Raw genomic sequence first — 56,501 nt, 5'->3', positions numbered from 1 at the left:
CGCTTGTCCTGCGCGGAGGCGTACGCGAGCAGCTTCTCCTTCGAGTCCCAGTACTGGACGGTGTACAGCACCCTGGGCGCGCCCAGCAGCAGCTGGTAGCCAAGGAGTCCGCTGCCCTCGTCCTGCGACAGCTCCTTCAGCATCCGCGGCATGGCCATGAACACCGGCCACCAACTCCGCAGCGCCCGGAAGCTGTTGATGCGCATCCCGATGAGGAAGACGACCACGTCCTCCTGCGACTCCGCCGTCATGCGCCCCTGGATCGGCTGCTTGCCCATCGCGCCCCCCCTTGCGAGGATTGTTGGATAGTGGAGCTATCTACACTTGGATAGTGCCACTCTCCAATGAAAGGCGCAAGCAGATGAGACTGGCAGAGCTCAGCGAACGCAGCGGCGTCCCCACCGCCACGATCAAGTACTACTTGCGTGAGCGACTGCTGCCGCCCGGCCGGCGGGTCAGCGCCACCCAGGCCGAGTACGACGAGGAGCATCTGCGCCGGCTCCGGCTGGTCCGTGCGCTGATCCAGGTCGGCGGCATACCGGTGGCCGCCGCCCGCGAGGTCCTCGCGGCCGTCGCCGACGACACCCTCGACCACCACATGCGCCTGGGCGCCGCGGTCTGGGCCCTCCCGCACGGCCCGGAGCCGGACGAGGAGGACCCCGCCACCGAGACGGCCGGCCGCACCGCCGACGCACTGATGGAGCGGCTCGGCTGGAGCTTCGGCCGCGAGCAGGGCGCGCTGTCGCCCTCGTACCGGACGCTGGTCGCCGCGATCGCCACGATGGACCGGCTGGGCTACCCCTGCGACGTGGCACACCTCTTCCCGTACGCTCGCAGCGCCGCCGAACTGGCCGTCAACGACCTGGACTTGGTGGAGAAGTACGAGCAGGAGGAGGAGCAGGTGGAGGCCGCGGTGGCGCTCACGGTGCTGTACGAGCCGGTGCTGCTGAGCCTGCGCAGGCTGGCCCAGGCCGAGGAGTCGTACCGCCGGTTCGGCTGAGGCATACGCGAGAAGGCCCTCCCCTATGGGGAGGGCCTTCTCGTCACGTACCCCCGACCGGATTCGAACCGGCGCTACCGCCTTGAGAGGGCGGCGTGCTAGGCCGCTACACAACGGGGGCAAGATGGTGATCCAACTGACTGGACCTGCTGGCCTACCTGGACTCGAACCAAGACTAACTGAACCAGAATCAGTCGTGCTGCCAATTACACCATAGGCCATGGTGGTATAGACCAGTACCCCCGACCGGATTCGAACCGGCGCTACCGCCTTGAGAGGGCGGCGTGCTAGGCCGCTACACAACGGGGGCCCTAGCGATCCCCACCCGGCTACCGCCGGATGTTGTCACTGCGAAGGCACCGGGAGCGACCCTGGTGACCAGCAGGATGGATCTGTACCCCCGACCGGATTCGAACCGGCGCTACTGCCTTGAGAGGGCAGCGTGCTAGGCCGCTACACAACGGGGGCTTTGCAGATGAGCTCTGCGAGCTGGCCTACCTGGACTCGAACCAAGACTAACTGAACCAGAATCAGTCGTGCTGCCAATTACACCATAGGCCACCAAAACTCAACCCCCCTGCGGGGGGTCTTGTTCGGTTGTGCGCTTTCAGCTCGGGCTTTCCGGCCCGCTCCTCCCGGCGCAGGAAGAACATTACCCGAAGGTGGACGGCGCTCCAAAACGGGTATCCGACTGCAGCACGCTGGGTAGCTCCTCCAGACCCGTGATCCGGATCAGCTCCGGCCTGCCGCCCTGCCCACCGCGGTCCAGCCAGATGCCGGTCAGCCCCGCCGCGCCGGCACCGCTCGCGTCGATGTCCGGGTGGTCTCCCACGTACGCGACGTCCTGCGGCGGCAGCCCGAGCGCGTCGCACGCGGCATGGAAGGCCGCCGCCTCGGGTTTGGAGACCCCGAGCTCCACGGCGCACAGGACGGCCTCGAAGCGGTCCCTGACGCCGAGGATGCGCAGCTTGCGGTCCTGGTTGTGGAGGGACGAGTTCGACAGGACGGCATGCCGGTACTCGCCTGCGAGGCGGTCGAGAGCCGGCAGGAAGTCCGGGAACAGCGACCATGCGGCCTCGTAGTGCGCGACGTGCCGGGCGAACCACTCGTCCGCCTCGGCGTCGCTCAGCTCCCGGACGAAGAAACTGCGGACCCGGTCGCGCCGCTGCCCTCGGAAGTCCGTCTCCCCGGCGGCGAAACGGGCCCAGTGGTGTTCGGTGAGCTCCCGCCAGCGCCGGAGGGCCTGGTCCGCGGACGTGTATGCGTGCGGCAGGCCCTCGTCCTCGAGCATGCGCCGCAGCCCTTCGCGGTCGGCGCTGGTGTAGTCGAAGATCGTGTCGTCGATGTCCCAGAGGACCGCGCGGATCGCCATGATCCCAGGCTAGGGGGTGCTGGGCGGCCGTGGGGCGCCTGCGGTGCAGCCGGCCCCCGACAACGCCTGAGGGGCGGCAGCCGCACCGGCTGCCGCCCCTCAGGGCGTACGACGGGAATCGACTACGCCGCCGCCAGCTTGGCCAGCGCCGCGTCGATCCGGGCCAGGGTCTTCTCCCGGCCCAGGATCTCCAGGGACTCGAAGAGCGGCAGACCCACCGTGCGGCCGGTGACCGCGACGCGGACCGGGGCCTGGGCCTTGCCGAGCTTGAGGCCGTGCTCCTCGCCGGCGGCCAGGACCGCGTTCTTCAGCGACTCGTGGCTGGACCAGTCCGCGGCCTCGAGCTTCTCGCGGGCCGTGCGCAGCAGGGCGTCGGAGCCCTCCTTCATCGCCTTCTGCCAGGAGGCCTCGTCCTCGACCGGCTCGGGCAGGAAGAGGAAGTCGACGTTGGCGGTGATGTCGGAGAGGACCGTGAGACGCGTCTGGGCGTACGGGGCGATCGCCTCCCACGCGGCGCGGTCGAAGTCCTCGGGGGCCCAGGGGGCGTGCGGAGCCTGCAGCCAGGGCTCGCAGGCCTCGGCGAAGGCCTTCACGTCCAGCCGGCGGATGTGGTCCGCGTTGATCGCCTCGGCCTTCTTCAGGTCGAAGCGTGCCGGGTTGGCGTTGACGTCCGCGATGTCGAACCTCTCGATCATCTCGGTGATCGAGAAGACGTCCTGGTCGGCCGAGAACGACCAGCCCAGCAGGGAGAGGTAGTTGAGCAGCCCCTCGGGCAGGAAGCCGCGCTCGCGGTAGAGGTTGAGCGAGGCCTGCGGGTCGCGCTTGGAGAGCTTCTTGTTGCCCTCGCCCATGACGTACGGGAGATGGCCGAAGGCCGGGATCTGCTGGGCGATGCCGAGCTCGATCAGCGCCTTGTACAGGGCGATCTGGCGCGGGGTGGAGGAGAGCAGGTCCTCGCCGCGCAGCACGTGCGTGATCTCCATCAGCGCGTCGTCGACGGGGTTGACGAGCGTGTAGAGCGGGGCGCCGCTGGCGCGGACGATGCCGTAGTCCGGGACGTTGTCCGGCGTGAAGGTCAGCTCACCGCGGACGAGGTCGGTGAAGGTGATCGGCTCGTCGGGCATGCGGAAGCGGATGATCGCCTCACGGCCCTCGCGCTCGTACGCGCCCTTCTGCTCGTCGGTCAGGTCGCGGCACTTGCCGTCGTAGCCGGAGGGCCGGCCGGCGGCCCGGGCGGCCTCGCGGCGCTCGTCCAGCTCGGTGACGGTGCAGTAGCAGGGGTAGGCGTAACCGCCGGCGAGCAGCTTCTCGGCGACGTCCTTGTAGATGTCCATGCGCTGCGACTGGCGGTACGGCGCGTGCGGGCCGCCGACCTCCGGGCCCTCGTCCCAGTCGAGACCGAGCCAGCGCAGCGAATTGAGGAGCTGCTCGTACGACTCCTCCGAGTCGCGGGCCGCGTCGGTGTCCTCGATACGGAAGACCATGGTGCCCTGGTGGTGCCGGGCGAACGCCCAGTTGAAGAGGGCGGTGCGGACCAGGCCCACGTGGGGGTTGCCGGTCGGCGAGGGACAGAAACGTACGCGGACGTTCGTCGCGTTAGCCACGCTTGATCACCTTGTTGGTGAGAGTGCCGATGCCTTCGATGGTGACGGCGACCTCGTCGCCGACGTTGAGGGGGCCGACCCCGGCCGGGGTGCCGGTGAGGATGACGTCTCCGGGGAGCAGCGTCATGGCCTCGGTGATGTGGACGACCAGGTCCTCGATGGAGCGGATCATGTCGCTCGTACGACCCAGCTGGCGCTGTTGGCCGTTGACCGTGCACTGGATCGTGAGGTCCTGCGCGGCTGCCAGCTCGATGCCCGTCTCCACCCAGGGGCCGAGCGGGCACGACGTGTCGAAGCCCTTCGCGCGGGCCCACTGCTTCTCGCGCTTCTGGGCGTCGCGCGCGGTCACGTCGTTGGCGCAGGTGTAGCCGAAGATGACGTCCTTGACGCGCTCGCGCGGGACCTCGCGGCACAGGCGGCCGATGACGACGGCGAGCTCGGCCTCGTGGTGCAGCTCGTTCGAGAAGGAGGGGTACTCGATGGCGTCGCCGGGGCCGATCACCGAGGTGGAGGGCTTGAAGAAGGCGACGGGTACGTCCGGGACCTCGTTGCCGAGCTCTGCCGCGTGCTCGGCGTAGTTGCGGCCGATGGCCACGACCTTGTTGGGCAGGACGGGCGGCAGGAGCCGGACCTTGCTCAGCGGGACCTTCGTTCCGGAGAGCTCGAAGTCGGCGTAGGGAATGCCCTTGATGATGTCGAGGACGAGGCCACCGGGGTCACCGGTCCCGTCGTCCTCGACCGCGCCGAAGGCGACATTGCCGTCGATGGAGAATCTGGCGATGCGCACGGGTGCCTCGCGCCCCTCTGCTTCCGCTGGCTGGAGTCTGACGCTCCAGGCTAACGCGGCGCAGGCACCCGACCTGCCGTATTACGGCGCCACCCGTCACTGCGCCCCGGGGATCACGGGGCCACCGGGGCGTTCAGGAGGGTGGTGCGGCGGGGGTTGGCCGTCTGGGTGGGGAGGTCGACCGAATGCTCCGGCTGGGCCTCCGGCTGCAGCTCGTCGGCGTCCGCGAGGTGCGCGAGCGTGGTGCGCCGGGGGTTGGCTATGTTGCGGAACATCATGGTCTTCATCGGGGGATCAGGTCCTTGTCAGAGCGCCGGTTCTTGTAAAGCAAAAGGCTAGACACCCCATTCCCTGCGAAAGCATGGACAAGGCAACGATCTCCGTGTGAGTTTGCTCACGACGGGAGGGGCAATTCCGTCATTCTGGACAGCGAAATGCCCTTACAGAAACGGACATTGCATAGCTGAATCAGCTATTCCGCTCCCGATCATGGCGACTGGGACACCCCCCACCCGTAAGCGACTCGTACGCAAAAGTCCCATTCTTCCCCGTCGCTTTCTACGGCTTGTCACGCGTCACTTACAACGTGTCACTCTCGTCACAGCCCGGCCCGCGGCCCTTGTTGGAGATCCGGCACTGTGCTGGAATTCCACGCACCGCCGCGGGTTTCAGGCCGGCGCGCAGGGGCGCAACGCAGCGCCGAGTGGCGGCGGGAGGGGGAAGGAAGCGCCGGTCACTCCAGACCCACCTAATGGGGCATGCTCATCGCCCCACCACGCCGACACCGTCCCGCCGTGTACGCGGAGGGACGCCTGGTCCAGAGGTTGCGACGCTAGTGCAGGGACGTTTCAAGAGGGATGGCAGCGCTGCGGCTGAACAGGAGCCGCACGGCGGGACCGACCGCGGCTCCTCGCCCCAGCACGCCCAGAACCAGGACCGGCCCGCGGCCGGCGACGTCGGTGACCGTGGTGCGCGCTCCGGCGCGGCACCGGGCGGTAAAGACACCGCCGTCCCGCTGAAGCCCAAGGGCTCCCCCGACACGGGCTCTCGCATAGCCCTGCGCAACTGGCGCATCAGCACGCGCCTGGTCTCCCTGCTCACGCTCCCCGTGGTCGCCGCGACCACGCTGGGCGGACTCCGTATCAACGAGTCGATGAGCGACATGGAGCAGCTGGAGCACATGCAGCTGCTCACCAAGATGACCCGGGAGGCGACCGCTCTCGCCGAGGCGCTCCAGAACGAGCGCGACCACGCGGCCGGCCCGCTGGCGCACGGCGGCAAGGCCACGGACTTCAAGGTCTCCCAGCCCCGGGGGGTGACCGACCAGCGCAAGGCGGCGTTCCTCGACGCGACCAACGACATCGGTGACACCACCGGCGACGACGCCCTGGAGGGCATCCGCTCCAACGTGGCCCAGATCGCGGCGCAGGTGCACAACATCACCGAGATCCGGAAGAATGCCTACAAGGAGACAGAGGGGGAACTCGTCTCCAACTCGCAGACGATCAGCCAGTACTCCCGGCTGATCGACTCGCTGCTGAGCCTGTCCCAGGACATGGCCCAGGCGACGAGCAACCCGGACATGATCAAGCGGACCCGCGCGCTGGCCGCGTTCTCGTCCGCCAAGGAGTACGCCTCCATCCAGCGCGCGGTCATCGCCGCCGCGCTCCCGAAGACCAGCAGCGCCGTCGGCAGCATGAACGAGAACGACCGCCTCACCGGTCTGGACGCCAAGACCAACGAGGACGCGGCGCTGAAGTCGTTCACCGCGATCTACTCCGCGCTCGGCGGCAACGCCGAGGAGCTGACCGCCCCGCTGGAGACCGGCAACTCCGAGATCCAGAAGGCCGACACCTACGCGGACCGCGTGCTGCGCAGCACCGACGGCATCTCCAAGACGCCCGAGCGCCGCAGCTACCTGGACTGGACCGACCAGGCCGACACCAAGATCCAGGCGATGAACCAGATCGAGGAGACCCTCCTCGGTGAGATGGAGAGCCGGGCCCGCGAGCTCAAGCAGGAGTCGCAGCAGGACGCCATCATCAACGGTGCGCTGATCCTGGTCGTCCTCGGCGTGTCGCTCGTCGGCGCCTTCGTCGTGGCCCGGTCCATGATCCGCTCGCTGCGACGCCTCCAGGACACCGCCACCAGAGTCGCCCAGGACCGGCTGCCCGAGCTCGTCAAGCAGCTCTCCGAGGCCGACCCGCAGGACGTCGACACGACCGTCGAGTCGGTCGGTGTGCACTCCAGGGACGAGATCGGCCAGGTGGCCACGGCCTTCGACGACGTGCACCGCGAGGCCGTCCGCCTCGCCGCCGAGCAGGCCCTGCTGCGGGGCAACGTCAACGCGATGTTCACCAACCTCTCGCGCCGCTCGCAGGGTCTCATCCAGCGTCAGCTGTCGCTCATCTCCGAGCTGGAGTCCCGCGAGGCCGACCCTGACCAGCTGTCCTCCCTCTTCAAGCTGGACCACCTCGCGACCCGCATGCGCCGTAACGGCGAGAACCTCCTCGTCCTCGCGGGCGAGGAGCCGGGCCGCCGCTGGACCCGGCCCGTCCCGCTCGTCGACGTGCTCCGAGCCGCCGCGTCCGAGGTGGAGCAGTACGAGCGCATCGAACTGGCCGCCGTCCCGGCGACCGAGGTCGCGGGCCGCGTCGTCAACGACCTCGTGCACCTCCTCGCCGAGCTGCTGGAGAACGCCACGTCGTTCTCCTCTCCGCAGACCAAGGTCCGCGTGACCGGTCACGCGCTGCCGGACGGCCGTGTCCTCGTCGAGATCCACGACACCGGTATCGGCCTCTCCCCCGAGGACCTGGCCGCGATCAACGAGCGGCTCGCGTCGCCGCCCACCGTGGACGTCTCGGTGTCGCGTCGCATGGGTCTGTTCGTGGTCGGCCGCCTGTCCCTGCGGCACGGCATCCGGATCCAGCTCCGTCCGTCCGACTCCGGTGGTACGACCGCGCTGGTCATGCTCCCCGTCGATGTCGCACACGGTGGCAAGAAGCCCCAGGCCAAGCCCGGTGCGGGCGCGCAGAACGGTGCCCCGCAGGGCCCCGGCGGCGGCCGCGGTCTGCCCGGTAACCCCGGCGCGGGCGGTGGTCAGGGCGGTCCCGGTGGCGGCCGTCCCGGTCTCGGCGGCGGACCGTCCGGAGGTCCCGGCGGTGCGTCCGCGGGCCGTCTCGGCGCAGGTGCGCCGCGTGGCCAGGTCGGTGCCGGATCGGCTGCGCGCGCCGCGCTGCCGCCGCGTGACGGCGCGTCCTTCCAGGGCGGCGCCCCGCAGGGCGGCCCCCAGCAGGGCGGCGCCCCGCAGCAGGACCCGTCGCGTCAGGCCGGCGCACCCGTCGGCGCGTACGGCTCCGACAGCGGCCGCGGCCGACCGGGCGCCCAGGACCGCAACGACTCCCGTCAGAGCGGCATCGGCGGCCGCGACCGCAACAGCCAGCGGCAGGGCGCCCCTGCCGGTGACGACCGGGGCCGCCAGCTGCCGCCGACCGGTGCCCCGCGCGCCGAACTGCCCGGCAGCGGCCCGCAGGGTCAGCGTCCGCAGCGCCCGGAGACCACCAGCTGGGGCAGCGAGCAGCCGGCCGTACCGCAGCGCTCCCCGCTGGACGCCCCGCGCGGCCACGAGGAGCCCGACACCACCGGTCAGTACGCCCGCCAGGGCTACTCGGCACCGCGCCACGGCGGCCAGGACCCCGCAGCCACCGAGCAGTTCCAGCGCCCCGACTTCAACGCGCCGCGTCCGGCTGCCGGTCAGGGCCAGCAGGGCTACGGCCAGGGCGCCCCGGGCCGCGGCCGCCGCGACACCGCCGACTTCGGAGCCCCGCGTCCCCCGGCCGCGAGCCTCCCCGCACAGCCGCAGCCCGAGGCCCTGCCCCCGGCCGGCCCGGGCGACGGCCGCACGCCGCTGTACGACACGCTGGAGACCAACTGGTTCCACGGCGCGCCGGGTGGTCAGCCCGGCTACGGCGGTCCGGCCAACGGGGCCCAGCAGCCCCCGGCCGCACCGCAGCAGCCCGCCCAGCGTCCCGCCCCGCCGATGCCGCCGCGACGTCCCACCGCGGGGCCGGCCGGCGGACAGGCGGGCCACCCGGTCCAGCACAACGCGAGTGGCGCCGCCTGGCGCACCTCGCCCAACGACGAGCTGGTGCGCCAGGCCGAGCGGGTCCGCAAGCCCGCCGCAGGCGGGATCACCACCTCGGGTCTGCCCAAGCGGGTTCCGCGCGCCAATCTCGTGCCCGGTACCGCTCAGGAGTCGACCCACCAGTCCGGTCCGCAGGTATCCCGCGCCCCGGACGATGTGCGGGGCCGGCTGACCAACCTCCGCCGGGGTATCCAGCAAGGCCGGCAGGCGGGCAGCACCGGTAACACCGGCAGCTTCAACGTCGGGCCCACTCACCAGCAGGAGCGTTAGTTGAGACCGATGAGCCAGGCGGCGCAGAACCTGAACTGGTTGATCACCAACTTCGTGGACAACACCCCTGGGGTGTCCCACACCGTGGTGGTCTCCGCCGACGGACTCCTGCTGGCGATGTCCGAGGGATTCCCGCGCGACCGAGCCGACCAGCTTGCGGCCGTCGCGTCCGGACTGACCTCGCTGACCGCAGGCGCCTCCCGCATCTTCGAAGGCGGCCCTGTCAACCAGACGGTCGTGGAGATGGAGCGCGGCTTCCTCTTCCTCATGTCCATCTCGGACGGCTCCTCGCTGGCCGTGCTCGCCCACCCCGACGCCGACATCGGTCTCGTCGGCTACGAGATGGCACTCCTGGTCGACCGTGCCGGCAGCGTCCTCACCCCGGACCTCCGTGCCGAACTCCAGGGGAGCCTGCTGCACTAGACGCTTCGCACAACCGTTGCAAGGGGGGTGTGTGCCCCCAGGTGCACCCCTGGTACCCCCTAACCGCCCCACAACCGTCATGCCGCCCCACCCGGCCCCCCACCGGCCCATTCAGACGGCACAGCCGACCACTTGCTGTCACGCCCGGAGGATTCATGACCCCGCCCCCCGCCTCTCACGATCCGTACGGTGTCCCCATGGACACCGACTACGGACATGAAGGCGACCAGCCGCTGGTGCGTCCGTATGCGATGACCGGCGGCCGGACCCGGCCCCGCTACCAACTCGCCATAGAGGCACTGGTCAGCACCACGGCAGACCCTGCGCATCTCGTGACGCTCCTGCCGGAGCACCAGCGGATCTGCCACCTGTGCCAGGAGGTCAAGTCGGTCGCCGAGGTCTCGGCACTGCTGTCGATGCCGCTCGGTGTGGCTCGGATCCTTGTGGCGGACCTGGCCGAGGCGGGCATGGTGGCGATCCACCAGCCGGGCAACGGAGAGGCCGGCGGCACGCCGGACGTGACACTGCTCGAAAGGGTGCTCAGTGGACTTCGCAAGATCTAGCGGCGGAACGGCCCGGGCGACGACCTCCGCGAAGATCGTGGTGGCGGGCGGCTTCGGTGTGGGCAAGACCACGTTCGTCGGCGCCGTCTCGGAGATCAACCCGCTGCGTACCGAGGCCGTGATGACGTCCGCATCCGCGGGCATCGACGATCTCACCCACACCGGGGGCAAGACCACCACCACGGTGGCCATGGACTTCGGCCGCATCACCCTGGACCAGGACCTCATCCTGTACCTGTTCGGCACCCCCGGACAGGACCGGTTCTGGTTCATGTGGGACGACCTCGTCCGGGGCGCCATCGGCGCCGTGGTTCTCGTCGACACGAGAAGACTTGCCGACTGCTTCCCCGCGGTCGACTACTTCGAGAACAGCGGACTGCCCTTCGTCGTGGCTCTCAACGGCTTCGAGGGACATCAGCCCTACACCCCGGACGAGGTCCGCGAGGCGCTGCAGATCGGGCCCGGCACCCCGATCATCACCACCGACGCCCGCCATCGTGCGGACGCCAAGAGCGCCCTCATCACCCTCGTCGAGCACGCACTGATGGCACGACTCAAGTAGTCTCGTGTATACGGCAGTTGTCGTAGAGAAATCGTGGGCGGGCTGTGTCTTTTGACACGGTCCGCCTCCGTGTTCATAACGTTTCGACAGAGAATTCTCCGGGCTCGGACACCCGGCGCATCCGGCTGGTACCGCTGTGCTCACATAGGCCTCGCCATTTGCCAGGGCTGGCTCTTTATGCCCGTTTTATCGGCGGCCTGGAGCACCCGGAACGGCGTCTTCACGCTGTTTGGAACGGGACCGCTCGGCGTGCTGAAATCGACGAACTCGTGAGTAGTACGGCCCTGAACAATAATCGGCACAACGTAGGTGCCGACGCCGAGAGGTTGTTGGTCGAGTGAGGCGAAGCAAAACAAGCTCCGCAGAGCAGCAGGCGCGGGGCAACTTCACCCCGCCCCCGCGTGCAGCGGCGTCGCCTGCGGATGTGCAGCCCGTGGCGCCGCCCCCCGCCGGGGGCAGTTCCAGCAGGCTGTCCCCACGCAACTGGCGGGTGCCGACCAGGCTGAACGCGATCCTCCTCATACCCGCGCTGGTCGGCCTCGTCATGGGCGGCTTCCAGGTGAAGGGATCGATCGACACCTGGAACGAGGCGCAGGACGCGGAGAAGACGGCCCTGGTCGTGCGCGCCGCCTCCGAGTACGGCCAGGCGCTGCTCAACGAGCGTGACCTCACCGCCCAGCCCCTGCTCGAGGGCAAGCGCGACGCCGCGGTGGTCCAGCAGACCCGGGCGGCCACCGACGCCGCCAAGAAGAAGTTCGACGTGGCCGTCGCGGACATGCCCCAGAAGCAGGGCCTGGAGCGCCGCCTCAAGCTCTTCCGCGAGGCGGAGCCCAAGCTCGAACTGATCCGCCAGACCGCGTACAGCGCCGCCGTCGAGACGCCGGACAAGTCCAACGGCAAGGGTGGCCCGGTCGCCACCGAAGAGGGCTACGTGCTGGTCCAGCACTACCTCACGGAGTTCTCCAACGAGCTCGGCCTGGGCACCGGGAACGTCACGAGCTTCGGCCGCACGCTCTACGCGATCCAGCTGGCCAAGGGCGCCGAGTCGCTGCAGCGCTCCATCGGCACGCATCTGCTCGTCCGCCCCAGCGAGAAGCAGGCGGTCAGGAACGGGCAGACGGTCGCCTTCTCCTCGTACGCGTACCTGGAGGGGATCGCCCTCGGCGAGTACGTCTCCGGCGGTGCGGCGGAGGACACCGAGAAGCTGAAGTCGGTCATGGGCGCCAAGTCGCAGGAGGGCGCCAAGAAGCTCGCCGAGGCCGCCCAGCAGGCACAGGCCGCCGGCGTGAAGTTCACGCTTCCGCCGGAGAAGAACGGCTCCGTCTACGACGGCATGGTCGCCGCCATCAGCTCCGGCGACGAACCCGACGAGCTCGCCGAGCAGGGTGTGACGCCGACGGTGTGGATGGCCGCCGCCACCGCCAAGTTCGACGGCTACACCGAGATCGAGAACGACCTCGTCGACAAGGCCGTGACCGAAGCGGCCCGGATCTCCGACGAGGCCAAGACCGACGCCATCGTCAACGGTCTGATCGTCATCATCGCGCTGCTCACCGCGTTCATCCTGGCCGGTCTGGTGGGCCGCCAGATGAGCCGCTCGATGCGCCAGCTGCGGACCGCCGCCTTCGGCATCGCCGAGCAGCGTCTGCCGATGCTGGTCGACCAGCTGTCCCGCACCGAGCCGGGCCGGGTCGACACCCGCGTGCAGCCGATCCCGATCGACACGCAGGACGAGATCGGCGAGGTCGCCCGCGCCTTCGACCAGGTCCACCGCGAGGCCGTCCGGCTCGCCGCCGAACAGGCCATGCTGCGGGGCAACGTCAACGCGATCTTCACCAACCTGTCGCGCCGCAACCAGTCCCTGATCGAGGGCCAGCTGACCCTGATCACCGACCTGGAGAACAACGAGGCCGACCCGGACCAGCTGGAGAACCTCTTCAAGCTGGACCACCTCGCGACCCGTATGCGCCGCAACGGCGAGAACCTCCTCGTTCTCGCCGGCGAGGAGCCCGGCCGCCGCTGGAACCAGCCGGTGCCGCTGGTGGACGTGCTGCGCGCCGCCTCCTCCGAGGTGGAGGCCTACGAGCGCATCGAGCTCACGGGCGTCCCGGAGAGCGAGATCCACGGCCAGGCCGTGACCGACCTCGTGCACCTGCTCGCCGAGCTGCTGGAGAACGCCACGACGTTCTCCTCTCCGCAGACGAAGGTCCGCGTCACCGCGACCCGGCTGCCCGACGGTCGGGTCATGATCGAGATCCACGACAAGGGCATCGGCCTGACCGCCGAGGACTTCGCCGACATCAACCACAAGCTGGCCAACCCGCCGACGGTGGACGCCGCCGTCTCGCAACGCATGGGCCTCTTCGTGGTCGGCCGTCTCGCCGACCGGCACGGCGTCCGCGTCCAGCTGCGCCCCTCGGGCGAGCAGGCCGGTACGACCTCGCTGGTCATGCTCCCGGACGCGATCACGCATGGTGGCGGTGGCGAAGCGCTTCCCGTGGACGACTTCACCGTGTCGCAGATGATCCCGCAGCAGCAGTCCTTCGAGGCCACCACGATGCGCACCGCGGCCGAGCTGGGCTTCGACGACTCTCGCTACGAGGAGCAGTCGTCCGACAACCGCCAGCTGGACCCGGTCAACCGCTCCCTGATGCGCGAGGAGCGCCGTGCGGCGCTCGAGGCGCAGTCGGGCGGCGACCGCCCGCTGTTCCGTGACGAGACGCAGCAGGCGTACGGCGAGCGGGACCAGTACGCCGACGGCCAGTACGCCGGGGAGCAGTACGACCAGGGCTTCGCGGCGCAGGAGCAGCAGTCCTCCTACGAGCAGAACGGCTACGGCTCCGAGGGCGGCGACGGCTACGACCGCACTGGTGAGTACCCGGTTTCCGGCGGTTACCCCGAGCACTCCGAGCAGGCGTATGCGGAGGCCTCGTACGACGCCCCGCAGGAGCACCGGCCGCAGTACGACGGCCAGTTCGGCCACGGCTCCGACCAGGGAGAGTGGGCCGATCAGGGCGGGTACCGGGGTGGCTACGAGCAGGGCTACCGGTCGGATGCGGAATCTGCGCCCGGCGCTCCCGCGAGCGCTCCGGAGCGCGTAGGCTTCGACCGTCCGGGTCCTGCTCCGAGCAGCAGCCACCAGGTGACCGACGCCGGTCTGCCGCGACGCGGCGGCAGCCAGCCGGCGCAAGGCCAGTGGCAGCCCACCGGCGCCGACAACGGGCAGGCAGGACAGGCGACTTCGGCCGGTCAGGCCCCGCAGGCCCCTCGGAACGGGCGGCCCGAGGCGGACGGCTCCGACGACTGGCGCTCGACGAACGACGAGCGCTGGCAGCGGGCCGAGAAGCTCCGCAAGCCCGCAGCGGGCGGAGTCACCCCGTCCGGTCTCCCCCGGCGGGTCCCCAAGGCCAATCTGGTCGAGGGCACGGCGGAGCAGACCCCGCAGGGCGGCCCCCAGGTCTCCCGCGCCCCTGAAGACGTGCGTGGCAGGTTGAGCAACCTGCGGCGCGGTGTCCAGAAGGGACGCACCGCGGGGACGGACACGAACGGAATGGGCTTCGGCCCGGGTAGTACCTACAACCAGGAGCGTTAGTGTGAGCCCGATGAGCCAGGCGGCGCAGAATCTGAACTGGTTGATCACCAACTTCGTGGACAACACCCCTGGGGTGTCCCACACCGTGGTGGTCTCCGCCGACGGACTCCTGCTGGCGATGTCCGAGGGATTCCCGCGCGACCGAGCGGACCAGCTTGCGGCCGTCGCGTCCGGTCTGACCTCGCTGACCGCGGGGGCGTCGCGCATCTTCGAAGGCGGCGCGGTCAACCAGACCGTCGTGGAGATGGAGCGCGGCTTCCTCTTCCTCATGTCCATCTCGGACGGCTCCTCGCTGGCCGTGCTCGCCCACCCCGACGCCGACATCGGTCTCGTCGGCTACGAGATGGCACTCCTGGTCGACCGTGCCGGCAGCGTCCTCACCCCGGACCTCCGTGCCGAACTCCAGGGAAGTCTTCTCAACTAACAAACAGGCAGTGCGTTTCTCGCCACCGCACCATAGGGTGCGGTGGCGCGGCTCCACAGGGACATGGACCGGCGTACGGCACTCGGAGGAGGAAGAAACGTGGCAACACCCCCAGGCGGACACCCATATGACGGTGCTCAGCAGTCTCCGGGTGAGCAGGGTCAGAACCGCTTCAACTTTCCCTCCACGCCGAGCAGAGGCGGCGGCCCGCAGCCGTACCAGCGGCCGCAGCAGCCGTACGACCCGTCGTACAACCAGCCGCAGGCGCCCCGGATCCAGCCCGTGGCGCCCCGGCGGAACCCTGAGCCGGCACCCGCGTCGGCACCCGCGTCGGGCAACCACAACCCATTGGTGCGTCCGTACGCGATGACCGGTGGCCGGACCAGGCCGCGCTACCAGCTCGCCATCGAGGCGCTGGTCAGTACCACGGCCGATCCCGTGCGGCTGCAAGGGCAGTTGCCCGAGCACCAGCGGATCTGCCGACTGTGCTTCGAGATCAAGTCGGTCGCCGAGATCTCGGCACTTCTCTCCATCCCCCTCGGCGTTGCCCGGATCCTCGTAGCCGACCTGGCGGAGGCCGGACTTGTCGCCATTCACCAGCCCGGCGGCGACGAGTCCGCCGGCGGCCAGCCAGACGTGACACTGCTCGAAAGGGTGCTCAGTGGACTTCGCAAGCTCTAGCGGCGGTGCAGCCCGCTCAACCACCAGCGCGAAGATCGTGGTGGCGGGCGGCTTCGGCGTGGGCAAGACCACGTTCGTCGGCGCCGTTTCGGAGATCAACCCGCTGCGTACCGAGGCCGTGATGACGTCCGCATCCGCGGGCATCGACGATCTCACCCACACCGGGGGCAAGACCACCACCACGGTGGCCATGGACTTCGGCCGCATCACCCTGGACCAGGACCTCATCCTGTACCTGTTCGGCACGCCCGGACAGGACCGGTTCTGGTTCATGTGGGACGACCTCGTCCGGGGCGCCATCGGCGCCGTGGTGCTGGTGGACACCCGCCGTCTCGCGGACTGCTTCCCCGCGGTCGACTACTTCGAGAACAGCGGACTGCCCTTCGTCGTGGCTCTCAACGGCTTCGAGGGACATCAGCCCTACACGCCCGACGAGGTCCGCGAGGCGCTGCAGATCGGGCCCGACACCCCGATCATCACCACCGACGCCCGCCACCGCGCGGACGCCAAGAGCGCCCTCATCACCCTCGTCGAGCACGCACTGATGGCACGTCTTCGGTAGGCCGTCGCCGTACCGGTCCCGTACACGGTGCAGGCCCCGCACTCCGGCTGGAGTGCGGGGCCTTCTCGTTGCGCGACGCCTCGAAGCCCGTCGGAGCCTGCGGACGGAGACGGACACGCCGGGCCGCTGGACGTTCGCGGCACGCACGCCGAGACCCCGCCGTCCCTGGGAGGGAGCAGCGGGGTCTCGGTGGTCGGTACGGCGTCAGCCCTGCCAGCTGTGCGGGGCGCGGAAGCCGGACTGGCGCTCCAGCCGACGCCAGCCGGCCGTGCTGCGGCCGCGGCCGGCCGGCGCGGACGGCTGCGCGGCGGCACGGGCCAGCAGGACCGCGGTGATCGCGGCCAGCTCCTCGGGGTCGGCGTGGCCCTTCTCGACCCGGAGCAGGGACTCGGCGGAGGTGGTCATCTGCAGCGTTCTCCTCGTGGGTTACTGCGGGGGGTTGCCGTGCTTGCGGGACGGCAGGTCGGCGTGCTTGGTACGGAGCATGGCGAGGGAGCGGATGAGCACCTCGCGCGTCTCGGCCGGGTCGATGACGTCGTCGACCAGTCCGCGCTCCGCGGCGTAGTAGGGGTGCATGAGCTCGGCCTTGTACTCCTTGACCATGCGGGCGCGCATGGCCTCGGGGTCCTCGGCGTCGGCGATCTGCCGGCGGAAGATGACGTTGGCGGCGCCCTCGGCACCCATCACCGCGATCTCGTTCGTCGGCCAGGCGTAGGTGAGGTCGGCGCCGATGGACTGGGAGTCCATCACGATGTACGCGCCGCCGTAGGCCTTGCGCAGGATCAGCGAGATCCGGGGCACGGTCGCGTTGCAGTACGCGTACAGCAGCTTGGCTCCGTGGCGGATGATGCCGCCGTGCTCCTGGTCGACGCCGGGCAGGAATCCCGGCACGTCCAGCAGCGTGACAATCGGGATGTTGAAAGCGTCGCACATCTGCACGAAACGGGCGGCCTTCTCGGACGCCTCGATGTCGAGCACGCCGGCCAGCGTCTGCGGCTGGTTGGCGACGATGCCGACGACCTGGCCGTCGAGCCGGGCGAGGGCGCAGATGATGTTGCGCGCCCAGCGCTCGTGGATCTCCAGGTAGTCGCGGTCGTCGACGAGCTCCTCGATGACCTGGTGCATGTCGTACGGACGGTTGCCGTCGGCCGGCACGAGGTCGAGCAGCACGTCGGAGCGGCGGTCTGCCGGGTCCTCGGTCTGCATGTGCGGCGGGTTCTCGCGGTTGTTCTGCGGCAGCATCGACAGCAGGTACCGCACCTCGGCGATGCAGGTCTCCTCGTCGTCGTACGCGAAGTGCGCCACACCGCTCGTCTCGGCGTGCACATCGGCGCCGCCGAGCCCGTTCTGGGTGATCTCCTCACCGGTGACCGCCTTGACGACGTCCGGTCCGGTGATGAACATCTGCGAGGTCTCGCGGACCATGAAGACGAAGTCGGTCAGCGCCGGGCTGTAGGCCGCGCCGCCCGCGCACGGGCCGAGCATCACGCTGATCTGCGGGATGACACCGGAGGCCTTGGTGTTGCGCTGGAAGATGCCGCCGTATCCGGCGAGGGCGGAGACGCCCTCCTGGATCCGGGCGCCGGCACCGTCGTTCAGGGAGACCAGCGGGGCACCGGCCGCGATGGCCATGTCCATGATCTTGTGGATCTTGGTGGCGTGGGCCTCGCCCAGCGCGCCGCCGAAGATCCGGAAGTCGTGCGCGTAGACGAAGACCGTCCGGCCCTCGACCGTTCCCCAGCCCGTGATCACGCCGTCGGTGTAGGGCTTCTTCGCCTCCAGGCCGAAACCGGACGCCCGGTGCCGGCGCAGTTGCTCGACCTCACGGAACGAACCCTCGTCCAGCAGCAGCTCGATCCGCTCACGCGCGGTCAGCTTGCCCTTGGCGTGCTGCGCCTCCGTCGCCCGGTCACTGGGTCCACGGCGGGCCTCTTCGCGAAGGGCGTGCAGCTCGGCCACGCGCCCTCGCGCGTCGGTCGGCTCGCCGGTGGTCTCGTCCAAAACGGTCATGTACCGACCCTACGGACCCGAACAAGAAAATCCTGCCGTTGACTCCGTACAGTCTCGCGACCGTTCTCCTGTCACCCCCGGACAGAACCATTGCGCGGCACAGGCGAAGTACCAGCCGGGGACTGCCCCGGATTGTCGGGGTCCGACAAGGACGTCATCCGCTCGTCAGCCAATGGCCACCTGACGGCGAGGAGTGGCGCCCGCGGCGCCCGGGGGGCTGCGCAGCCGCAGGGCACTGCCGGCGGCAGCAGCCCCGCCTGACGGATCGCGGCCGATCACTCGTTGCCCGGGGCGATCCCGGCCGAGTTCCGGCTGCCCGGAATGCGGAGGTTCACTCACGCAGCGTGTCGTCACGCCGCTCCGGGTGCGGCCGAGCGTGCTCGTGAGGGCCGATGCGAGAGTGCCCACCGTACCGGGCTGCCGGAAGTTCGCGGCCGTGAGTCCGAGGGACGGGACGGCGGCGGCCTGACGGCCGGCGGTGTTGTCGAGGATCTCCAGCCCACGGGGGTCGGCCGCGCCGGCGGTGACGGCTCTCCGGGAGGCGCCCGGCACCAGGAAACAGGCCTACGAGGCGTTCACCGGATCGGCCCATGAGGGGTCGCCTCCACCGCACCCGGACAGCGCTCGTGCCCCGCACCCGGGCCGGGTGCGGGGCACGAGCATTCCCCCGGTCTCAGGGCGCGCAGTGGAAGCGCGCACTCCCCCAGTCGGCGTGATCGTTGCCGTTCCCGTCGCCGCCGTCGAGGACGACGAGCTCGACGTATCCGGCCCCCGTGACGTCGGCGCTCAGCGTCCAGGCGGCGTCCGCGGCCTTCAGCACCGGCGACGCGACCTTCTCCGTACCGTCGGCGGTGACGCTGAACTGCACGCTGCCGCGTGACGTCTGGACGTCGTCCACGCCCACCTCCCCCGTGAAGGAGGTGCACTTGCCGCCCAGGTAGTAGCGGATCTTGGCCGGGGCGTGGGTGCCGAGGCCCTTGGCGTACGACACTCCGCCGATCTTCAGCGGGCTTCCGTCGCCCGTGCCCGTCTCACCGTTGGAGCGGTCCCGCTCGACCGGCCCCCAGCCGTTCTCGGCGGCCGTCCAGTCGAGGTCGCTCGCCCAGGCGTCACTGGTGGGCGGTGGCGGGAGGGTGCATACAGACGTGGTGGCCTCGAGGGCCCGTGCCGAGCCGGCGACCGAGTACGTGGCGCGCGAACCCACGGCGTACGTCTGGTACTTGGCGTCCACCGGCGGGGTCACCTGCCAGGTGGCCGTCGCCTCGGCGCCGGGCGCGACCGAGGCGAAGGACATCGGCCCCGCGGGCTCCGCCGTCCATCCTTCGGGAAGCGTCAGGCTCAGCGAGACGTCGGTGGCCGCAGTCGCCTCGTCGTTGGTGAAGACGGACGTGACCTCGTTGGCCGCTCCCGGCTCCAGCGTCTCGGCCGCCGCGTCCACGCTCAGCGTGCCGCAGGCAGGCGCCTGCGCGGCCGGGCCCAGGTCGGTGACCGTGAACCCGTCCAGGACGAAGTCCGCCCCTTCGGGAGCGTCCCCGCGCTTGCGCAGCCCGGTCCAGGTGTCGCCGCAGCCCGCGGTGACGGTCTCCGTGAAGTGCCCGCTGGTGCTCCCCCAGCTACCGCTGGGAGGTGCCCCCTGCTGTCCGATCGGCGTGCGGCGGGTCTCGACGGAGCCGCCGCCGGCCCGGTCGTAGCCGGTGACCCACTCGTAGGCGCCCGCGTGGCTCGACTGGTGGTCGTACTCGACCTTGTAGCTGTGCCCGTTGGTCATCGGCACGGTCCAGGGAGCGGTCCGGTAGACGAGACCGGTGTTCTCGTCGTGGGCCTTGAGGGACTCCGAGCCGCCGGCGGCGTCGACGAGCACGTCGTCGATGAGCTTTCCGTTCCACCCGGCCTGTGTGTACGGGGCGTGGAGCTGCGCGATGTGCGTACGGGGGTCGGTGGAACCGCCCGCGTCCCCCTTCAGGAACGGCCCCCAGCCCTGGTCGACGGCCTCGAAGTCCTCGTACACGACCGTCCCGGGCTTGGTGGCGGGGGCGTTCTCGACGATCCTGACGTCATCGGCCCGGACGGTCGCCGCCGACCCGTCGGAGACTTGCGCGGCCTCGATCCTGAGGGTCGTGGCGCCGTTGGCCGGTGCCGTGAAGTTGACCTTGGCGCGCTGGAAGTGGCTGCCGTGCCGGTCGGACGCGGCGACCTGGTCCTCGACCGTGGAGCGTTCGACGGTGACGGACCGCCCACCGATGCTCAGGGTCGTGCGCCGCTGCTTGCCCGGCTCGACCTCGATCAGGGCGGAGGCGGTGTAGCGCTTGCCCGCCCGGAGTCCGTCGATGCGCTGGGAGACCGCGGCGGGGGCCGTGCCGGTGAGCTCGGCCGCGTTGCGCCCGTGGTCGTCGGTCTCACGGGTGACGGTGCCGGTCCTGGTCCAGCCGGTGAGCCCGGTGTCGTTGAAGCCGGGGTCGTCGACGCGGGTGCCTTCGCCCCAGCCGGGCACGGCCTGCTGCGGGGCGCGGTCCGGGTGGAGGACGTACGGCTGCCCGGCCTCGGCGTCGAGGGTGACCCGGCCGTCGGCGGGGCGTACGGTGCCGGTCTTCACGCGGCCGTTGTCGGTGAGCTTGTAGACGGTGTACGACGCGTTGCCGGGCACGGCCCAACTGCTCGTGCCTCCGGCCTTGTTGTAGTGGTACAGCTTCTTGCCGCCGTCCCACGGAAGCAGGTAGCGGTCTCCGTCGAGGACCTTGCGCCCATGGTCGTGGAACGTGCGCCGGCCGTCCTCGACGGTGCCGCGCAGGCCGCCGGTGAGCGTGATGTCGTTCCCGTCCCAGCGCGTGATCCTCTGCTGCTGGAGGAACTTGGCGGGCAGGTTCTTCTCCCAGATGTTGGCGTAGAACGTGGTCCAGTCCGTCTCGCCGGTCCAGCCCTCGAAGTCCTCGAGTGCGGTCTGCCCGAGGACCGGATGGTTGTTCCAGACGTCCTTCTCGCCGTTCCGGATGAAGCGGATGATCTGCGAGTTCAGCCCCTTGTTGGTGGCGCCGCCGTAGTTGAGGTCGTTGGCCCAGTGGGACCAGAGCGAGGCCCGCTCGAACTTGTCGGACCACTCCGTGCCGACGTTCCAGCCCTGCGCCTGCACGGCCTGGATCGTCTTGTCGGCGATCCAGCCGTGCGTGTAGTAGACGTCGATGTAGAGGAAGCTCAGATTGGGGTCGGTCTCGTCGCGCAGCTGCTGGAAGCGCCGGGCGAGGTCACCGCTGTCGAGGTCCCGCCGCTGGTCGATGTAGTAGCTCTGGTTGAGCCAGTTCCAGCCGGGCTTGGTCTTGTCGACGAGGGTCTCGCTGAAGTTCCTGGCCTCCGGGTACGACTCGGTGGCGTTGACGTGCACCCCGAAGGTCGCGCCCCACTTCTTGCCGCTCGTCAGCAGCTTGTTGAGGTCGGCGAGGCCGCCCGCGCGCTTGTTGTAGTTGCCGCCGTAGTCGGGGTGGGCGGAGTCGTGCCCCTCGGAGCCGTACCCCTTGAGGACGGCGAGCTGCCCGAGGCCGTCCGTGGCGAGCGAGATCCGCTTGACGTCGTCGAGGGTGCGGAGGAAGGGGTGGGTGGCCTGGCTCGCGAAGTTGAACGGGATGTGGGTGACGACGCGGCCGGGGGTGTCCTTGCTGCCCGGCGCGGTGACGGCGATGCTCCGGAAGGCCACGGCGCCGTCCTGCCAGTCGGTCTTCCCGTCGCCGGCGTCGGGGGTGACGACGACCTTGGCCCAGGGCAGGTCCTTGCCGCTCTCGGGCTGCGGCGCGTCGGCGCCGCGGTAGGTCCACTGGCCGGACCACACACCGACCCGGATGCTGCCGTCGGCGTCCTTGCGGGCCTGGTGCCAGAAGCGGGCGTCGTCACCGTTCGTGGCACCCGAGGGCTTGTCGTAGCTGGAGTTCGACTCGACTGCGGCGGCGAGCGCGGCCGTGTTGACGATGGCGTACGAGCCGCCGACGGCGGCGGTCTCCGGGGCCGTCGCGTCCGTGATCGTACCGAAGACGTCGGCGGTCTTCGTCGAGTCGGGGTCGAGCTTCGTGAACGCGGTGGCGGCCCCCGTGTCCGCGCTCCCGACCGAGACCAGGTCGTGCCCCGGTATGTCGATGGTGCCGACCCTGAAGTCCTCGGTGTCCCGGACGGCCGTCACCTTGAAGGTGGTGGCCCGCCCGGACACGGAGAGCGTCGTGTCGATCTCGACGCCGGGCAGGCCGGGGAAGGTGAGCGTGTACGCGGCGCTCGCCTCGCGCACGGCGGGCGCGGCCTTCAGCCGCACGGGCTGCGCGGTGCCGTTGATCGTGACCTCGGTGACGGGGCGGGTGCTGCCGAGGAGGCGGGCGCCGGTGGCCCGGTCGGTGTACGAGAGCACCCGCGGGAAGTCGGCGGCGACGGCGACGGCGAGCTGCCCCGAGGTGAGCACGGCGGGCCCGGCCGGCTGCGGTGCGGCGTGCACGGGCCCCACCACGGAGAGGAGGACGGCCGTGGCGGCGGCGGTCACGCACGCGGCACGGGATCTCTTGGTGAGCGACATGGTGCCTGGGTAGCGGGGGCGCGTCGGCACGGTCAACGAAGTCGGACGGCAGCGGCGCGCGCAGTCCAAGAACACCTTCCTTCAGTCCAAGCGGACCGAGTTCTCGGGTCACCGTCCGAAGATGTTGAAACTTTAAGGGAATGCGGATACGGTGCTTCTCGTTGAAGATTCAACGAGTGGCCGGGAAGGTCACTCCCCGCCCGTCCACAAGCATTCCCGAGGAGTAGTCATGGGCCTGTTCAACCGCAAGAACGAGACCGCCACCACCGCCGCCCCGAGCAAGGTGGAGCCGGCACTCGCCGCTCTGACCGGCGAATACACCATCGACCCGGCCCACAGCAGCATCGGTTTCACCGTCCGTCACGCCATGGTCACCAACGTCCGCGGCTCCTTCAGCGACCACGAGGGCTCGCTGCGGCTCGACGGCTCGAACCCGGCCGCCTCCAACGCAGTCATCGACGTCAAGCTCGCCAGCATCGACACGGGCATCGCCGACCGCGACGGCCACCTGCGCAGCGCCGACTTCTTCGACGTCGAGCAGTTCCCGGTCATGTCCTTCCGCTCCACGCGGGCCGAGCAGCTCGGCGGCGACAAGTACCGCATCAGCGGTGACCTCACCATCAAGGACGTCACCCGCCCGCTCTCCATCGACCTGGAGTTCAACGGCACGGCGACGGACCCCTACGGCAACGAGCGCGTCGGCTTCGAGGGCGCCGCGGAGATCCTGCGGTCCGAGTGGGGCCTGACGTGGAACGCGGCGCTGGAGACCGGCGGCGTGATGGTCAGCGACAAGGTGAAGCTGACCTTCGACATCTCGGCCATCAAGGCCGCGGCCTGATCACCAGGTCCCCGCGCACCCCGTAGGGTGCGCCCCCCCAGAGCGCGCCCGTCACTCCCCCCCCCATCGGAGTGGCGGGCGCTCGGGCGCTCCGGGGTCTCGGGGCCTCGCGCCCTTGGGCCCCTCCCCCTCGTACCGGGTCCCGTCGAGGTAGAAGGCTTTCCGCGGCACGCACAAGCTTCGGCCTTCTTCTCGACCTCGGCGACGGACGCCGGCGGGGCGTCTCCGATCACGTGCTCCTCGCGGCAGCATGAGCAACGGCGAGCTCCCGCCGGACGGAGGGCCCTCCGCAGCAGATGGACAGGCTGCCCGCATGGTTGGGGGCGAAGTCGACGATCAAGGCTGGGCCAACACCCGTGCCTGGGTGGAGAAGACCCTGCCGGCGGGCGCTTCCCTCGACGCCGTCGAGCGCTTGCGCGGCGGCTGGACATCGGAGATGCGGCGACTGCACATCTCCGTCCCCGACGCCCCCTGTCGAACTCAGGAACCGCGTCACTCGCTGGTCCTCCGGTCCTTCGTCAAGCCCTTCTACGTCCGCCACGCGCAAGGTCTCCTCACCCGCGAGGCCGACATCCTGCGCCTGCTCGCCGGTACGGACATCCCGGCGGCCGCACTCCACGACGTCGACGCAACCGCGGCGCACTGCGACCACCCCTCGTTGCTGATGTCGCTGCTGCCCGGCACCGTGCGGCTGACCGAGGAGGGAGCCGGCCGGAGGGCCGAACTCCTGGCCCGGCAACTGGTCCGCATCCACCGGGTCCGCGTTCCCGCGGGTGCCCGCCCCCGCGACTACCAGGCGTGGACCGCGCCCGAACGCGTACCGCTCCCCGAATCCACCGACCGCCCCGGCCTGTGGCACCGCGCCGTGGACGTCATCCGCAAAGAGGCCCCGGCCCACAGGGCCTGCTTCCTGCACCGCGACTTCCACCCCGGCAACGTCCTCTTCAGCGGCGAGGGCGACGGCCTACGGATCACCGGCGTCGTCGACTGGGTGGAGACCTCATGGGGCCCGGCCGACCTCGACGTGGCGCACTGCTCCACCACCCTCGCCCTCCTCCACGGCGCATCCGCCGGCCTGCGCTTCGCCGACCACTACGTCACGGCGGGCGGCAGCCTCACCGAGTCCGCCGGCGCCCACCTGTACTGGCGCCTGCTCAACGCCCTCGCCTTCGCCCCGGACGCGGAAAAGGTCGCCGTCCCATGGCGCGAACTGGGCCGCGTCGACCTGACCCCGGCCCTGCTCGCGGTGCGGTTGGAGGACTACATCCAGGCCCTCTTCGACCGCTACGCCTGAGCTACGAGGTCCGGCCGGGGTCCGCGAACTCGCACCACACGATCTTCCCCGGGTTCCGCTCCCCCACCCCCCACTTGTCGGCAAGCGCCCCGACGAGCAGCAGCCCTCGCCCGCCCTCGGCAGCGGTGCCTGTGTCGGCGTCGGCGTCGGCGTCGGCGTCGGCGTCGGCGTCGGCGTCAGGCATGGGCGCCCGGACCTCTCCGCCGCCGCTGTCGTGCATCTCCACGCGCAACACCTCGCCCAGCCACAGGTGCAGCCGGAACCCACGCCCGGGCGGCACCCCGTGCACCAGCGCATTGGTCGCCAGCTCGCTCACACAGAGCAGTACATCGTCGGCACGCCCGGTCACGCCCCAGTCGGCGAGCGCCCGCGCGGCGAACTCCCGGGCCGCGGGTACGGATCGGCGTTCGCGCCGGTAGAACGCCTCGCGGAGGAGCGGGAGTTGGGTTTCGTTGTTCATGCACGCACTGTCACAGCACGTCACTATCGTTGATCAGTGCGTCAGGCCGTACAGCTGATTTGTACGGCTCGTGACGGGTCGCCAACGACTTGTGACGGGGAAGGGCAGTTCCATGCACCTAGCACAACGCAACAAGAGGATCACGTCCTGGCACGTGATCGGCGCCCAGCTCGCCGGCTTCCGCAAGGAGGCACGGATGACCCAGGCGGCGCTGGCCACGCAGTTCTGCGTGGGCGAGGACACGATCGCATCGATCGAACAGGGCCGCAGACCGCTGAAGCTCGACCTGGCGATCGCCCTCGACGAGCTGCTCGACACCAAGAGGGCCTTGCAGATCGCCGTGGAGAAGGTGCCGGAGCGTGAGCGATTCCCGGCGTTCGCACAGGACTTCGTGGAGCACGACAGGAAGCGCTGACCTGTCTTTCGTATCAGGCACAGGTCGTGCCTGGCCTCCTGCAGACCGAGGAGTACGCGCGGGCGGTCTTCACCAGCCTCTACCCACCCTTGGACGACGACCAGTTGGAGGAGTGGGTCCATGCTCGGCTGGACCGCCAAAAGCTGTTCCAGCGCAAGCCCCGGCCGATGGTGAACTTCCTGCTGGAGGAGTCCATCCTTCACCGCCCCATCGGAGGGCGAGATGTCCTTCGCCTGCAGAACGAGCATCTGCGCCGCTGCGCCGAACTCCCCTTCCTCGGGCTGCAGATCATGCCGACCGACCGGGACGTCCACGCGGGTCTCGACGGCCCGATGGTGCTGCTGGAGACCCCCGACCACGACCATCTCGCCTACATCGAGGCGCAGCGAATCAGCTTCCTCGTCGATGATCCAGATGAGGTCAGTGCCTATCAACAGAAGTATGGGATGCTGCGTTCGCAGGCCCTCTCCCCCAAGGAGAGCATCCGCCTGCTGGACACCCTGCTAGGAGAGACATGACCCACGCAGCAGACCTCAACTGGTTCAAGTCCAGCTACAGCGGCAGCGAAGGCGGCGACTGCGTCGAGGTCGCGGCCAACTCCTCCGCCGTCCACATCCGCGACTCCAAGACCCCCGACGGCCCCGTCCTCACGGTCTCCCCCGCCACCTGGGCCGCCTTCGTCTCCGAGCGCTGATGTCCGCTCGTCGCGTCGTCCCGGACATTCCCTCGCGGGCCATGGACGAGAGCCGCGCGTTCTACGGCCTCCTCGGCTTCGAGGAGGTCATGAACCACGGCTGGGTCATGACCCTCACCTCGCCCGACAACCCCACCGCCCAGATCACGTTCTCCACCGGCGACAAGACCGCGCCCGTCGTCCCGGACATGAGCATCGAGGTGGACGACGTCGACGCGGGCCACGCGGCCATGACCGCCCGCGGCGCCGAGATCGTGCATCCGCTCCAGGACGAGGAATGGGGCGTGCGGCGCTTCTTCGTGCGGGACCCGAACGGCCGCGTGGTGAACATCGTCGGGCACCGCTGAACGTGCCCCGAGGGAGACGTCGAGGCGCGCACCTGGCCCGAGCCGGCGATCGGCCCCCATCCTCGTGGCCTCGTCCGACTCCGTGATGTTCTTCGGCTGCGCCGCCGTGATCGCCCTGACCAGCTGAGCGGTCGGCTCCCGCTCGCGGCTCAGAGCACGATCGGCCGGTGCCTCAGGGCCTCGTCGACGATCTCCTCCGCGGACGCGTCCTGGAAGTCGTCCGAGGGGTGGAAGATCAGGTCACCGACCCCCGGATGCGACACGTTCGCCTTGAGGAGCAGCAGGTAGTAGTCGCTCTCGGGACCGGCCGCCAGGACTCTCTGCACGACTTCGACGAGCTCGTCCCTCGTGATGTCCGCTACCCGGGGGTGTGCCGGCCGGGCCGCTTCCCTGGCGAACTCCTCCAGAGTCCTGCTTCCTTCGTACTCGGCGAAGTCGAGGGCCACATAGTCGTGGCCGGTCGTCGCATTGAAGGCCCGGATCGCCTCCTCCGCGTCCTCTGAACGGTCGCCGCCCAGGTCAGCGATCCGATCGATCTCGGCGCTCAACTCGTCGATCCGCCTGCGGCTCACAGGCGGGGGCAGCAGTTCCGGTCGTAGATCCACAGCCCGAAGTATGTGCCACACTCCGAGAAGATCCACCCGTGGCGTGGTCGCTGAGCCCACCGCGCAGGGCCGACGGCGCCTCGCCGGGCGGTGGCCGTTCTTCGGTCGTCCGATCAGGCCCCCCGCCGCGCGGTGCGCGCGGGGCCCTCGCCGGATGCCCCAGCCCGAAGACGAGGCCCAGGGCTACGACGCGCGCAGCCGCCCCACCCGCTCCCCCGTCCGGGTCTCGATCTCCGACGCCGCCTCGTGGAGCAGCTCGTGGCTGACACCGCTCAGGGCCCGCGCGACCGCGAGGTCGTCGCCGATGTGAGGCATGTCCGGGTCGGTGCGGTTGCGGTGGGCCGTGCCCTCGCCGACGATCAGTTCGTCGTTCTGGCCGCGGAGGCGGGCCTCGGCCACGGTCGTGCGGTCGCTCTCCGTGATGACGATCTCGAGGTTCCACTTCTTGGTACGCATCAGAAGCCTCCTCCTGCATCGAAGCCACCGCCGCCGCCCCAGTCGCCACCTCCGAAGCCGCCGCCGAAGTCCGAGGCGTTGAAGTCCCCACCGGAGAAGTCTCCGCCGCCGAAGTCGCCGCCGCCGTACTCGGCCGCGTAGGCCGGGGTCGAGAGGGCACTGCCGAGCAGCGTGCCCACCAGGAGGCCCGGCAGGAGGCCGCCGCCGAAGTAGCCGCCGGCCCAGGGGCCGTAGGCGGGGCCGGCCTCCCAGTAGGGGCGGGGGCCGGAATCGGTTGCGACCTGGCGGGCGAGAGGGTCCTTGCCGTCGGCCAGGCGGGCGGAGTCGGCCGCGCAGACCGGGACCTCGCGGACGGAACCGCCCAAGGGCGTCCAGGTCATGTCGGTGGTGGAGGGGCCGTGGGCCGGGTCGAAGAAGCAGGGGGCGCGGCGCTCCGGGAGCGGGGTGCCCTCGCGGCGGGCGGCGAGGACCGCGAGCGAGAAGCGGCCCTCCTCCAAGGCCTCGGTGACCGGACGGACGTCGTGCGGGTGCCGGGCCGAGGCCATGGCGGACTTCGCGTTGTCGTACGAGTCGAGGGCGCGCTCGTAGTCGGCGCGCATCGCGTCGTCGGCGCCGCGCTCGGACGGGTGGAAGTCGAGCCGGTCGAGTTCCTCCCCGTACGCGGTGATGTCCTCGTCCACAACGACGCGGAGCTTGTCGAGCGCGGCCCCCTCCTCCTCGGCGCGCTTGCGGCGGTTGCGGCGGACGACGGCGTACGCGCCCGCGCCGCCCGCGGCCAGGACCGTGGCGAGCGCGATCAGTGAGCCGGTGTTGGCGCCGCCGGTGTCGGAGCCTGAACTCCAGCCGGCCGGGGCGGTGCCGTTGACGGTCGGCAGGGCCTGGTCGACGAAGTTGTTGAGCTGGGTGGCTGCGTCGGTGCCGGGGGTGTCCACCCCGGCCACGACGTTCTGCACGGCGTTGGCCGGCATCACGGCACGGTCCGCGCCCGCGTCGAAGCGGTCGCCGAGACGGATTCCGTACAGCCCGGTGATCCCCGTCGCGGTGCGCAGGTCACGCAGGACGCTGTCCGCGGGGAAGGCCGCGCTCTCGGGGAGTACGGCGATGAATACGGGCTTGTCCGCGTCCTCGATCTTCTGCGCGAGGGCCTTCTCATCCGCTTCGGAGAGCTGGGACCGGGCGCCCGGGTCGACGTAGACGGGGCCCTGTTTCAGGGCCTCGGCCGCGTCGGAGATACCCGTGGCCCGGGCGCTCGCGCCAGGGGCCAGGGCCAACAGCAGGAAGAGCGCCAGCCCGGCGAGGGCCGACAACCACGTGAACGGCCTAGTCCTCATATCACGAAGCTACCCGAGGGTGGCAAATAAGGACATAGTTCCTGATGAGCGGCTGATCACCAGGCCGCCGGTCGGATCCGGTGGGGCGCCGGCGGCTTTCAGTCCTCCTCGGCCTTCGCCTTGAGGTGGTGAAGCCAGTCGGACAGTGACGCGTCCAAGGCCTTCTGCAGAGCAGGGGTGTTCACCTCGACCGGGTCGCCCGACCATGACTCCTCCGTGCGGACGTGGACTCCGTCGCGTTCGCTGTGGAAGGTCCACACGTGTACGGCGGTGATGCCCTGGGCCGGGCCGCCCCAGACGATGCGGCGTTCGGGCCAGGCCTGCTTGACCGCTGAGGTGATGCTCTGGAGGCCGTGGACGGACCAGCGGAAGACGGAGCCCTCCCGGAGGGGCCACGGGTCTCCTTGGTCACCTCGGTGACGTCGGGCTGCCAGGTGGGCCAGGCTTCGACGTCGGTCTGGATCTTCCAGATCCGGCTCAGGGGCGCGTGAATGACGATGTCGTCGCGGGTGATCACGGGGGCACTGGTGTCGATGCCGATCGGGTGGTGGGCCGCTGCCGGGGAGGCGGTCAGTATGAGTGCGGCGGGTACGGCTGCGGCCTTTGCGAGCGGTGTGGCGATCATGGACTCTCCTGTGGGTGTGCGGTGAGCGGGCAGGTGATGGGGTTCCACGGGGTGGTCGTGGCGCGACTACGGGACCAGGACGACCTTTCCGCTGACCGTGCCGGATTCGGCCAGGCGCAGGGCTTCGGCGACCTGGGTCAGGGGCAGCTCGGCTGCGACTGCCGCGCTGATGTCGCCGCGCTGCAAGGCCGTGAAGACCTCGGTGAGGTCGGCCCGCAGGCGGGCGCGGAAGCGGCGCTTGGAGAAGGCCTTGCCCGCCCAGACGTTGAAGAAATAGGCGCTGCGACCGTTGGGCAGGGCGTTCCACATCCACACTCGGCCCAGGAGCTTCAGCACGGGCCACTGCTTCGAGCCGGTGTCGTCCCGGGTGGCGGCGCTGCCGTACGAGACGAGGGTGCCGCCGGGGGCGAGGAGACCCCAGGAGTCGGTGAGGCTGCGGCCGCCCACGTGGTCGAAGACCGCGTCCACACCGCTGGGCGCGAGTTCTCGCACCCGGGCGGGGATGCTCTCGGCTCGGTAGTCGATGGGGGTCACGCCCAGTGCGCGCAGAGTGTCATGGTGGCGGGCGGAGGCGGTGCCGATGACCCGTACCCCGGCGGCGAGGGCGAGTCCCACGAGCATTGAGCCCACTCCGCCGTTGGCGCCGTGGACCAGGATCGTCCGGCCGGATCGGATGCGGGCCTTGCGGTGCAGCATCCGCCAGGCGGTGATGCCGTTGACCACGGCGGTTTCCGCCTCGGCGGCGCCGACGCCCTCGGGGACCTCGACCACGTCCGCCGCGTCGAGCAGCACATGGCTGGCCCAGCCGCCGGTCTTCGTCAGTGCCGCCACCCGCTTGCCGACCAGGCCGTTCTCGACACCGGCGCCAGTCGCGTGGACGGTGCCGACCAGGTCGTAGCCGGGGACGAAGGGGAAGGGCGGCTGGTCGTAATAGCGGCCTCGTCGCATCTGCTGCTCGGCGAAGGACACTCCGGTCGCCTCCATGCGGACGACGACCTGACCCTCGCCGGGGACGGGGACCGAACCGCGGCGGAACTCCAGCCCCTCGGGCTCGACCTTGCCCGGCAGAACCACCTCGATGCGCTCTGTTGCACTCACCACAAACCTCCCGTTAGACATAGTCACTACAGTTAGAAGCTGTAACCAGCCTGCATGGCGACGCCTCAAGCAGATGCCGGAATGTTTTTTATAGGATGTATCGTGAGTGATAGCCTCTAACAAAGTGACGCGGAGAAGGTGGTGAGCGTGGCACGGAACGCGGAGTCCCCACGGGACCGGTACCGGGCACAGGTGCGGGCCGAGATCAAGGAACACGCCTGGAAGCAGATCGCCGACGCGGGGGCATCCGCGTTGTCCCTCAACGCCGTCGCCAAGCAGATGGGAATGACGGGGCCGGCGCTCTACCGCTACTTCGGCAGCCGCGACGAGCTGATCACCGAACTCGTCACCGACGCCTACCGCAGCCTGGCCGACACCTTCCGTGCCGCCGCCGCCGAGGGCGCCGACCTCGCGGGGCTCGCGCACGCGATGCGCCACTGGGCGCTCGAGGATCCCCAGCGGTACTTCCTCATCTATGGCACGCCCGTGCCCGGCTACCACGCGCCGGACGACGTCACCGCGATCGCCGCCGAGATCATGGCCACCCTGCTCGACGCGTGCGCGGCCGTACCGTCGGCCGAGAGCGAGGAAACGGCATTCGACGCGCACCTCGAACAGCACCGGCAGTGGGACGGCGGCCACCCCGCCCCGGCCCCGGTTCTGCGGCGAGCCCTCACCTTCTGGAGCCGCCTGCACGGCACCCTGTCCCTGGAACTCGCAGGGCACTTCGCCGGTATGGGCTTCGATCCCACCGAGCTGTTCGCCGCCGAGCTGGACAGCCTGCTCCACCGCTGAGCGCCCCGGCCGGGCCGGGCATGCAGGGCCCGGCCGGAGGGGCATGCGACGACCGGCCAGGAGCGGAGCAGGGAGGCGGTCCGGGGGCGGTCCACCGGCCGGATTGCATCAAGACTTCAACTCGCATGGCCGAAACGGCCGTTGTGTGTTCAGTTCATGAATGCGCAGAGTCTTGACGAACGTTCGCATCAGCAGTTCACTCACGGCTCGTCCCCCACATCTCTGCCGAGAAGGGCTTCAGCCCATGGCACCCATGGCATCTGCCGCACGCCCCGCACGCGTCCGGAGAGCGCTCTCCGGCTTCCTCCTCACCTCCGCACTCGCCGCCGCCGGACTGACCGGCCTCACGACGGCCACCCCCGCCCAGGCCGCCGGCGAGCAGATGACCGTCTGGCTGACCACCACCGACGACGGCGGCGGCCGCCATGTCACCCGCGGACTCCAGCCGCAGACCCCCGTCACCTTCCAGCCGGGCAGCGGCGGGCCCGGCACCAATGTCACCGTCGACGAGAACACGCGCTACCAGACCTTCACCGGCGGCGGCGCCTCCTTCACGGACACCGCCGCCTGGCTGATGAAGGGCAGCGGGGCCCTGTCCCAGGCGACCCGGGACGACACGATGCGCAAGCTCTTCTCGCCCACCGAGGGCATCGGGCTGTCCTTCGTCCGCAACCCGATGGGCGGCTCGGACCTGGCCCGCTTCGGCTACACGTACGACGACCTGCCGGCCGGGCAGACGGACCCGGGCCTCACGAAGTTCTCCATCGCCCACGATCTTCAGGACGTGCTGCCGCTGACGAAGCAGGCCGAGCAGCTCAATCCGGCGCTCACGCTCGTGGCCTCGCCCTGGACCGCCCCGGCCTGGATGAAGGACAGCGGACAGCTGAACGGCGGCTGGCTCAAGGCCGAGCACTACGGGACGTACGCGAACTACTTCGTGAAGTACCTCCAGGCGTGGCGCGACCAGGGCGTCCCCGTCGACTACGTGACCGCGCAGAACGAGCCCACGTGCTGCTCCGGCTACCCGTCCATGAGCTGGAACGCCTCGGGGCTCGCGTACTTCACCAAGAACGAGCTGCTGCCGAAGCTCCAGGCCGCCGGGCTGCCCACGAAGGTGCTCGCGCACGACTGGAACTGGGACACGTACGACGCGTACGCCGCCCAGACCGTGGACGACGCGGCGGTCCGCAGCCACCCCAACTTCGGCGGGGTCGCCTGGCACGGCTACGGCGGGAACGTCGCCGAGCAGACCGACGTGCACAACCAGTACCCGCAGCTGGACGCCTTCCAGACCGAGCACTCCGGCGGCACCTGGATCGCCCACCAGCAGCGCGAGGACATGATGAACATCATCGACTACACCCGTAACTGGGCGAAGTCGGTGACCAAGTGGTCGCTGGCCGTGGACCAGAACCGCGGTCCGCACAACGGAGGCTGCGGGGTCTGCGACGGACTGGTCACCGTCCACAACGGGGACGCGCGGCACGGCCAGGTCGACTTCACGATCGAGTACTACACGATGGGCCATCTGACGAAGTTCGTGCGGCCGGGCGCCCACCGGATCGCCTCGTCGGCGAGCTCGGCCGTGCCGAACGTGGCCTGGCGCAACCCCGACGGCTCCAAGGCGCTCATCGCGTACAACGACGCCTCGTCCGCGCAGACGGTCACGATCAACTGGGGCGGTCAGCACGTCACGTACTCGCTGCCCGGCAGGACCTCGGCGACCTTCACCTGGCAGGGCACCCCGTCCGGCACCCCGGACGCCACGGGGTCCTTCGTCGGCCTGGCCGGCAAGTGCCTCGACGTCGCGGGCGGCGCAAGCGCCGACGGCACGCCGGTCCAGCTGTACGACTGCAACGGCACCGATGCCCAGCGGTGGACGGTCGTCGCGGCGGACGGTTCGGTCCGGGCGCTCGGCAAGTGCCTGGACGTGACGGCCGGCTCGACGGCGGACGGCGCGAAGGTCCAGCTCTACGCCTGCAACGGCAGCGGCGCCCAGCAGTGGCGCCGGCAGCCGTCGACAGGTGACCTGGTGAACGTTCCGGCCGACAAGTGCCTGGACGTCACGGACAACTCGTCGGCGAACGGGGCGAGAGCCCAGATCTGGTCGTGCACGGGTGCCGCCAACCAGAAATGGCACCTGCGGTAGCGCACCGCCCCTGCACTCCACCTCGAACGGGGGTGGGGTGTGGGGCGTTGGGCTCTGAGAGCGATGGCCGCGGTGGCCGGGGTGGTGGTGCTCACCGGACGTTCTCCGGAACCCCGGCCGCTCGTGGCGGTGTACCTGGCGGAGGACGGCACTCCCCAGGCGCTGATGCGGCCCTGCGGCGACAGGCCCGTGCGCGGCCCGCTCCTCAGGGGCGATCCCGACGTCGAGGCGTCGGGCAGGCCGACGACAAGTACGCGCACGGGCGCGCCGGACGCGGGGCGCAGGATGCGGCCTCGGTCCGGGTGGAGGAGCCCGGCCGGGACGCCGACGGCCGGAGCGCAGCCGCCGACTTCCCGCTCTTCTCCCCGCCCGCGGAGTGGCGCGTCAAGCGCATCGGTCCGCAGCGCCTCCAGCCGGGCCACACGTACGAGCTGTTCCTCGGCGATCCCGACCGCGACGCGTATGCGTACCACGGCTACGTCGTCTTCCGCGCCTCGGACGTCGCAGCCCTGCGGCCCGGCCAGGTCCGGCCGGACGGCCGGGCCATGTCCCGCGACGCGTTCGAGGAACGCGCCGAGGACTCCTGCTGAGCGGCGTGCGTCACTCCGCCGGTTCGACCCCCGCCCGCAGCAGCCCGTACGTGTACGCGTCCTCCAGCGCCTGCCACGACGCCGCGATCACGTTCTCCGCGACGCCGACGGTCGACCACTCGCCGCCGCCGTCGCTGGTCGTGATCAGGACGCGGGTCGTGGACTCGGTGCCGTGGCGGCCCTCGAGGATGCGGACCTTGTAGTCGACCAGCTCGAGCTTCGCGAGCTGCGGGTAGATCCGCTCCAGGCCCACGCGCATCGCGCGGTCGAGGGCGTTGACCGGGCCGTTGCCCTCCGCCGTGGCGACGATGCGCTCGCCCTTGGCCCACAGCTTGACGGTGGCCTCGTTGGCGTGGGTGCCGTCGGGGCGGTCCTCGACGATCGCGCGCCAGGACTCGGTGCGGAAGTAGGTGCGCGGGCGGCCCTCCGCCTCCTCCCGGAGCAGCAGCTCGAAGGAGGCGTCGGCGGCCTCGTACGTGTAGCCCTTGAGCTCACGCTCCTTCACGCGCTCGACGACACGGCCGACCAGCTCGCGGTCGCCGCCGAGGTCGATGCCGAGCTCCTTGCCCTTGAGCTCGATCGAGGCGCGGCCCGCCATGTCGGAGACGAGCATCCGCATGGTGTTGCCGACCTGCTCGGGGTCGATGTGCTGGTACAGGTCCGGGTCGACCTTGATCGCGGAGGCGTGCAGGCCCGCCTTGTGGGCGAACGCGGAAACACCCACATAGGGCTGGTGCGTGGAGGGCGTCAGATTGACGACCTCGGCGATGGCGTGCGAGATCCGGGTCATCTCCTGGAGCGCGCCCTCGGGCAGCACCTTCTTGCCGTACTTCAGCTCCAGCGCGGCGACGACCGGGAAGAGGTTGGCGTTGCCGACGCGCTCGCCGTAGCCGTTGGCCGTGCACTGGACGTGGGTGGCGCCCGCGTCGACGGCGGCGAGGGTGTTGGCGACGGCGCAGCCGGTGTCGTCCTGGGCATGGATGCCGAGACGGGCGCCGGTGTCGGCCAGGACCGTGGAGACGACGGCCTGGACCTGGGCGGGGAGCATGCCGCCGTTGGTGTCGCAGAGGATGACGACGTCGGCGCCGGCCTCGGAGGCCGCGCGGACGACGGCCTTCGCGTACTCCGGGTTGGCCTTGTAACCGTCGAAGAAGTGCTCGCAGTCGACGAAGACCCGGCGGCCCTGCTCCCGCAGGTACGAGACGGTGTCGCGGACCATCGCCACGTTCTCGTCCAGCGTGGTGCGCAGGGCGAGCTCGACGTGGCGGTCGTGGGACTTGGCGACCAGGGTGATGACGGGCGCCCCGGAGTCGACCAACGCCTTGACCTGCGGGTCCTCGGCGGCCGAGCCGCCGGCGCGGCGGGTGGCGCCGAAGGCGACGAGCTGGGCGCGCTGGAACTGGATCTCGTCGCGGGCCCGGGCGAAGAACTCGGTGTCCCGCGGGTTGGCGCCGGGCCAGCCGCCCTCGATGAAGCCCACGCCGAAGTCGTCCAGGTGCCGGGCGATGGTCAGCTTGTCCGCGACCGTCAGGTTGATGCCCTCGCGCTGGGCGCCGTCGCGCAGCGTGGTGTCGAAGACGTGGAAGCTGTCGTCAGGCCTGGCGTCATGGCTGCTGCCTGTCGTGGTCATGGCGGTGGTGACTCCTGTCGGAAGAGTGGCTCCGGAACTTCTGGCTCCACTTGCCCCCATCTTCGCGCGCCTGTCGCCTCTGGCCGGGGTGAGGCCATAAAACGAAAAAACCCCTCGCGGGTGCGAGAGGTCTGCGCGCGGGTCTGGGGCACGGTGCCACTGCCGCGGGGGTTGCTGCCGCTGTCAGTGGTCACTGCGGACCGGCGCGCTGTTGCCGATAATCATGGCGAATGCGAGCACGGTGGCAGTCTGCCATATATGTGCGTCTGCATGGACATCGGTCTCACGATGCGGGCAACCTCGACGCGGCCGCTCCCGCCCCTTCGCGGCGGCGCACCCTCGTGCCGTCACACCTTCGCACCTTCACCCCTTCGCACCTTCACCCCTTCGCGATCGGCGCCCTCACACCCCCGCGTGCCCTTCACACCCTCCGCGCCGGGGCACGAGGACACCCGCACGGGTGCGCACGCCGCACCACCGGCGCCGCCTACAGGAGCGCGTCCGCGATGAACTCCCGCACATGGGCCAGGACTTGGGCACGGTTCGCGCCGGGTATGCCGACCGCGACATGCACGCTGAAGCCGTCGAGCAGGGCGCGCAGGCGGGCGGCGAAGCGGTCCGGGTCGACGGCGCGGAACTCACCGCGCGAGATGCCCTCGGCAAGCAGCGCGACCAGGTCCCGGTGCCAGGCACCCTCGATCGCCGCCTGGCGGGCACGGGCGTCGTCGTCCGCGTTCTGGGAACGGTTCCAGACCTCCAGCCACAGCGTCCAGTGCGGGTCGCGGGGGCCGTCGGGCACGTACAGATCGACGTACGCCTCGAGCCGCTCGCGCGCGGGAAGCGGCCTGGACAGCAGCGCACTGCGCTCGTGCCCGAGGCGGCCCTCGCTCCACTCCAGGGTCTGCAGGAGCAGCTCGTCCTTGGTGCGGAAGTAGTAGAGCAGGTGACCACTGCTCATCCCGACCTCGCGCCCGAGCCCCGCCATGGTGAGGCCCTCGAGCCCGCGCTCGGCGATCGTCGCCATGGACGCGGCGAGCAGTTCCTCGCGGGGCGGGGCGGTGTTGCGACGGCGGGCCGCGGGGGTCATACGGCGGCCTCCAGGGACGGTTGCTTCACTCGTACGTTGTACCCGATGGGGATCGGCCGTCGTCGGTGACCGTCCAGCCGTCCGCGGCCATGCGCTCGCGCAGGGCCCGCACGGCACGGCGGGACGGCTTCCCGGGTGACGGCGCCGACGACAGCGCCGACGCCGCGGCGTGGACCGCCTCGTCGCGGTCGATACCGAAGGCGCCCTCGACGACGAGGCCCAGGTTCCGCTGGGAGAGCAGGTCGGAGAGGACCACCAGCAGGGGCGGGAAGTCCTCCTCGCTCACGGCGCCCTGGAACACCTGCCGCAGCTGACGGACGACCTCGACGAGCGGCGGGTCCAGGGCCATCCAGGCCCGGCTGTTCTCGATCTCGGCAGCGACCCGGTCCATGAACCACCGCATGACCTCGTACGGCACGTCCCGGTGCCCGCCGCGCTCGTCGAAGCGGACCGTGGGCTCACGGTCCGGATCTTCGTCGGGCACGATCGCGGTCACCAGGTGGATCTCCCGCGCCGCCTCGTGGAGCTCCAGGTACCAGGCGTCGTCGGGGACGGCGTACATGATCTGGAGCGCGTAGTCGCGGCCGTCGTGCTCGATCAGGGGCATGGCCGCAGGCTGGCACACAACCTGCGGCCGTCTCGAACGCTTTTCCGTTGCAGGGTCAGACCTTCGGCTGCTGCTGCGTGATGCAGTGGATACCGCCCCCACCTGCGAAGATTGTGCGGGCGTCAACCAGCGTCACCGTGCGGTCCGGGAAGAGGTGGCGGAAGATGCGGGCCGCGATCTCGTCGTTCGGGTCGTCGAACGCGCACAGCACCACGCCGCCGTTGCAGAGGTAGTGGTTGATGTACGAGTAGTCGACCCAGTCGCCTTCCTCGTCCTCGAGGACCGTCGGGGCCGGGACCTCGACGACCTGCAGGGCGCGGCCGCGGGCGTCGGTCTGGCCGCGGAGGATGTCGACGTAGGTCCGGGAGCGCTCGTGGTCGGGGTGTGCCGGGTTCTGCTGGCTGTGCACGACCACGACGCCCGGCCCGGCGAAGGCGGCGACGATGTCGACGTGGCCCTGGGTGCCGTACATGCCGTAGTCGCCGGTGAGGCCGTGCGGCAGCCAGATCGCCTTCGTGGTGCCGAGCTTGGCGTGGATCTCGGCCTCGACCTGCTCGCGGGTCCACCCGGGGTTGCGGCCGGCGCCGAGTTGCACGGTGTCGGTGAGCAGAACCGTCCCCTCGCCGTCCACGTGGATCGCGCCGCCCTCGTTGACGAGGTTCGAGGAGTGGACGGGGACGTCCATGAGGTCCGCGACATGGCGGGCGATCTTGGAGTCGTGCTCCCAGCGGGCCCAGTCCTGGGCGCCCCAGCCGTTGAAGACCCAGTCCACGGCGGCGAGGCCGCCCCGGCCGTCGGTGACGAAGGTGGGGCCGATGTCGCGCATCCAGGCGTCGTCGAGCTCGCGCTCCACGATGTCGACGTCCGCGCCGAGCAGTCCGCGGGCGCCCTCGACCTGGCCGGGCCCGACGACCATGGTGACCGGCTCGAAGCGGCGTACGGCACGGGCGACACCGGCCCAGGCGGCGCGGGCCTCCGCGAGCTCCTCGTCGTTGGTGAAGGTCGGATTGGGGCCGGGCCAGGCCATCCAGGTGCGCTCGTGGGGGGCCCACTCGGGCGGCATGCGGAACGTCATGACTAGTCCTCAACGGTGTCGTGCTCGGGGAAGACGCGGAAGGTCTCGGCAAACTCGGATGGTCTCGGGACACGCCGGGGAAGCTCAGGGATTCCGGGAGTCCCGAGCAATCCCGGAGAGTCCCGGGCAGCCCGAGAAGTCCCCGGGAAGTCCCGGAGGAGGGCTCAGAGGAAGTAGAGGCGGTTCAGGGACATGGACTCGATCGGGTCCGAGCGGATCGGATCACCGTCGAGGGTGACCAGTCCACTGTGCGCGTCGACGGCGACGTCGCCGACCCGCGAGTTGAGGAGCAGGTCCTCGGGGCCGATGCCGCGGGTGCCGCGCACACCGACGCGACGGCGACGGGTGGGCATCCTGTCGTCGCCGAGAGCGGCCGCGGCCTGGGACACGAAGGCCACGGAGATGTCCGCGGGCGTCGCGCCGTGGGCGCCGATCTGCGGGCCGAGGATCAGCGGCTCGCAGGTGTCGGTGGCGGCGTTCGGGTCGCCGGTGACTCCGTAGGCGGGGAAGCCGGCCTTCAGGACGAGCTGCGGCTTCGCGCCGAAGTACTGCGGCTTCCACAGCACGATGTCGGCGAGCTTGCCGTTCTCGATGGAGCCGATCTCGTGCGCGAGGCCGTGGGCGATGGCGGGGTTGATGGTCAGCTTGGCCACGTAGCGCAGCACGCGTGCGTTGTCGTCGTGCTCGCCGTCGCCCTCCATGGGGCCCAGCTCGGCCTTCATCTTCCCGGCCATGGCGAAGGTGCGGCGCACGGTCTCGCCCGCGCGGCCCATGCCCTGGGCGTCCGACGAGGTGATGCCGATCACGCCCAGGTCGTGCAGGACGTCCTCGGCGCCCATCGTCCCGGCGCGGATGCGGTCGCGGGCCATGGCGGCGTCGCCGGGCAGGTCGGTCTTGAGATCGTGTACGGAGACGATCATCCCGTAGTGCTCGGCGACCGCGTCCCGGCCGAAGGGCAGGGTGGGGTTGGTCGAGGAGCCGATGACGTTCGGCACGCCCGCCATCCTGAGCACGTTCGGTACGTGTCCGCCGCCGCAGCCCTCGATATGGAAGGCGTGGATCGTCCGGCCGTCGAGGACCTTGAGGGTGTCCTCGACGGAGAGGCACTCGTTGAGGCCGTCGCTGTGCAGGGCGACCTGGACGTCGTGCTCCTCGGCGACCCGCAGTGCGGTGTCGAGCGCGCGGGTGTGCGCACCCATGTCCTCGTGGACCTTGAAGCCGGATGCGCCGCCCTCGGCGAGCGCCTCGACGAGGGGGGCGTCGCCCGAGGAGGAGCCGCGGGCGAGGAAGCCGATGTTGACGGGCCAGGCGTCGAAGGCGTTGAAGGCGTGCTTCAGGGCCCATGGCGAGTTGACGCCGACCCCCCAGACAGGGCCGAACTCCTGCCCGATGATCGTCGTGACGCCCGATGCGAGGGAGGCTTCCATGATGCGGGGGGACAGCAGGTGGACGTGTGTGTCCACGGCACCGGCGGTGGCGATGAGGCCCTCGCCGGAGACGATCGACGTGCCGGTGCCGACGACGACGTCCACGCCGTCGAGGGTGTCCGGGTTCCCGGCGCGTCCGATGCCGGCGATGCGGCCCTCGCGCATACCGATGGACACCTTGCGGATGCCCTGGACGGCGTCGATGACGAGGACGTTGCTGATGACGACGTCGCAGGTCTCGCGCACGGCGGAGGCCTTGAGGTGAAGTCCGTCGCGGGCGGTCTTGCCGAAGCCCGCGAGGAATTCGTCGCCCGGCTTCTGGGAGTCGGCCTCGACGCGCACGACGAGTCCGGAGTCCCCGAGTACGACGCGGTCACCGGCACGCGGGCCGTGGACACTCGCGTACTCCCGCGGGTCGATGCCGCTCACTGGTCCTCCTCCGTCCCGGTAGCAGTCCGACGCAGGTCGAAGGAGGCCTGATCCGGGTCCGCGAGAGCGCTGCCCGCGTCCGCCGGCGCCTGACCGGGGTCCGCGGAGGCGCCACGCGTGTCCGCGGAAGCGCGACCGGGATCCGCTGAGGCGCCGAGGTAGCCGCAGGCGGCCGCTCTGCGCAGGGCCTCCGCCCTGGCGCCCGGGGCGTCGAGCGGACCGTCGACGAGGCCCGCGAAGCCGATGGCGATGCGATCGCCCCCGATCGGTACGAGACCGACCTCGGCCCCGCCACCCGGGTCGAAGCGGACGGACGAGCCGGCGGGGACGCAGAGCCGCATGCCGTAGGCCGCCGCCCGGTCGAAGTCGAGGCGCGGGTTGGCCTCGAAGAAGTGGAAGTGGGAGGTGACGCTGACGGGGACGGCCGCGGTGTTGCGCACGGCCAGCCGCACCGCGGGCTCCGGCTCGGGGTCCGCGGGGCCGGGCAGGACTGCGCCGGGCGCCACTTCACCGAGGCCGCCGCCCCCGATGGGATCCGAGACGACCGCGAGCCGGGACCCGTCGTCGAAGACGGCCTCGACATGGACCTCCGTCACGATGTCGGCGACGCCCGGCAGGACGTCGTCGGGGCCGAGGACGGCGCGGGCCGCCGCGATGGCCTCGGCGAGCCTGCGGCCGTCGCGCGCCGCCTCGCAGACGGTGTCCGCGATCAGCGCGGTCGCCTCGGGGACGTTGAGCTTGAGTCCGCGGGCACGCCGCGCGCGAGCCAGTTCGGCGGCGCCGAACAGCAGCAGCCGGTCGCGCTCGGTCGGGGTCAGTCGCACGTCACCACGCCTCCCTCTGGGTGGACCCACACCGGAATCTCCGAATCCGACTCCAGATGTTTGAACGACACTCTAACCGTCAGCTTCCTGCTACTGGAAGCATTGACGACGACCAGATGCCGGGTTGACATAGAGCAACACTCAAATTGTCACCGGCGTACCAGGGAGAGCCGGATGCCGATCGTCGCCGTCATCGCGACGGGTTTCGTCTTCCTCGGCCACTTCGCCTGGGACGCGCGGTCCCCGATGACCTCGTTCGTGCTGCCGCTCGCCGCCATCGGCACTCCGTGGGCCGTTCACCCTGATCGGGCATGTCCCGTTCCGCGGTGTGTACGACGCCGACGCGCTGCGGGTCTACAACCGGCGCGCCCGGGGCGGCAGCTACTCGTTCCGGGCGGGCTGGGAGCCGCGGGCGACGACGGCCTGGGCGCTCGGCGCTGCGGTGGGCCTGCTGTCCGTCTCGACCCCCTTCCACGAGGCCCGCTGCTCGCCCCGACCGGCGGCGTGGACTGCGGCTTCGTCCTGTCGGGCGTGGTGGGCGGTGCGGTGTACGCGGGGCTGACGCTCGTGCAACGAACGACGCCCGGCACTGAACCGGCCGGTAACATCATGGCTGCCGTGGACTGACGGCACGTCGGGGAAAAACGGGGAGGAACAATGGAAGAGGCGGCGTTCGTACTGGGCAAGGTCGTCAGGGGGATCGCGGGCCTGGCCTACGCCTTCGGTGATGTCCTGGTCGCCTTCGTCGGGCCGGACGGCTCGCCCAAGGCCGACGAGCGCAAGCGCCGGCGCAAGCAGGGGCGCTGACCGTACACACGGCGAGGGCCCCCGCCGCGCGGTGCGCGCGGGGGCCCTCGCCGGATGCGGGCTCAGGGGCGGCCAAAGGGCCGCGCCGGGCGCCGGCCCGGGTCTAGGCCAGCACGTGCATCCAGCCGTGCGGGTCCTCGGCCGCACCGGTCTGGATGTCCAGCAGCGCCTTGCGCAGCTGCATCGTGACCTTGCCCGGCTCGCCGCCCGCCTGCGTCCACTCGCCGTCGGCGGACTTGACCGTACCGACGGGGGTGATGACGGCGGCGGTACCGCAGGCGAAGACCTCGGTGAGCGTGCCGTTCTCGGTGTCACGCTTCCACTGGTCGATGGAGACCCGGCCCTCCTCGGCCTCGTAGCCGAGGTCGCGGGCGAGCTTGAGCAGCGAGTCACGGGTGATGCCGGCGAGGAGCGAGCCGGTCAGCTCGGGCGTGACGATCTTGCTGTCGTACACGAAGTACAGGTTCATGCCGCCCAGCTCCTCGACCCACTTGTGCTCCACGGCATCGAGGTAGGCGACCTGGTCGCAGCCCTTCGCGGCGGCCTCGGCCTGGGCGAGCAGGGACGCGGCGTAGTTGCCGCCTGTCTTGGCGAAGCCGATGCCGCCGGGGACGGCACGGACACGGTCCTCGGAGAGCCAGATCGAGACCGGCTTGACGCCACCGGGGAAGTACGCACCCGCGGGGGACGCGATGACGATGAACAGATACTCGTTGGCCGGCCGGACACCGAGGCCGACCTCGTTGGCGAACATGAACGGACGCAGATAGAGCGAGGCCTCACCGCCGTGCGCCGGGACCCACGCCTTGTCCTGCTGCACGAGGGCGTCGCACGCGTCGATGAACGTCTCGACCGGCAGCTCGGGCATGGCCAGGCGCCGGGCGGAGATCTGGAAGCGCTTGGCGTTGGCGTCGGGCCGGAAGGTGGCGACCGAGCCGTCGGGCCTGCGGTAGGCCTTCAGCCCCTCGAAGATCTCCTGCGCGTAGTGCAGGGTCATGTTGGCCGGGTCCATGGACAACGGCGCGTACGGAGTGAGCTGGGCATCGTGCCAGCCGCGTCCCTCCGTCCACTTGATGGTCACCATGTGGTCGGTGAAGTGGCGGCCGAATCCGGGGTTGGCCAGGATCGCCTCGCGCTCCGCATCGGACAGCGGGTTCGAGGAGGGCTTGAGCTCGATCGTGGGCGTCGTCATGTTTGCGTGTCCTTCACCGTTTGTGTGTGACGGACCGCGCTCACGTCTGTACGTCTGCTCGCCCTGCGTACAGCCGTACTAGGACTTCCGAGCTTCCCCGCATGATGCGGCCCCACGTCCGATTATCGCAGTGCGTGGGGGCCGGAGCAGAACAGCGTGGATTGCGGCCCAGGGTTGATGGTGGCACCCGGAGGCCGCACAGGAGAAGCCGCCGGGCGCTGATGCGACCCGGCGGCTTCGAGGTTTCGAGATTCGAGGTTTCGAGAGTCGACGGGTCAGCCCGCTACTCGTACGGCGAGCGCGTCGCCGATCTCGTCGGTGGTGCGGGCGGTGCCGTCCCGCTCCGCCAGGTCGGCGGCGACGGCGTCCTCGATGCGGCCGGCCTCGGTCTCGTGGCCGAGGTGACGCAGGAGGAGGGCGACGGACAGGATCGTGGCCGTCGGGTCGGCCATGCCCTGGCCCGCGATGTCGGGCGCGGAGCCGTGGACGGGCTCGAACATGGACGGGAATTCGCCCGTCGGGTTGATGTTGCCGGATGCGGCCAGGCCGATGCCACCGGTCACGGCGGCGGCGAGGTCGGTGAGGATGTCGCCGAAGAGGTTGTCGGTGACGATGACGTCGAAGCGCTCCGGCTGGGTGACGAAGAAGATCGTCGCCGCGTCGACGTGCAGATAGTCGGTGGTGACCTCGGGATATTCCTGGCCGACCTTGTCGAAGATGTTCTTCCACATGTGGCCGGCGTAGACGAGGACGTTGTTCTTGTGAACCAGCGTCAGCTTCTTGCGGGGGCGGGAGTCGGCCCGCTCGTACGCGTCACGGACGACACGCTCGACGCCGTACGCGGTGTTGACGCTGACCTCGGTGGCGACCTCGGCGGGCGTACCGGTGCGCAGCGAACCGCCGTTGCCCGTGTACGGACCTTCGGTGCCCTCGCGGACGACGACGAAGTCGATGTCGGGGCGGCCGGCGAGCGGGGTCGCGGTGTTGGGGAAGAGCTTCGACGGGCGCAGGTTCACGTAATGGTCGAAGGCGAAGCGGAGTTTGAGCAGCAGCCCGCGCTCCAGGACGCCCGACGGCACGGACGGGTCGCCGATCGCGCCGAGCAGGATCGCGTCGTGGTTCTTGAGGGAGTCGAGCTCGGCGTCCGGGAGGGTCTCCCCGGTGCGGTGCCAGCGCTTGGCGCCGAGGTCGTACTCCTTGGTCTCCAGCTTCACATCCTCAGGAAGGACGGCCGAGAGGACCTTGAGGCCCTGGGCCACGACCTCCTGACCGATGCCGTCACCTGGGATCACTGCGAGATTGAGGCTGCGAGACATACCCGCACCGTACTCCCCCGTCCCAGCGGATGACATTCGATGTCCACCATCCGGACGCGCGTGTCACCCTCGCCGTCACCTGGGCCACACGGGCGGCGCGCGGACGGCATGACTGGACAAGCGGCTCGGTGAGCTGCGCGCACGGCCGAGATCGACTTCGTGGTCGTCCTCTTTCCGCTCCTCACCAGGCACCAGGTCGATCTGGTGATCAACGGGCACAACCACGTCCACGAGCGCACGGACGCCATCAAGGGCGGCGAGGTCGGCAGGACTACGTCGAGGTGAAGCGGGGCCAGTGACCCGCCGGCGAGTGCACCGCTCGGTCGGTGACCCGCTCGGCGGGTGCACCGCCGAGTCGATGCCCCGTTCCGTCAGCGACTCGTTCCGTCGGTGACTCGCCGGTCAGTGACCGGTTTCGCCGCCGTTGTCCCTGCGGTCGAGGGCTCGCTGCAGGGCAGCGGCGGCATTCGCGGCAGCGCTCTTGCGGTCGGACTCGCTCGTGCGGGGCGTGTGGCGGACGCGGCGGCGGAGGGTCGTCTCGGGCATGGTGATCGACTCCTTGAGATCAAAAACGATCGAAGGCGCCGGAAGGGGCGGGGAGCGGGCCGCAGGGGTTGCCTGCACGGGGCACCGGCTCACGACCGCCATTCGCTTGATCGAGCGAGACGTTCGGCTTCCACAAAGCTAAGGGAGTTGGGCCGCCCTGTCTCTACAATTAGTCGGACTTCCTACTATCTGAGACGCGATCTTGAAGCAGTGCAGGTGAGAGCGCTCCGAGCCGGCGGTCAGAGCACGTCGCCGTCACGCCAGTCGAAGAGCAGCACGCCCGCGGCCGGGTCGGGGAGGGATGAGCCGCCGACCGGGCGGAGGAAGGCGGATCCCTCCTCGTCCGGGAGGTGGACCACGCCGTCGGGGCCCAGCGCCTCGATCCGGCCGGAACACGACGGTGCCCCCGGCCGAACCGGCCGGAGGCACCGCTGACAGATACTCAGGACGTGGCGTGCGCTCCTAGGACGTGGCTTTCTCCAGCTCGGCGGCGACCCGTCCCACCCAGTCCGTGAACTCGTCCCGGTGGTGCGACTGCCCCCCGCACAACGCCGCGACCTGCGGATCCGTGATCCGGTTGGGCCCCTCCAGCTCCAGCAGCCGGCGCAGCTCCTTCGTCACGGAAGCGAGTCGCTGCGCATCGGAGTGCTCGATCGCGTCGACCCCGTGGCCGGCGCCGAGAGTCGTGGAACCTGGCATGTCGTCCCTCCTGACCGCCTTGCCGAACCCCCTCCCAGCAGCGTATGCCCGCCCCACGTGAGCCGCCCCCGGCCGGTCTGGGGGGACCGGCGGGGGGCGGGGTTCACAGGGGGCCGCTCAGGCTCAGCCCATGTGCGGGTAGCCGTAGTCGGTCGGCGGGACCAGCGTCTCCTTGATCGCGCGGGTCAGCGTCCAGCGCATCAGGTTCTGCGGGGCGCCGGCCTTGTCGTTCGTGCCGGAGGCGCGGCCGCCGCCGAAGGGCTGCTGGCCGACGACGGCGCCGGTCGACTTGTCGTTGATGTAGAAGTTGCCCGCGGCGTAGCGGAGCTTCTCCATCGCCTCGGCCACGGCGGCACGGTCACCGGCGATGATCGAGCCGGTCAGCGCGTACGCCGACACCGACTCCATCTGCGCCAGCATCTCGTCGTACTTCTCGTCCTCGTAGACGTGGACGGCGAGGATCGGGCCGAAGTACTCGGTCGTGAAGACCTCGCTCGAAGCGTCGGTGCACTCGATGACGGTCGGGCGGACGAAGTAGCCGACCGAGTCGTCGTACGTGCCGCCCGCGACGATCGTGCAGGTCGGGTCTTCCTTCGCGCGGTCGATCGCGGCCTTGTTCTTGGCGAAGGCGCGCTCGTCGATGACGGCGCCGATGAAGTTCGTCAGGTCGGTGACGTCACCCATCTTGATGCCGTCGATCTCGGCCGCGAACTCCTCCTTGAAGCCCGAGTTCCAGATGGAGGCCGGGACGTACGCACGCGAGGACGCGGAGCACTTCTGGCCCTGGTACTCGAAGGAGCCACGGGTCAGCGCGGTCTTCAGAACGGCGCGGTCGGCGCTGGGGTGGGCGACGACGAAGTCCTTGCCGCCCGTCTCACCGACGATGCGCGGGTAGGACCGGTACGTCTCGATGTTGTTGCCGATCGTCTTCCACAGGTGCTGGAAGGTCTTGGTCGAACCGGTGAAGTGGATACCGGCCAGCATCGGATGGTTCAGGGCCACATCGGAGACGGCGATGCCGTCGCCCGTCACCAGGTTGATGACGCCCTTGGGCAGGCCCGCCTCCTCCAGGAGCTGCATCAGCAGCACGGCGGCGTGGGTCTGCGTCGGGGACGGCTTCCAGATCACCACGTTGCCCATGAGGGCGGGGGCGGTGGGCAGGTTGCCCGCGATGGCCGTGAAGTTGAACGGCGTGATCGCGTAGACGAAGCCCTCCAGCGGGCGGTGGTCGAGACGGTTCCACACACCCGGGGAGTTGGCCGGCGGCTGCTCGGCCAGGATCTGGCGGGCGTAGGCGACATTGAAGCGCCAGAAGTCGACGAGCTCGCACGGGGTGTCGATCTCGGCCTGCTGCGCGGTCTTCGACTGGCCCAGCATGGTGGAGGCGGCCAGCGTCTCGCGCCAGGGGCCGGCCAGCAGCTCGGCGGCGCGCAGGATGATCGCGGCGCGGTCGTCGAACGACATCGCACGCCACGCCGGGGCGGCGGCGAGGGCGGCGTCGATCGCGTCCTGCGCGTCCTGCTGCGTGGCGCCGGCGAAGGTGCCGATCACGGCCTGGTGGTTGTGCGGCTGCACGACGTTCACGCGCTCGCCGCCGCCCATGCGCTTCACACCGTTGATGGTCATCGGCAGGTCGATGGGGTTCTCGGCCAGCTCCTTGAGCTTGGCCTCGAGGCGGGCACGCTCGGGCGAGCCGGGGGCGTAGCTCTGCACCGGCTCGTTGACGGGGGTGGGGACCTGGGTCACAGCGTCCATGAGTTCCTTTGGCTCCTTTTGAGAGGGTGGGAGGGCTCAGTCCTGGGGCCCTGGGGTCAGTTCTTGGTGATCATCGACCGTACGAAGAACAGCAGGTTGGCCGGCTTCTCGGCGAGGCGGCGCATGAAATAGCCGTACCAGTCGGTGCCGTACGCCGTGTAGACGCGCATCCGGTGGCCCTCGGCCGCCAGCCGGAGGTGCTCGTCGCTGCGGATGCCGTACAGCATCTGGAACTCGTACTCATCCATTTTGCGCCCGGCGCGGCGCGCGAGCTCCTGTGTGACGGCGATGAGCCGCGGGTCGTGGGACCCGATCATCGGGTAGCCCTCGCCCTCCATCAGGATCTTGAGGATGCGGACGTACGCCTTGTCGATCTCGGCCTTGTCCTGGTGTGCGACGGACGCCGGCTCCTTGTACGCGCCCTTGACGATGCGGACGCGGCTGCCGTTCGCGGCGAGGCGGCGCGCGTCGTCCTCGGTGCGGAACAGATAGGCCTGGATCACACAGCCGGTCTGCGGGAAGTCCTTCCGGAGTTCCTCGTGGATGGCGAACATCGAGTCGAGGGTGGTGTGGTCCTCCGCGTCCAAAGTGACCGTGGTGCCGATCGCGGCGGCCGCCTCGACGACGGGGCGGACGTTCGCGAGGGCGAGCTCGTGGCCCCCCTCGAGGGACTGGCCGAACATCGACAGCTTGACCGACATCTCGGCCTTCGTGCCGAGGCCGATCGGCGTGAGGCGCTCGATCAGTTCCAGGTAGGCGTCCCGTGCGGCGGCGGCCTGCTCGCGGGTGGTGATGTCCTCGCCCACGACGTCCAGGGTGACCTCGAGCCCGTTGGCGGTCAGGCCCTGGACGATCGGGATGACCTGGTCGACGGTCTCACCGGGGATGAAGCGGTTGACCACCGGCTTGGTCACGGGGGCCGCGGACACAAGACGGCGCATCTTGTCGCTGCGCGACGCGGCGAGGATCACGGGACCCAGCACGGGGCACCTCCTACGGGAGACGAACGAGGCCGGACCAGGTCGAAGCGGAACAGAGCGCAACGAATCCCGTACGGCACGGAGAACCACCGTGAAACCTAAATATCGCTCCGATGCTCGGCCATCGACAGCTGTCACGCATCCGGGCCCAGCTCTTCAGACATCTGTCTGAAGAGGCACCCGAGCGGTGCGAGAATGTCCGGGTGAAGGGCGATTACCAGGAACTGGTGGACGAGATCTCGGGGCTGCTGGGCGCCCCCGCGACCCTCGAGAACCGGGACTTCGAACTGATCGCCTTCGGCGCGCACGACAGCGACGACGACAGCGCCATGGACCCGGTCCGTACGCGCTCGATCCTGACCAGGAAGTCCACTCCGGCGGTACGCGCCTGGTTCGAGGACTTCGGCATCGCCCGCGCGACCGGCCCCGTACGGATCCCGGCCGCCCCGGAGGCCGGGGTCTTCCGCGACCGGATCTGTCTGCCGGTCCGCCATCGCGGGATCGTCCTCGGATACGTCTGGCTCCTCGACGCCGAGCCGGGTCCCACGCCCGCCCGGCTGGCCGCGGCCATGGAGGTGACCGAGCGGATCGGCGGGCTCCTCGCGGACGAGGAGCGGGCGGGCACCGACCTCTCGCGGGAGTTCCGCGCGGTGCTCACGGCCGAACGCGGCTGGCAGTACGACATGGCGGTCGCCGCCCTCCGGTCGGCCCTCGGCCCGACCGCGGACGGGCTGCACGCGGTGGTGTGCGTGGCTCCGTGGCCGTCGGAGGACGCGCCTTCGGCGCGTACGGTCCCGGGGGCGTCGGCGCTGTGCACGGTCCAGTGGGCCACCGCGGCCCGGCGGGTCCCGGCGGTGCCGGGGCCGGCCCCAGGGCAGAACGGGGCCGGGAGCGATGCCGCCGCGGCTCAGCCGGTTCCGGACGGCGGCCATGCACTCGCCGCGCTGGTGCGGCTGAGGGCCTCCGATGTGCTCGCGCCCGTCGTCACCGCGGCGAACCGGCTGAGCGGCACCGTCGGCGGCGGCGCCGTCGCGGGCGTCGCGCTTCCCCGCCGGGGCGTCGGCGATCTCAACACCTCCTGGCGCGAGGCCGCCTCCGCCGCACGCGCCGCCACCGCCCAGCCGCGGCTCGGCCCGGTGGCCGACTGGGCCTCGATCGGCCCGTACCGGCTGCTGACCGCACTCCCGCAGGCCCCCTCCCCCGACCCCGCGGTCGTCCCACTCCTCACCCCGGCGCACGCCGAACTGGCCCGTACGGCGGAGGTGTTCCTGGACTGCGCGGGCCAGGCGGGCCGCGCGGCCTCCACCCTGGGGATCCACCGGCAGACGCTCTACTACCGCCTCTCGCGGGTCGAGCAGCTGACAGGACTCGACCTGGACGTGGGCGAGGACCGGCTCCTGCTCCACATGGCCCTCAAGGCCGCCCGGCTCTAGGAGCGTCGGCGGATCACCGCGCTGCGGACCACCTCGTCCTGGATGCCGCCGGCGTTCGCCCCGCGGGTGATCAGTGACACGCTGACGGCACAGAGCACGAGGATGCCGGTGACGACGAGGTTGGTGAGGTGCCGGATCGGCGCCGAGCCGCACCCGAGACGTCCTCCGTCACCGGGGCGCACCGCCTCCGGGCCGAGCGCACGTTTGCCTACGGTGCCTCCCCGGCGCGAGGCACTCAGCGGCGAGTGGAGGAGGAAGAAGGCGAGCACCCACCCGGCTGCGGCGGTGCGCCAGATCGTGTGTGCGTCGCCGTCGGGGGCGTCGAGCCCTCCGAGTGTCCGGTCGAGCCCGACGAGCGGCATGAGGATCACCAGGACGGCGACGGTCAGGTCGACGGCGGCGGCACAGCGCCGCATGAGGCTCGCCGGGGAACCGGGGAGGGTGGCCGGGACGCGTCCCACTGACGGGAGGGAACCGGGGCCGCCGCCGGAGGACAGGGGCCGAGCGTCATCTTGTATCGACTTTCGATCGTGCGGCGTGCACCGGGGCATGTGTCCTGATGCGCGGGAGGCCCGCGCAGGCTACCTGCGGCGCCGGCGGGTCCCGGCGCCGACGGCGGCCCGGACCCCGAGCGCCTTTCCGTGCGTCGCCAACTCCCGGAAGTCGTCGGCGGGACGAGGTCCCTTCGGATGCTCGCCGGCATCACTCCGTGACCCGATTCACCGCGAGGCCATCCCGGTGACCACCGGCAGCATGAGCGCGACATGGCATCAGCGCGACATGTCTTCAGGCCGCGCCTCACCCGGGCGCCGCACCCGGACAGCGCACCCGGGCGCCGCACCCGGGCAGCGCACCCGGGCCAAGACGCTTCACAGGGCGGCCGCGGCGCGGGTCAGCCCTTCTCGCCCATGATCACCCGGAGTCCCTCGGTGAGGTCCCTCGCGGACGGCGCCGTCTCCGGGTCCACCATCCACTGGATCATCACGCCCGCCACCAGCGCCTGGACGAGCAGCCCCGCCGCACGGGCTTTCTCGGGGTCGGCCTCCGGGTCGATGCCGAGGAAGGCCTCTGCCATGCCGAGCCGGCCCTCCCGCTGAGGCTCCCTGATCGCGTCGCGGAGCACCTCGTCCTCGTCGAGCCGGGTGACGACCTCCAGCTGGAGCTTCCAGACCTTGCGGCTCTCCTCGAAGGCCTCGATGACCTTCTCCCAGAGGTCCTCGAACCGGGCGTACGGGTCAGCCGACGCACTGCCCGCGTTCTCGGTCCGCGCGGGCCCTACCGCCTCGCCCCACTCCTCGGTGAGTGCCAGGAACGCCTGATGGAGCAGGGCGTCCTTGGAGCCGTAGTGGTAGCCGATGGAGGCCAGATTGGTGCCGGACGCGGCAACGATGTCCCGGGCGGTCGTCCGGCCGTAGCCCTTCTCCAACAGGCAGAGCTTGGCGCCTTCGAGCAGCTCTTCGCGGTGTCCCATGAAAGCAGCGTACCCGGCCGCTAGACGCTCGTTTTACACGAGCGTCTAGCGGCCGGGCACGGGGATCGAAGGCCGCGAAGACCCGGCGGATCAGTGGACCAGGTTCACCGAACGGGCCGACGCCGCGCCGATCTCCTCGGCGATCTCGTTCAGCACGGACTGCGGCACGGTGTCGTCCACGGTCAGCACGACCAGCGCCTCGCCGCCCTCCGACTGGCGCGAGACCTGCATGCCCGCGATGTTCAGCCCGGCCTCGCCGAGGATCCGGCCGACCGTGCCGACGACACCCGGACGGTCCTCGTAGCGCAGCACGACCATGTGGTCGGCCAGCGCCAGGTCCACGTCGTAGTCCCCGACCGCGACGATCTTCTGGAGGTGCTTGGGTCCGGCCAGCGTGCCGGAGACCGCGACGTCCTCGCCGTCGGCGAGCGTGCCGCGCACGGTCACCACGTTGCGGTGGTCCGGGGACTCCGAGCTGGTGGTGAGGCGGACCTCGACGCCGCGCTCCTGCGCGAACAGCGGCGCGTTCACGTACGACACGGTCTCGTCGACCACGTCCTCGAACACGCCCTTCAGCGCGGACAGTTCGAGCACCTTGACGTCGTGCTGCGTGATCTCGCCGTACACCTCGACATCGAGACGGACCGCGACCTCGCCCGCCAGCGCGGTGAAGATCCGGCCGAGCTTCTCGGCGAGCGGCAGACCCGGGCGGACGTCCTCGGCGATGACACCGCCCTGGACGTTGACCGCGTCCGGCACCAGCTCACCGGCGAGCGCGAGGCGCACCGACTTGGCGACCGAGATACCGGCCTTCTCCTGCGCCTCGTCCGTGGAGGCACCGAGATGCGGGGTGCAGACGACCTGGTCGAACTGGAACAGCGAGGAGTCCGTGCACGGCTCCTTGGCGTACACATCGAGGCCCGCGCCCGCGACCCGGCCCTCCTTGAGCGCCGAGTACAGCGCCTCCTCGTCGACGATCCCGCCGCGCGCGGCGTTGACGATGCGGACGGTCGGCTTGACCTTGCGCAGCGCCTCGTCGCCGATCAGACCGAGCGTCTCGGGGGTCTTGGGGAGGTGGACGGTGATGAAGTCCGAGACCTCGAGGAGCTCGTCGAGGGAGAGGAGCTTGACGCCCATCTGCGCGGCACGCGCAGGCTGTACGTACGGGTCGTACGCAACGATCTTCATGCCGAAGGCGGACATCCGCTGGGCGACCAGCACACCGATACGGCCGAGGCCGACGACGCCGAGGATCTTCTCGCTGAGCTCCACACCCGTGTACTTGGAGCGCTTCCACTCGCCGTTCTTCAGTGCGGTGTTGGCCTGGGGGATGTTGCGCGCGGTGGCGACGATCAGCCCGCAGGCGAGCTCGGCGGCGGTCACGATGTTGGACGTCGGGGCGTTGACGACCATCACGCCGGCCTTGGTGGCGGCGGAGACGTCCACGTTGTCCAGACCGACACCGGCGCGGGCGATGACCTTCAGCTTGCTCGCGGCGGCGATGGCCTCGGCGTCGACCTTGGTGGCGGAGCGGACGAGGATCGCGTCCACATCGGTGATGGCAGGGATCAGCTCGGCGCGGTCCGCGCCGTTGCAGTGCCGGATCTCGAAGTCCGGACCGAGCGCGTCCACCGTCGCGGGCGACAGCTCTTCGGCAATGAGTACAACGGGTTTACGGGGCGCAGTGCTCACGTGAGTCCTCACTGGTCCAATGCGGACGGCCGTCCCGACGGCCGCTGGCGGTGGAGGGGGCTAGCCGCGTGGAAGACGCACGACGCTGTGGGCCTGACCTGACGCGTTTGTTGACCACTCTAGTGGTGTCGGAGGGCTGGTTTTCCGCCTTGACGGAAGGATCACCCGTCCGTGGTTGGACTGCATGTCCAACGGGAAGCGGCGGGCCCCGGAGGACCCGCCGCGCAGAGGCTTACGCCTCCTCGTTGTCGACCCAGCTCATGAGCTTGCGGAGCTCCTTGCCGGTGGTCTCGAGCAGGTGGTTCTCGTCCTGCGTCTTGTACTCGTTGTACTTCTTCAGGCCGCCGTGGTACTCGTCCATCCAGTTCTTGGCGAACGTGCCGTCCTGGATCTCGGCGAGGACCTTCTTCATCTCGGCCTTGGTCTGGTCCGTGATGATGCGCGGGCCGGTGACGTAGTCGCCCCACTCGGCGGTCTCGGAGACCGACCAGCGCATCTTCCCCAGGCCGCCCTCGTACATGAGGTCCACGATCAGCTTCAGCTCGTGGAGGCACTCGAAGTACGCGATCTCCGGCTGGTAGCCGGCCTCGACCAGGGTCTCGAAGCCCGCCTTGACCAGCGCCGAGGCACCGCCGCAGAGGACGGCCTGCTCGCCGAAGAGGTCGGTCTCCGTCTCTTCGGTGAAGGTCGTCTTGATGACACCGGCGCGGGTGCCGCCGATGGCCTTGGCGTAGGAGAGGGCGAGGGCGAAAGCGCCTCCGGTCGCGTCCTGCTCGACGGCGGCGATCGCCGGAACGCCGCGGCCCTCCTCGTACTGGCGGCGCACCAGGTGGCCCGGGCCCTTCGGGGCGACCAGGGCGACGTCCACACCGGCCGGGGGCTTGATGAAGCCGAAGCGGATGTTGAAGCCGTGGGCGAAGAACAGCGCGTCGCCGTCCTTCAGGTTGTCCTTGATGGACTCCTCGTACACCTGGGCCTGGATCGGGTCCGGGATGAGGATCATGATGACGTCGGCCTCGGCGGCAGCCTCCGACGGCGTCACCACGCGCAGGCCCTGCTCCTCGGCCTTGGCCTTGGACTTGGACCCCTCGTGCAGACCGACGCGGACGTCCACACCGGAGTCACGGAGCGACAGCGCGTGGGCGTGGCCCTGGCTGCCGTAACCGATGACCGCGACCTTGCGGCCCTGGATGATGGACAGGTCGGCGTCGTCGTCGTAGAACAGCTCGGCCACTGGGTTTCTCCTTGTTGACTGGTCTTGCTGGCTTTGCGTCCCACCGTACGGCGGGGAGGGACGAGGGGGTTCGAGGGTCTCGGTATCCGGGCGGGGCCGGACGGGGCGCTGCCGCCGGCGTCTGTTACGCGCTGCGGTCGAGGGCCCGCAGGCTGCGGTCCGTGATGGACCGCGCACCCCGTCCTATGGCGATCGTGCCGGACTGGACCAACTCCTTGATGCCGAACTGCTCCAGCATCTTCAGCATGGCGTCGAGCTTGTCACTCGATCCGGTTGCCTCGATGGTGACGGCCTCGGGCGCGACGTCCACGGTCTTGGCGCGGAAGAGCTGGACGATCTCGACGATCTGGGAGCGGGTCTCGTTGTCGGCGCGGACCTTCACCAGGACGAGCTCGCGCTGGATCGCGGCGCTGGGCTCCAGCTCGACGATCTTCAGCACGTTGACCAGCTTGTTGAGCTGCTTGGTCACCTGCTCGAGCGGCAGGTCCTCGACATTGACCACGATCGTGATGCGGGAGATGTCGGGGTGCTCGGTGACGCCGACGGCCAGCGAGTCGATGTTGAAGCCGCGACGGGAGAACAGGGCGGCGATCCTGGCCAGGATGCCCGGGGTGTTCTCCACCAGGACGGAGAGCGTGTGCTTGGACATGGTCGTTGTGTCTCTCTCTGCTCGCTCAGTCGTCTTCGTTGTCGCCGAAGTCGGGGCGGACGCCGCGCGCGGCCATGACCTCGTCGTTGGAGGTTCCGGCGGCGACCATCGGCCACACCATGGCGTCCTCGTGGACGATGAAGTCGATCACGACGGGGCGGTCGTTGATCGCGTTGGCCTCGGCGATGACCTTGTCCAGATCGGCCGGGTCCTCGCAGCGCAGGGCCACACAGCCCATGGCCTCGGACAGCTTGACGAAGTCCGGGACGCGGGTGCCCTTGCGGGGCGCCTGGCTCGCGCCGACCTGGGAGCCTGCGGTGTGGTGGCCGGTGTCGTCGGCGTGCAGGACGGTGCTCGAGTAGCGCTCGTTGTAGAAGAGGGTCTGCCACTGGCGGACCATGCCGAGGGCGCCGTTGTTGATGATCGCGACCTTGATCGGGATGTCGTTCAGCGCACAGGTGACCAGTTCCTGGTTGGTCATCTGGAAGCAGCCGTCGCCGTCGATCGCCCAGACGGCGCGGTCCGGCATACCGGCCTTGGCGCCCATCGCGGCCGGGACGGCGTAGCCCATGGTGCCCGCCCCGCCGGAGTTCAGCCAGGTGGCCGGCCTCTCGTAGTCGATGAAGTGGGCCGCCCACATCTGGTGCTGGCCGACGCCGGCCGCGAAGATCGTGCCCTCCGGGGCCAGCCGGCCGATGCGCTGGATGACCTGCTGCGGGGCGAGGCTGCCGTCGTCCGGCGTCTCGTAGCCGAGCGGGTAGGTCTCGCGCCAGCGGTTGAGATCGTTCCACCAGGCGGTGTAGTCGCCGGTGTTGCCCTCGGTGTGCTCGGCCTGAACGGCCTGGACCAGGTCGGCGATGACCTCGCGGGCGTCACCGACGATCGGGACGTCCGCGGCCCGGTTCTTGCCGATCTCGGCCGGGTCGATGTCGGCATGGACGATCTTGGCGTACGGGGCGAAGCTGTCCAGCTTTCCGGTGACGCGGTCGTCGAACCGGGCGCCGAGGGCGACGATCAGGTCGGCCTTCTGCAGCGCGGTGACGGCGGTGACCGAACCGTGCATGCCCGGCATTCCCACGTGCAGCGGGTGGCTGTCGGGGAACGCGCCCAGCGCCATCAGGGTGGTGGTGACGGGGGCGTTGGTGAGCTCCGCGAGGACCTTGAGCTCGGCGGTGGCGCCGGCCTTGAGGACGCCGCCGCCGACGTACAGGACCGGGCGCTTGGCCTGGATGATCAGCTTCGCCGCCTCACGGATCTGCTTGGCGTGCGGCTTGGTGACCGGCCGGTAGCCGGGGAGGTCGGTCTGCGGCGGCCAGTTGAACGTGGTCTGCGCCTGCAGGGCGTCCTTGGCGATGTCGACGAGGACCGGTCCCGGGCGGCCGGTCGAGGCGATGTGAAAGGCCTCGGCGATCGT

General features: G+C 70.1%; 51 protein-coding genes, 5 tRNA genes and 4 pseudogenes (2 of these 60 cut by a window edge). 21 read left to right on the top strand and 39 right to left on the bottom strand.

The genetic code is table 11. The annotated features are described in order from the left end of the window. Positions 1-278, bottom strand: the 5' portion of a protein-coding gene (locus tag ACWCP0_RS12350) for a DUF4188 domain-containing protein (protein WP_451078751.1). 208 nt of this gene lie to the left of the window's left edge; the window shows 278 of its 486 coding nt (coding positions 1-278); the start codon lies at positions 276-278; its stop codon lies beyond the left edge, outside the window. Positions 279-361: 83 nt separating this feature from the next. Between ACWCP0_RS12350 and ACWCP0_RS12345 the strand changes: the two genes are divergently transcribed. Next, positions 362-1,000 (top strand): MerR family transcriptional regulator, encoded by a 639-nt coding sequence (locus tag ACWCP0_RS12345; RefSeq protein WP_351223450.1) that lies wholly within the window; start codon positions 362-364, stop codon positions 998-1,000. A 48-nt stretch (positions 1,001-1,048) separates the two neighbouring features. Here the strand turns inward: ACWCP0_RS12345 and ACWCP0_RS12340 are convergent. The 9 genes from ACWCP0_RS12340 to ACWCP0_RS12300 form a co-directional block, all read right to left on the bottom strand. Beyond that, positions 1,049-1,121: transfer RNA gene (locus ACWCP0_RS12340), tRNA-Glu, on the bottom strand. Positions 1,122-1,149: 28 nt separating this feature from the next. Then, positions 1,150-1,221: transfer RNA gene (locus ACWCP0_RS12335), tRNA-Gln, on the bottom strand. Positions 1,222-1,237: 16 nt separating this feature from the next. Next, a tRNA-Glu gene (locus ACWCP0_RS12330) sits at positions 1,238-1,310 on the bottom strand. 85 nt (positions 1,311-1,395) lie between these two features. Further along, a tRNA-Glu gene (locus tag ACWCP0_RS12325) sits at positions 1,396-1,468 on the bottom strand. 21 nt (positions 1,469-1,489) lie between these two features. Beyond that, positions 1,490-1,561, bottom strand: a tRNA-Gln gene (locus tag ACWCP0_RS12320). 91 nt (positions 1,562-1,652) lie between these two features. Further along, positions 1,653-2,372 carry an HAD family hydrolase gene (locus ACWCP0_RS12315; RefSeq protein ID WP_451078750.1) on the bottom strand — a complete coding sequence of 240 codons (720 nt, stop codon included), beginning with the start codon at positions 2,370-2,372 and terminating at the stop codon, positions 1,653-1,655. Between the two features lie 122 nt (positions 2,373-2,494). Next, a complete protein-coding gene (gene gltX / locus ACWCP0_RS12310; protein ID WP_451078749.1) occupies positions 2,495-3,976 on the bottom strand; it encodes a glutamate--tRNA ligase in 1,482 nt (493 codons plus the stop codon). Further along, on the bottom strand, positions 3,969-4,763 hold the full coding sequence (locus ACWCP0_RS12305; RefSeq protein ID WP_451078748.1) for a fumarylacetoacetate hydrolase family protein: 795 nt from the start codon (positions 4,761-4,763) through the stop codon (positions 3,969-3,971). The genes gltX and ACWCP0_RS12305 overlap by 8 nt, the downstream gene beginning before the upstream one ends. A gap of 113 nt (positions 4,764-4,876) precedes the next feature. After that, on the bottom strand, positions 4,877-5,050 hold the full coding sequence (locus tag ACWCP0_RS12300) for a hypothetical protein (protein ID WP_451078747.1): 174 nt from the start codon (positions 5,048-5,050) through the stop codon (positions 4,877-4,879). Between the two features lie 548 nt (positions 5,051-5,598). Here ACWCP0_RS12300 and ACWCP0_RS12295 point away from each other — a divergent pair. The 8 genes from ACWCP0_RS12295 to ACWCP0_RS12260 all read left to right on the top strand — a co-directional run bounded on the left by ACWCP0_RS12295 (position 5,599) and on the right by ACWCP0_RS12260 (position 15,984). Beyond that, positions 5,599-9,177 carry a nitrate- and nitrite sensing domain-containing protein gene (locus ACWCP0_RS12295; RefSeq protein ID WP_451078746.1) on the top strand — a complete coding sequence of 1,193 codons (3,579 nt, stop codon included), beginning with the start codon at positions 5,599-5,601 and terminating at the stop codon, positions 9,175-9,177. Between the two features lie 9 nt (positions 9,178-9,186). After that, positions 9,187-9,600: a roadblock/LC7 domain-containing protein gene (locus ACWCP0_RS12290; protein WP_228977003.1), complete on the top strand. Its 414-nt coding sequence runs from the start codon at positions 9,187-9,189 to the stop codon at positions 9,598-9,600. Positions 9,601-9,755: 155 nt separating this feature from the next. Further along, a complete protein-coding gene (locus ACWCP0_RS12285) occupies positions 9,756-10,163 on the top strand; it encodes a DUF742 domain-containing protein (RefSeq protein ID WP_351223438.1) in 408 nt (135 codons plus the stop codon). Further along, positions 10,144-10,725, top strand: coding sequence for a GTP-binding protein (locus tag ACWCP0_RS12280; RefSeq protein WP_451078745.1), 582 nt, complete (start codon positions 10,144-10,146; stop codon positions 10,723-10,725). Before ACWCP0_RS12285 ends, ACWCP0_RS12280 begins: the two co-directional genes overlap by 20 nt. A gap of 337 nt (positions 10,726-11,062) precedes the next feature. After that, the gene (locus ACWCP0_RS12275; protein WP_451078744.1) at positions 11,063-14,317 is read left to right on the top strand and encodes a nitrate- and nitrite sensing domain-containing protein; all 3,255 of its coding nucleotides are present in this window, start codon (positions 11,063-11,065) and stop codon (positions 14,315-14,317) included. Positions 14,318-14,327: 10 nt separating this feature from the next. Beyond that, entirely contained in the window at positions 14,328-14,741 is a 414-nt protein-coding gene (locus ACWCP0_RS12270; RefSeq protein WP_030125847.1) for a roadblock/LC7 domain-containing protein, read from the top strand. A 99-nt stretch (positions 14,742-14,840) separates the two neighbouring features. Next, positions 14,841-15,422 (top strand): DUF742 domain-containing protein, encoded by a 582-nt coding sequence (locus ACWCP0_RS12265; protein WP_451078743.1) that lies wholly within the window; start codon positions 14,841-14,843, stop codon positions 15,420-15,422. Further along, the gene (locus tag ACWCP0_RS12260; RefSeq protein WP_351223430.1) at positions 15,403-15,984 is read left to right on the top strand and encodes a GTP-binding protein; all 582 of its coding nucleotides are present in this window, start codon (positions 15,403-15,405) and stop codon (positions 15,982-15,984) included. Before ACWCP0_RS12265 ends, ACWCP0_RS12260 begins: the two co-directional genes overlap by 20 nt. Before the next feature lie 204 nt (positions 15,985-16,188). On the opposite strand, the gene ACWCP0_RS12255 is transcribed toward ACWCP0_RS12260, so the two are convergent. The 4 genes from ACWCP0_RS12255 to ACWCP0_RS12240 form a co-directional block, all read right to left on the bottom strand. Beyond that, complete coding sequence (locus tag ACWCP0_RS12255) at positions 16,189-16,389, bottom strand: acyl-CoA carboxylase subunit epsilon (protein ID WP_351223428.1); 201 nt, start codon at positions 16,387-16,389, stop codon at positions 16,189-16,191. 21 nt (positions 16,390-16,410) lie between these two features. Next, complete coding sequence (locus ACWCP0_RS12250; protein WP_451078742.1) at positions 16,411-17,994, bottom strand: acyl-CoA carboxylase subunit beta; 1,584 nt, start codon at positions 17,992-17,994, stop codon at positions 16,411-16,413. A gap of 165 nt (positions 17,995-18,159) precedes the next feature. Next, the gene (locus tag ACWCP0_RS12245; RefSeq protein ID WP_451078741.1) at positions 18,160-18,546 is read right to left on the bottom strand and encodes a polysaccharide lyase beta-sandwich domain-containing protein; all 387 of its coding nucleotides are present in this window, start codon (positions 18,544-18,546) and stop codon (positions 18,160-18,162) included. 121 nt (positions 18,547-18,667) lie between these two features. Continuing rightward, a complete protein-coding gene (locus ACWCP0_RS12240) occupies positions 18,668-22,537 on the bottom strand; it encodes an endo-alpha-N-acetylgalactosaminidase family protein (RefSeq protein ID WP_451078740.1) in 3,870 nt (1,289 codons plus the stop codon). A 229-nt stretch (positions 22,538-22,766) separates the two neighbouring features. On the opposite strand from ACWCP0_RS12240, the gene ACWCP0_RS12235 reads away from it, so the two are divergent. Further along, positions 22,767-23,375 (top strand): YceI family protein, encoded by a 609-nt coding sequence (locus tag ACWCP0_RS12235; RefSeq protein WP_451078739.1) that lies wholly within the window; start codon positions 22,767-22,769, stop codon positions 23,373-23,375. Positions 23,376-23,688: 313 nt separating this feature from the next. Then, positions 23,689-24,669 (top strand): phosphotransferase family protein, encoded by a 981-nt coding sequence (locus ACWCP0_RS12230; protein ID WP_451078738.1) that lies wholly within the window; start codon positions 23,689-23,691, stop codon positions 24,667-24,669. Between the two features lies 1 nt (position 24,670). Here ACWCP0_RS12230 and ACWCP0_RS12225 read toward each other — a convergent pair whose 3' ends face one another. After that, positions 24,671-25,129 (bottom strand): ATP-binding protein, encoded by a 459-nt coding sequence (locus ACWCP0_RS12225; RefSeq protein WP_451078737.1) that lies wholly within the window; start codon positions 25,127-25,129, stop codon positions 24,671-24,673. Between the two features lie 112 nt (positions 25,130-25,241). Here ACWCP0_RS12225 and ACWCP0_RS12220 point away from each other — a divergent pair. From ACWCP0_RS12220 to ACWCP0_RS12210, 3 genes and pseudogenes are all read left to right on the top strand, one after another. Next, positions 25,242-26,062, top strand: a pseudogene (locus ACWCP0_RS12220) (helix-turn-helix domain-containing protein). Continuing rightward, positions 26,059-26,238 (top strand): DUF397 domain-containing protein, encoded by a 180-nt coding sequence (locus ACWCP0_RS12215; protein WP_451078736.1) that lies wholly within the window; start codon positions 26,059-26,061, stop codon positions 26,236-26,238. The pseudogene ACWCP0_RS12220 and the gene ACWCP0_RS12215 overlap by 4 nt, the downstream one beginning before the upstream one ends. After that, entirely contained in the window at positions 26,238-26,585 is a 348-nt protein-coding gene (locus ACWCP0_RS12210) for a VOC family protein (RefSeq protein ID WP_451078735.1), read from the top strand. Before ACWCP0_RS12215 ends, ACWCP0_RS12210 begins: the two co-directional genes overlap by 1 nt. A 149-nt stretch (positions 26,586-26,734) precedes the next feature. Here the strand turns inward: ACWCP0_RS12210 and ACWCP0_RS12205 are convergent, their stop codons facing one another. The 5 genes from ACWCP0_RS12205 to ACWCP0_RS12185 form a co-directional block, all read right to left on the bottom strand. Beyond that, on the bottom strand, positions 26,735-27,190 hold the full coding sequence (locus ACWCP0_RS12205) for a hypothetical protein (RefSeq protein ID WP_451078734.1): 456 nt from the start codon (positions 27,188-27,190) through the stop codon (positions 26,735-26,737). 183 nt (positions 27,191-27,373) lie between these two features. Further along, positions 27,374-27,646: a dsRBD fold-containing protein gene (locus tag ACWCP0_RS12200; protein ID WP_451078733.1), complete on the bottom strand. Its 273-nt coding sequence runs from the start codon at positions 27,644-27,646 to the stop codon at positions 27,374-27,376. Then, positions 27,646-28,977, bottom strand: coding sequence for a hypothetical protein (locus ACWCP0_RS12195; RefSeq protein WP_451078732.1), 1,332 nt, complete (start codon positions 28,975-28,977; stop codon positions 27,646-27,648). Before ACWCP0_RS12195 ends, ACWCP0_RS12200 begins: the two co-directional genes overlap by 1 nt. 98 nt (positions 28,978-29,075) lie before the next feature. Next, on the bottom strand, positions 29,076-29,237 hold the full coding sequence (locus ACWCP0_RS12190) for a hypothetical protein (protein WP_451078731.1): 162 nt from the start codon (positions 29,235-29,237) through the stop codon (positions 29,076-29,078). 431 nt (positions 29,238-29,668) lie between these two features. Then, a complete protein-coding gene (locus ACWCP0_RS12185) occupies positions 29,669-30,700 on the bottom strand; it encodes a medium chain dehydrogenase/reductase family protein (RefSeq protein WP_451078730.1) in 1,032 nt (343 codons plus the stop codon). Between the two features lie 147 nt (positions 30,701-30,847). Between ACWCP0_RS12185 and ACWCP0_RS12180 the strand changes: the two genes are divergently transcribed. The 3 genes from ACWCP0_RS12180 (at position 30,848) to ACWCP0_RS12170 (ending at position 34,234) form a co-directional block, all read left to right on the top strand. After that, the gene (locus ACWCP0_RS12180; protein WP_451078729.1) at positions 30,848-31,495 is read left to right on the top strand and encodes a TetR/AcrR family transcriptional regulator; all 648 of its coding nucleotides are present in this window, start codon (positions 30,848-30,850) and stop codon (positions 31,493-31,495) included. Positions 31,496-31,748: 253 nt separating this feature from the next. Beyond that, positions 31,749-33,644: a ricin-type beta-trefoil lectin domain protein gene (locus tag ACWCP0_RS12175; protein WP_451078728.1), complete on the top strand. Its 1,896-nt coding sequence runs from the start codon at positions 31,749-31,751 to the stop codon at positions 33,642-33,644. 302 nt (positions 33,645-33,946) lie between these two features. After that, positions 33,947-34,234: a hypothetical protein gene (locus ACWCP0_RS12170; protein WP_451078727.1), complete on the top strand. Its 288-nt coding sequence runs from the start codon at positions 33,947-33,949 to the stop codon at positions 34,232-34,234. 10 nt (positions 34,235-34,244) lie between these two features. Here the strand turns inward: ACWCP0_RS12170 and cimA are convergent, their stop codons facing one another. The 6 genes from cimA to ureA all read right to left on the bottom strand — a co-directional run bounded on the left by cimA (position 34,245) and on the right by ureA (position 41,313). Next, a complete protein-coding gene (gene cimA / locus ACWCP0_RS12165; protein ID WP_351223398.1) occupies positions 34,245-35,864 on the bottom strand; it encodes a citramalate synthase in 1,620 nt (539 codons plus the stop codon). A gap of 487 nt (positions 35,865-36,351) precedes the next feature. Beyond that, the gene (locus tag ACWCP0_RS12160) at positions 36,352-36,951 is read right to left on the bottom strand and encodes a TetR/AcrR family transcriptional regulator (RefSeq protein ID WP_451078726.1); all 600 of its coding nucleotides are present in this window, start codon (positions 36,949-36,951) and stop codon (positions 36,352-36,354) included. Positions 36,952-36,976: 25 nt separating this feature from the next. Then, the gene (locus ACWCP0_RS12155; protein WP_451078725.1) at positions 36,977-37,558 is read right to left on the bottom strand and encodes a hypothetical protein; all 582 of its coding nucleotides are present in this window, start codon (positions 37,556-37,558) and stop codon (positions 36,977-36,979) included. 55 nt (positions 37,559-37,613) lie between these two features. Then, on the bottom strand, positions 37,614-38,633 hold the full coding sequence (locus ACWCP0_RS12150; protein WP_451078724.1) for an agmatine deiminase family protein: 1,020 nt from the start codon (positions 38,631-38,633) through the stop codon (positions 37,614-37,616). Positions 38,634-38,797: 164 nt separating this feature from the next. Beyond that, positions 38,798-40,480: an urease subunit alpha gene (locus ACWCP0_RS12145; RefSeq protein WP_451078770.1), complete on the bottom strand. Its 1,683-nt coding sequence runs from the start codon at positions 40,478-40,480 to the stop codon at positions 38,798-38,800. A 5-nt stretch (positions 40,481-40,485) separates the two neighbouring features. Then, positions 40,486-41,313: an urease subunit gamma gene (gene ureA / locus ACWCP0_RS12140; RefSeq protein WP_451078723.1), complete on the bottom strand. Its 828-nt coding sequence runs from the start codon at positions 41,311-41,313 to the stop codon at positions 40,486-40,488. A gap of 180 nt (positions 41,314-41,493) precedes the next feature. Between ureA and ACWCP0_RS12135 the strand changes: the two are divergent. Further along, positions 41,494-41,940, top strand: a pseudogene (locus ACWCP0_RS12135) (cytosine permease); the annotation flags it as partial. A 30-nt stretch (positions 41,941-41,970) separates the two neighbouring features. Continuing rightward, complete coding sequence (locus ACWCP0_RS12130; protein WP_451078722.1) at positions 41,971-42,120, top strand: hypothetical protein; 150 nt, start codon at positions 41,971-41,973, stop codon at positions 42,118-42,120. Between the two features lie 103 nt (positions 42,121-42,223). Here ACWCP0_RS12130 and ACWCP0_RS12125 read toward each other — a convergent pair whose 3' ends face one another. After that, positions 42,224-43,312: a branched-chain amino acid aminotransferase gene (locus tag ACWCP0_RS12125; RefSeq protein WP_451078721.1), complete on the bottom strand. Its 1,089-nt coding sequence runs from the start codon at positions 43,310-43,312 to the stop codon at positions 42,224-42,226. Between the two features lie 275 nt (positions 43,313-43,587). Further along, entirely contained in the window at positions 43,588-44,628 is a 1,041-nt protein-coding gene (locus ACWCP0_RS12120; RefSeq protein ID WP_451078720.1) for a 3-isopropylmalate dehydrogenase, read from the bottom strand. A gap of 76 nt (positions 44,629-44,704) precedes the next feature. On the opposite strand from ACWCP0_RS12120, the pseudogene ACWCP0_RS12115 reads away from it, so the two are divergent. Further along, positions 44,705-44,898, top strand: a pseudogene (locus ACWCP0_RS12115) (phosphoesterase); the annotation flags it as partial. A gap of 132 nt (positions 44,899-45,030) precedes the next feature. Here ACWCP0_RS12115 and ACWCP0_RS12110 read toward each other — a convergent pair. From ACWCP0_RS12110 to ACWCP0_RS12090, 5 genes and pseudogenes are all read right to left on the bottom strand, one after another. Next, the gene (locus ACWCP0_RS12110; RefSeq protein ID WP_451078719.1) at positions 45,031-45,174 is read right to left on the bottom strand and encodes a hypothetical protein; all 144 of its coding nucleotides are present in this window, start codon (positions 45,172-45,174) and stop codon (positions 45,031-45,033) included. A 239-nt stretch (positions 45,175-45,413) separates the two neighbouring features. Beyond that, positions 45,414-45,563, bottom strand: a pseudogene (locus ACWCP0_RS12105) (GNAT family N-acetyltransferase); the annotation flags it as partial. 73 nt (positions 45,564-45,636) lie between these two features. Further along, complete coding sequence (locus ACWCP0_RS12100; RefSeq protein ID WP_451078718.1) at positions 45,637-45,873, bottom strand: hypothetical protein; 237 nt, start codon at positions 45,871-45,873, stop codon at positions 45,637-45,639. Positions 45,874-45,996: 123 nt separating this feature from the next. Continuing rightward, positions 45,997-47,628: an L-glutamate gamma-semialdehyde dehydrogenase gene (gene pruA, locus ACWCP0_RS12095; RefSeq protein ID WP_451078717.1), complete on the bottom strand. Its 1,632-nt coding sequence runs from the start codon at positions 47,626-47,628 to the stop codon at positions 45,997-45,999. Positions 47,629-47,684: 56 nt separating this feature from the next. Next, the gene (locus ACWCP0_RS12090) at positions 47,685-48,611 is read right to left on the bottom strand and encodes a proline dehydrogenase family protein (protein ID WP_451078716.1); all 927 of its coding nucleotides are present in this window, start codon (positions 48,609-48,611) and stop codon (positions 47,685-47,687) included. A gap of 200 nt (positions 48,612-48,811) precedes the next feature. Between ACWCP0_RS12090 and ACWCP0_RS12085 the strand changes: the two genes are divergently transcribed. Then, entirely contained in the window at positions 48,812-50,041 is a 1,230-nt protein-coding gene (locus ACWCP0_RS12085) for a PucR family transcriptional regulator (RefSeq protein WP_451078715.1), read from the top strand. On the opposite strand, the gene ACWCP0_RS12080 is transcribed toward ACWCP0_RS12085, so the two are convergent. The 6 genes from ACWCP0_RS12080 to ACWCP0_RS12055 form a co-directional block, all read right to left on the bottom strand. Further along, positions 50,038-50,502, bottom strand: a complete 465-nt coding sequence (locus ACWCP0_RS12080; protein ID WP_451078714.1) for an RDD family protein — start codon at positions 50,500-50,502, stop codon at positions 50,038-50,040. The two genes, ACWCP0_RS12085 and ACWCP0_RS12080, sit on opposite strands and share 4 nt — an antisense overlap. 431 nt (positions 50,503-50,933) lie before the next feature. Then, positions 50,934-51,512 carry a TetR/AcrR family transcriptional regulator gene (locus ACWCP0_RS12075; protein WP_451078713.1) on the bottom strand — a complete coding sequence of 193 codons (579 nt, stop codon included), beginning with the start codon at positions 51,510-51,512 and terminating at the stop codon, positions 50,934-50,936. A 90-nt stretch (positions 51,513-51,602) separates the two neighbouring features. Continuing rightward, positions 51,603-53,204, bottom strand: a complete 1,602-nt coding sequence (serA, locus tag ACWCP0_RS12070) for a phosphoglycerate dehydrogenase (protein WP_451078712.1) — start codon at positions 53,202-53,204, stop codon at positions 51,603-51,605. 232 nt (positions 53,205-53,436) lie between these two features. After that, positions 53,437-54,438, bottom strand: a complete 1,002-nt coding sequence (ilvC, locus tag ACWCP0_RS12065) for a ketol-acid reductoisomerase (RefSeq protein ID WP_451078711.1) — start codon at positions 54,436-54,438, stop codon at positions 53,437-53,439. Between the two features lie 124 nt (positions 54,439-54,562). After that, on the bottom strand, positions 54,563-55,087 hold the full coding sequence (gene ilvN, locus ACWCP0_RS12060) for an acetolactate synthase small subunit (protein ID WP_451078710.1): 525 nt from the start codon (positions 55,085-55,087) through the stop codon (positions 54,563-54,565). 25 nt (positions 55,088-55,112) lie between these two features. Then, positions 55,113-56,501, bottom strand: the 3' portion of a protein-coding gene (locus ACWCP0_RS12055) for an acetolactate synthase large subunit (RefSeq protein ID WP_451078709.1). 498 nt of this gene lie beyond the right edge of the window; only the last 1,389 of its 1,887 coding nucleotides appear in the window; its start codon lies off the right edge, out of view — the gene reads right to left on this strand; it ends in the stop codon at positions 55,113-55,115.

The organism is Streptomyces sp. NPDC001970 (assembly GCF_053594115.1).
This window is presented reverse-complemented; position numbering and strand designations above follow the sequence as displayed.

Coding starts and splice junctions, on each gene's coding strand:
- ACWCP0_RS12175 (WP_451078728.1), top strand. CDS start 31,749: ATGGCATCTGCCGCACGCCCCGCACGCGTCCGGAGAGCGCTCTCCGGC.
- ACWCP0_RS12270 (WP_030125847.1), top strand. CDS start 14,328: ATGAGCCAGGCGGCGCAGAATCTGAACTGGTTGATCACCAACTTCGTG.
- ACWCP0_RS12150 (WP_451078724.1), bottom strand. CDS start 38,633: ATGACGTTCCGCATGCCGCCCGAGTGGGCCCCCCACGAGCGCACCTGG.
- ACWCP0_RS12250 (WP_451078742.1), bottom strand. CDS start 17,994: ATGACCGTTTTGGACGAGACCACCGGCGAGCCGACCGACGCGCGAGGG.
- ACWCP0_RS12315 (WP_451078750.1), bottom strand. CDS start 2,372: ATGGCGATCCGCGCGGTCCTCTGGGACATCGACGACACGATCTTCGAC.
- ACWCP0_RS12130 (WP_451078722.1), top strand. CDS start 41,971: ATGGAAGAGGCGGCGTTCGTACTGGGCAAGGTCGTCAGGGGGATCGCG.
- ACWCP0_RS12240 (WP_451078740.1), bottom strand. CDS start 22,537: ATGTCGCTCACCAAGAGATCCCGTGCCGCGTGCGTGACCGCCGCCGCC.
- ACWCP0_RS12075 (WP_451078713.1), bottom strand. CDS start 51,512: ATGGGACACCGCGAAGAGCTGCTCGAAGGCGCCAAGCTCTGCCTGTTG.
- pruA (WP_451078717.1), bottom strand. CDS start 47,628: ATGGACGCTGTGACCCAGGTCCCCACCCCCGTCAACGAGCCGGTGCAG.
- ACWCP0_RS12110 (WP_451078719.1), bottom strand. CDS start 45,174: ATGCCCGAGACGACCCTCCGCCGCCGCGTCCGCCACACGCCCCGCACG.
- ACWCP0_RS12215 (WP_451078736.1), top strand. CDS start 26,059: ATGACCCACGCAGCAGACCTCAACTGGTTCAAGTCCAGCTACAGCGGC.
- ACWCP0_RS12255 (WP_351223428.1), bottom strand. CDS start 16,389: ATGACCACCTCCGCCGAGTCCCTGCTCCGGGTCGAGAAGGGCCACGCC.
- ACWCP0_RS12125 (WP_451078721.1), bottom strand. CDS start 43,312: ATGACGACGCCCACGATCGAGCTCAAGCCCTCCTCGAACCCGCTGTCC.
- ACWCP0_RS12120 (WP_451078720.1), bottom strand. CDS start 44,628: ATGTCTCGCAGCCTCAATCTCGCAGTGATCCCAGGTGACGGCATCGGT.
- cimA (WP_351223398.1), bottom strand. CDS start 35,864: ATGACCACGACAGGCAGCAGCCATGACGCCAGGCCTGACGACAGCTTC.
- ACWCP0_RS12300 (WP_451078747.1), bottom strand. CDS start 5,050: ATGAAGACCATGATGTTCCGCAACATAGCCAACCCCCGGCGCACCACG.
- ACWCP0_RS12210 (WP_451078735.1), top strand. CDS start 26,238: ATGTCCGCTCGTCGCGTCGTCCCGGACATTCCCTCGCGGGCCATGGAC.
- ilvN (WP_451078710.1), bottom strand. CDS start 55,087: ATGTCCAAGCACACGCTCTCCGTCCTGGTGGAGAACACCCCGGGCATC.
- ACWCP0_RS12345 (WP_351223450.1), top strand. CDS start 362: ATGAGACTGGCAGAGCTCAGCGAACGCAGCGGCGTCCCCACCGCCACG.
- ACWCP0_RS12225 (WP_451078737.1), bottom strand. CDS start 25,129: ATGAACAACGAAACCCAACTCCCGCTCCTCCGCGAGGCGTTCTACCGG.
- ACWCP0_RS12235 (WP_451078739.1), top strand. CDS start 22,767: ATGGGCCTGTTCAACCGCAAGAACGAGACCGCCACCACCGCCGCCCCG.
- ACWCP0_RS12290 (WP_228977003.1), top strand. CDS start 9,187: ATGAGCCAGGCGGCGCAGAACCTGAACTGGTTGATCACCAACTTCGTG.
- ACWCP0_RS12200 (WP_451078733.1), bottom strand. CDS start 27,646: ATGCGTACCAAGAAGTGGAACCTCGAGATCGTCATCACGGAGAGCGAC.
- ACWCP0_RS12155 (WP_451078725.1), bottom strand. CDS start 37,558: ATGCCCCTGATCGAGCACGACGGCCGCGACTACGCGCTCCAGATCATG.
- ACWCP0_RS12195 (WP_451078732.1), bottom strand. CDS start 28,977: ATGAGGACTAGGCCGTTCACGTGGTTGTCGGCCCTCGCCGGGCTGGCG.
- ACWCP0_RS12285 (WP_351223438.1), top strand. CDS start 9,756: ATGACCCCGCCCCCCGCCTCTCACGATCCGTACGGTGTCCCCATGGAC.
- ACWCP0_RS12230 (WP_451078738.1), top strand. CDS start 23,689: ATGGTTGGGGGCGAAGTCGACGATCAAGGCTGGGCCAACACCCGTGCC.
- ACWCP0_RS12160 (WP_451078726.1), bottom strand. CDS start 36,951: ATGACCCCCGCGGCCCGCCGTCGCAACACCGCCCCGCCCCGCGAGGAA.
- ACWCP0_RS12100 (WP_451078718.1), bottom strand. CDS start 45,873: ATGCCAGGTTCCACGACTCTCGGCGCCGGCCACGGGGTCGACGCGATC.